This is a genomic window from Pantoea sp. EKM10T (assembly GCF_011800685.1).
GTDB lineage: Bacteria > Pseudomonadota > Gammaproteobacteria > Enterobacterales > Enterobacteriaceae > Pantoea > Pantoea agglomerans.
In genome coordinates this window covers 1-57,671 of sequence record NZ_JAALEU010000009.1, presented here as the reverse complement: position 1 = coordinate 57,671, position 57,671 = coordinate 1, and the positions used below count along the sequence as shown (strand labels likewise).

51 protein-coding genes (1 of these 51 running past the window's edge) are annotated in these 57,671 nt (G+C 55.8%); 25 read left to right on the top strand and 26 right to left on the bottom strand.

The genetic code is table 11. The features are described 5' to 3' along the window. On the bottom strand, nt 1–585 hold the 5' portion of the coding sequence (locus HFD95_RS16970) for a branched-chain amino acid ABC transporter substrate-binding protein (RefSeq protein ID WP_010253311.1). 528 nt of this gene lie to the left of the window's left edge; only the first 585 of its 1,113 coding nucleotides appear in the window; its start codon is at nt 583–585; its stop codon lies off the left edge, out of view. Nucleotides 586–980: 395 nt separating this feature from the next. Between HFD95_RS16970 and panM the strand changes: the two genes are divergently transcribed. After that, nucleotides 981–1,376, top strand: a complete 396-nt coding sequence (gene panM, locus HFD95_RS16965; protein ID WP_033759053.1) for an aspartate 1-decarboxylase autocleavage activator PanM — start codon at nt 981–983, stop codon at nt 1,374–1,376. Between the two features lie 59 nt (nt 1,377–1,435). On the opposite strand, the gene rpoH is transcribed toward panM, so the two are convergent. From rpoH to ftsY, 4 genes are all read right to left on the bottom strand, one after another. Next, entirely contained in the window at nt 1,436–2,293 is an 858-nt protein-coding gene (rpoH, locus tag HFD95_RS16960; protein ID WP_010253314.1) for an RNA polymerase sigma factor RpoH, read from the bottom strand. Between the two features lie 240 nt (nt 2,294–2,533). Continuing rightward, nucleotides 2,534–3,517, bottom strand: coding sequence for a permease-like cell division protein FtsX (gene ftsX, locus HFD95_RS16955; RefSeq protein WP_010253316.1), 984 nt, complete (start codon nt 3,515–3,517; stop codon nt 2,534–2,536). Beyond that, nucleotides 3,507–4,175: a cell division ATP-binding protein FtsE gene (ftsE, locus tag HFD95_RS16950; RefSeq protein ID WP_010253318.1), complete on the bottom strand. Its 669-nt coding sequence runs from the start codon at nt 4,173–4,175 to the stop codon at nt 3,507–3,509. The genes ftsX and ftsE overlap by 11 nt, the downstream gene beginning before the upstream one ends. A 5-nt stretch (nt 4,176–4,180) precedes the next feature. Continuing rightward, entirely contained in the window at nt 4,181–5,872 is a 1,692-nt protein-coding gene (gene ftsY, locus HFD95_RS16945) for a signal recognition particle-docking protein FtsY (RefSeq protein WP_167430530.1), read from the bottom strand. Nucleotides 5,873–6,104: 232 nt separating this feature from the next. Between ftsY and rsmD the strand changes: the two genes are divergently transcribed. Both rsmD and HFD95_RS16935 read left to right on the top strand, forming a co-directional pair. Further along, a complete protein-coding gene (rsmD, locus tag HFD95_RS16940) occupies nt 6,105–6,704 on the top strand; it encodes a 16S rRNA (guanine(966)-N(2))-methyltransferase (protein ID WP_010671526.1) in 600 nt (199 codons plus the stop codon). Then, nucleotides 6,694–6,966 carry a DUF1145 family protein gene (locus HFD95_RS16935; protein ID WP_003852192.1) on the top strand — a complete coding sequence of 91 codons (273 nt, stop codon included), beginning with the start codon at nt 6,694–6,696 and terminating at the stop codon, nt 6,964–6,966. Before rsmD ends, HFD95_RS16935 begins: the two co-directional genes overlap by 11 nt. Before the next feature lie 26 nt (nt 6,967–6,992). Here the strand turns inward: HFD95_RS16935 and HFD95_RS16930 are convergent, their stop codons facing one another. Continuing rightward, complete coding sequence (locus HFD95_RS16930) at nt 6,993–7,349, bottom strand: DUF2500 domain-containing protein (RefSeq protein WP_033759060.1); 357 nt, start codon at nt 7,347–7,349, stop codon at nt 6,993–6,995. 144 nt (nt 7,350–7,493) lie between these two features. Here HFD95_RS16930 and HFD95_RS16925 point away from each other — a divergent pair, with 144 nt between their 5' ends. Together HFD95_RS16925 and HFD95_RS16920 are read left to right on the top strand one after the other, a co-directional pair. Further along, nucleotides 7,494–8,123, top strand: coding sequence for a lysoplasmalogenase (locus HFD95_RS16925; RefSeq protein WP_010253326.1), 630 nt, complete (start codon nt 7,494–7,496; stop codon nt 8,121–8,123). A 93-nt stretch (nt 8,124–8,216) separates the two neighbouring features. Beyond that, entirely contained in the window at nt 8,217–10,508 is a 2,292-nt protein-coding gene (locus tag HFD95_RS16920) for a zinc/cadmium/mercury/lead-transporting ATPase (RefSeq protein ID WP_167430529.1), read from the top strand. Nucleotides 10,509–10,562: 54 nt separating this feature from the next. On the opposite strand, the gene tusA is transcribed toward HFD95_RS16920, so the two are convergent. Then, a complete protein-coding gene (tusA, locus tag HFD95_RS16915) occupies nt 10,563–10,814 on the bottom strand; it encodes a sulfurtransferase TusA (protein ID WP_010253330.1) in 252 nt (83 codons plus the stop codon). Nucleotides 10,815–11,018: 204 nt separating this feature from the next. On the opposite strand from tusA, the gene HFD95_RS16910 reads away from it, so the two are divergent. Both HFD95_RS16910 and HFD95_RS16905 read left to right on the top strand, forming a co-directional pair. Then, nucleotides 11,019–11,684, top strand: coding sequence for a 7-cyano-7-deazaguanine/7-aminomethyl-7-deazaguanine transporter (locus tag HFD95_RS16910; protein ID WP_010253331.1), 666 nt, complete (start codon nt 11,019–11,021; stop codon nt 11,682–11,684). A gap of 116 nt (nt 11,685–11,800) precedes the next feature. Beyond that, nucleotides 11,801–12,355 (top strand): DcrB family lipoprotein, encoded by a 555-nt coding sequence (locus tag HFD95_RS16905; protein WP_010253333.1) that lies wholly within the window; start codon nt 11,801–11,803, stop codon nt 12,353–12,355. Nucleotides 12,356–12,410: 55 nt separating this feature from the next. On the opposite strand, the gene iolE is transcribed toward HFD95_RS16905, so the two are convergent. The 3 genes from iolE to iolD form a co-directional block, all read right to left on the bottom strand. Next, nucleotides 12,411–13,307, bottom strand: a complete 897-nt coding sequence (iolE, locus tag HFD95_RS16900; RefSeq protein WP_010253335.1) for a myo-inosose-2 dehydratase — start codon at nt 13,305–13,307, stop codon at nt 12,411–12,413. Nucleotides 13,308–13,354: 47 nt separating this feature from the next. Further along, on the bottom strand, nt 13,355–14,365 hold the full coding sequence (locus HFD95_RS16895) for a Gfo/Idh/MocA family protein (protein WP_167430528.1): 1,011 nt from the start codon (nt 14,363–14,365) through the stop codon (nt 13,355–13,357). A 62-nt stretch (nt 14,366–14,427) separates the two neighbouring features. After that, complete coding sequence (gene iolD, locus HFD95_RS16890) at nt 14,428–16,368, bottom strand: 3D-(3,5/4)-trihydroxycyclohexane-1,2-dione acylhydrolase (decyclizing) (protein WP_010253337.1); 1,941 nt, start codon at nt 16,366–16,368, stop codon at nt 14,428–14,430. Nucleotides 16,369–16,913: 545 nt separating this feature from the next. Between iolD and iolC the strand changes: the two genes are divergently transcribed. Both iolC and HFD95_RS16880 read left to right on the top strand, forming a co-directional pair. Then, complete coding sequence (gene iolC / locus HFD95_RS16885) at nt 16,914–18,827, top strand: 5-dehydro-2-deoxygluconokinase (protein ID WP_163763334.1); 1,914 nt, start codon at nt 16,914–16,916, stop codon at nt 18,825–18,827. A gap of 496 nt (nt 18,828–19,323) precedes the next feature. Beyond that, nucleotides 19,324–20,166, top strand: a complete 843-nt coding sequence (locus tag HFD95_RS16880) for a MurR/RpiR family transcriptional regulator (protein WP_010253340.1) — start codon at nt 19,324–19,326, stop codon at nt 20,164–20,166. A 98-nt stretch (nt 20,167–20,264) separates the two neighbouring features. On the opposite strand, the gene iolB is transcribed toward HFD95_RS16880, so the two are convergent. Continuing rightward, entirely contained in the window at nt 20,265–21,083 is an 819-nt protein-coding gene (iolB, locus tag HFD95_RS16875) for a 5-deoxy-glucuronate isomerase (RefSeq protein ID WP_010671521.1), read from the bottom strand. A gap of 119 nt (nt 21,084–21,202) precedes the next feature. Further along, complete coding sequence (locus HFD95_RS16870; RefSeq protein WP_010671520.1) at nt 21,203–22,708, bottom strand: CoA-acylating methylmalonate-semialdehyde dehydrogenase; 1,506 nt, start codon at nt 22,706–22,708, stop codon at nt 21,203–21,205. Between the two features lie 421 nt (nt 22,709–23,129). On the opposite strand from HFD95_RS16870, the gene HFD95_RS16865 reads away from it, so the two are divergent. Next, nucleotides 23,130–23,945, top strand: coding sequence for a TIM barrel protein (locus HFD95_RS16865; protein WP_167430527.1), 816 nt, complete (start codon nt 23,130–23,132; stop codon nt 23,943–23,945). Nucleotides 23,946–24,029: 84 nt separating this feature from the next. Here HFD95_RS16865 and HFD95_RS16860 read toward each other — a convergent pair whose 3' ends face one another. Further along, nucleotides 24,030–25,253 (bottom strand): MFS transporter, encoded by a 1,224-nt coding sequence (locus HFD95_RS16860; RefSeq protein ID WP_115764132.1) that lies wholly within the window; start codon nt 25,251–25,253, stop codon nt 24,030–24,032. A gap of 300 nt (nt 25,254–25,553) precedes the next feature. Here HFD95_RS16860 and HFD95_RS16855 point away from each other — a divergent pair, with 300 nt between their 5' ends. Beyond that, nucleotides 25,554–26,609: an AI-2E family transporter gene (locus tag HFD95_RS16855; protein ID WP_010253354.1), complete on the top strand. Its 1,056-nt coding sequence runs from the start codon at nt 25,554–25,556 to the stop codon at nt 26,607–26,609. Here HFD95_RS16855 and HFD95_RS16850 read toward each other — a convergent pair. Next, complete coding sequence (locus HFD95_RS16850) at nt 26,598–27,281, bottom strand: FadR/GntR family transcriptional regulator (RefSeq protein WP_010253357.1); 684 nt, start codon at nt 27,279–27,281, stop codon at nt 26,598–26,600. The genes HFD95_RS16855 and HFD95_RS16850 overlap by 12 nt on opposite strands. Before the next feature lie 149 nt (nt 27,282–27,430). On the opposite strand from HFD95_RS16850, the gene uxuA reads away from it, so the two are divergent. From uxuA to HFD95_RS16825, 5 genes are all read left to right on the top strand, one after another. Next, a complete protein-coding gene (gene uxuA / locus HFD95_RS16845) occupies nt 27,431–28,615 on the top strand; it encodes a mannonate dehydratase (RefSeq protein ID WP_010253360.1) in 1,185 nt (394 codons plus the stop codon). Between the two features lie 286 nt (nt 28,616–28,901). Next, nucleotides 28,902–30,509, top strand: a complete 1,608-nt coding sequence (locus tag HFD95_RS16840) for an EAL domain-containing protein (protein WP_167430526.1) — start codon at nt 28,902–28,904, stop codon at nt 30,507–30,509. Nucleotides 30,510–30,933: 424 nt separating this feature from the next. After that, nucleotides 30,934–32,439: a glycine betaine/L-proline transporter ProP gene (gene proP / locus HFD95_RS16835; RefSeq protein ID WP_010253365.1), complete on the top strand. Its 1,506-nt coding sequence runs from the start codon at nt 30,934–30,936 to the stop codon at nt 32,437–32,439. A gap of 128 nt (nt 32,440–32,567) precedes the next feature. Further along, entirely contained in the window at nt 32,568–33,545 is a 978-nt protein-coding gene (gene hemB, locus HFD95_RS16830) for a porphobilinogen synthase (RefSeq protein ID WP_010671515.1), read from the top strand. Between the two features lie 103 nt (nt 33,546–33,648). Next, entirely contained in the window at nt 33,649–34,617 is a 969-nt protein-coding gene (locus tag HFD95_RS16825) for a diguanylate cyclase (RefSeq protein ID WP_010253370.1), read from the top strand. A gap of 26 nt (nt 34,618–34,643) precedes the next feature. Here the strand turns inward: HFD95_RS16825 and HFD95_RS16820 are convergent, their stop codons facing one another. Then, the gene (locus tag HFD95_RS16820) at nt 34,644–35,666 is read right to left on the bottom strand and encodes an alpha/beta fold hydrolase (RefSeq protein ID WP_167430525.1); all 1,023 of its coding nucleotides are present in this window, start codon (nt 35,664–35,666) and stop codon (nt 34,644–34,646) included. Nucleotides 35,667–36,010: 344 nt separating this feature from the next. Here HFD95_RS16820 and HFD95_RS16815 point away from each other — a divergent pair, with 344 nt between their 5' ends. Next, nucleotides 36,011–36,511, top strand: a complete 501-nt coding sequence (locus HFD95_RS16815; protein WP_124890388.1) for a helix-turn-helix domain-containing protein — start codon at nt 36,011–36,013, stop codon at nt 36,509–36,511. Here the strand turns inward: HFD95_RS16815 and HFD95_RS16810 are convergent, their stop codons facing one another. Then, entirely contained in the window at nt 36,512–37,171 is a 660-nt protein-coding gene (locus tag HFD95_RS16810) for an epoxyqueuosine reductase QueH (protein WP_022623997.1), read from the bottom strand. Between the two features lie 271 nt (nt 37,172–37,442). On the opposite strand from HFD95_RS16810, the gene HFD95_RS16805 reads away from it, so the two are divergent. After that, entirely contained in the window at nt 37,443–38,831 is a 1,389-nt protein-coding gene (locus tag HFD95_RS16805) for a sugar porter family MFS transporter (protein WP_010253379.1), read from the top strand. Between the two features lie 15 nt (nt 38,832–38,846). On the opposite strand, the gene HFD95_RS16800 is transcribed toward HFD95_RS16805, so the two are convergent. Beyond that, on the bottom strand, nt 38,847–39,524 hold the full coding sequence (locus HFD95_RS16800; protein ID WP_022623996.1) for an SDR family oxidoreductase: 678 nt from the start codon (nt 39,522–39,524) through the stop codon (nt 38,847–38,849). A gap of 228 nt (nt 39,525–39,752) precedes the next feature. On the opposite strand from HFD95_RS16800, the gene HFD95_RS16795 reads away from it, so the two are divergent. Continuing rightward, the gene (locus HFD95_RS16795) at nt 39,753–40,772 is read left to right on the top strand and encodes a LacI family DNA-binding transcriptional regulator (protein ID WP_010253385.1); all 1,020 of its coding nucleotides are present in this window, start codon (nt 39,753–39,755) and stop codon (nt 40,770–40,772) included. Nucleotides 40,773–40,830: 58 nt separating this feature from the next. Here the strand turns inward: HFD95_RS16795 and HFD95_RS16790 are convergent, their stop codons facing one another. Both HFD95_RS16790 and HFD95_RS16785 read right to left on the bottom strand, forming a co-directional pair. After that, nucleotides 40,831–41,658, bottom strand: coding sequence for a hypothetical protein (locus HFD95_RS16790; RefSeq protein WP_010253387.1), 828 nt, complete (start codon nt 41,656–41,658; stop codon nt 40,831–40,833). Nucleotide 41,659: 1 nt separating this feature from the next. Then, entirely contained in the window at nt 41,660–41,857 is a 198-nt protein-coding gene (locus HFD95_RS16785; RefSeq protein ID WP_010253388.1) for a hypothetical protein, read from the bottom strand. Between the two features lie 292 nt (nt 41,858–42,149). Between HFD95_RS16785 and HFD95_RS16780 the strand changes: the two genes are divergently transcribed. Then, nucleotides 42,150–43,136, top strand: a complete 987-nt coding sequence (locus tag HFD95_RS16780) for an aldo/keto reductase (protein WP_010253389.1) — start codon at nt 42,150–42,152, stop codon at nt 43,134–43,136. 5 nt (nt 43,137–43,141) lie between these two features. Here the strand turns inward: HFD95_RS16780 and HFD95_RS16775 are convergent, their stop codons facing one another. Next, complete coding sequence (locus HFD95_RS16775; RefSeq protein ID WP_010671506.1) at nt 43,142–44,326, bottom strand: NAD(P)/FAD-dependent oxidoreductase; 1,185 nt, start codon at nt 44,324–44,326, stop codon at nt 43,142–43,144. Nucleotides 44,327–44,569: 243 nt separating this feature from the next. Between HFD95_RS16775 and pitA the strand changes: the two genes are divergently transcribed. Next, nucleotides 44,570–46,072 (top strand): inorganic phosphate transporter PitA, encoded by a 1,503-nt coding sequence (pitA, locus tag HFD95_RS16770; protein ID WP_010253391.1) that lies wholly within the window; start codon nt 44,570–44,572, stop codon nt 46,070–46,072. Nucleotides 46,073–46,109: 37 nt separating this feature from the next. Here the strand turns inward: pitA and uspB are convergent, their stop codons facing one another. After that, nucleotides 46,110–46,445, bottom strand: coding sequence for a universal stress protein UspB (uspB, locus tag HFD95_RS16765; RefSeq protein WP_010253393.1), 336 nt, complete (start codon nt 46,443–46,445; stop codon nt 46,110–46,112). Between the two features lie 416 nt (nt 46,446–46,861). On the opposite strand from uspB, the gene uspA reads away from it, so the two are divergent. Beyond that, entirely contained in the window at nt 46,862–47,299 is a 438-nt protein-coding gene (gene uspA / locus HFD95_RS16760) for a universal stress protein UspA (protein WP_010253396.1), read from the top strand. A 50-nt stretch (nt 47,300–47,349) separates the two neighbouring features. On the opposite strand, the gene rsmJ is transcribed toward uspA, so the two are convergent. Further along, nucleotides 47,350–48,096, bottom strand: coding sequence for a 16S rRNA (guanine(1516)-N(2))-methyltransferase RsmJ (gene rsmJ, locus HFD95_RS16755; RefSeq protein WP_167430524.1), 747 nt, complete (start codon nt 48,094–48,096; stop codon nt 47,350–47,352). An 8-nt stretch (nt 48,097–48,104) separates the two neighbouring features. Further along, nucleotides 48,105–50,147 carry an oligopeptidase A gene (gene prlC, locus HFD95_RS16750; protein WP_167430523.1) on the bottom strand — a complete coding sequence of 681 codons (2,043 nt, stop codon included), beginning with the start codon at nt 50,145–50,147 and terminating at the stop codon, nt 48,105–48,107. 430 nt (nt 50,148–50,577) lie between these two features. Between prlC and HFD95_RS16745 the strand changes: the two genes are divergently transcribed. Then, nucleotides 50,578–51,420: a 23S rRNA (adenine(2030)-N(6))-methyltransferase RlmJ gene (locus tag HFD95_RS16745; protein WP_008926315.1), complete on the top strand. Its 843-nt coding sequence runs from the start codon at nt 50,578–50,580 to the stop codon at nt 51,418–51,420. A 60-nt stretch (nt 51,421–51,480) separates the two neighbouring features. Next, nucleotides 51,481–52,299, top strand: a complete 819-nt coding sequence (locus tag HFD95_RS16740) for a CPBP family intramembrane glutamic endopeptidase (RefSeq protein WP_167430559.1) — start codon at nt 51,481–51,483, stop codon at nt 52,297–52,299. Here the strand turns inward: HFD95_RS16740 and rnz are convergent. Then, nucleotides 52,296–53,207, bottom strand: a complete 912-nt coding sequence (gene rnz / locus HFD95_RS16735) for a ribonuclease Z (RefSeq protein ID WP_022623987.1) — start codon at nt 53,205–53,207, stop codon at nt 52,296–52,298. The two genes, HFD95_RS16740 and rnz, sit on opposite strands and share 4 nt — an antisense overlap. Nucleotides 53,208–53,335: 128 nt before the next feature. Here rnz and gorA point away from each other — a divergent pair, with 128 nt between their 5' ends. After that, on the top strand, nt 53,336–54,688 hold the full coding sequence (gene gorA / locus HFD95_RS16730; protein WP_167430522.1) for a glutathione-disulfide reductase: 1,353 nt from the start codon (nt 53,336–53,338) through the stop codon (nt 54,686–54,688). Nucleotides 54,689–54,972: 284 nt separating this feature from the next. Here the strand turns inward: gorA and HFD95_RS16725 are convergent, their stop codons facing one another. Both HFD95_RS16725 and HFD95_RS16720 read right to left on the bottom strand, forming a co-directional pair. Next, the gene (locus tag HFD95_RS16725; protein WP_236352054.1) at nt 54,973–55,365 is read right to left on the bottom strand and encodes a helix-turn-helix domain-containing protein; all 393 of its coding nucleotides are present in this window, start codon (nt 55,363–55,365) and stop codon (nt 54,973–54,975) included. Nucleotides 55,366–56,476: 1,111 nt separating this feature from the next. Beyond that, nucleotides 56,477–57,373 (bottom strand): alpha/beta hydrolase, encoded by an 897-nt coding sequence (locus HFD95_RS16720; protein WP_022623984.1) that lies wholly within the window; start codon nt 57,371–57,373, stop codon nt 56,477–56,479. Nucleotides 57,374–57,671: the final 298 nt, after the last annotated feature.

The following is a 57,671-nucleotide window of genomic DNA, read 5'->3' as shown; positions in this document are numbered from 1 at the left end:
AAACATCACGATATTGGCGCCCTGCTTTTTCAGGCTCTCCTGTACGGAGCGCGCCAGGCCTTCGCCATACTGCTGTTTGTCATGCACCACGGCGATGCGCTGCGGTTTAAGCTCGCTCATCACATATTTCGCGGCGGTCGGACCCTGATCGGAGTCGAGACCGGTGGTGCGCATAATCAGTTTATAGCCGCGGGAAGTCAGGTCAGGGGCGGTCGCCGCCGGGGTAATCATCAGCACGCCTTCATCTTCATAGATGTCAGAAGCGGGCTGGGTGGATGAAGAGCAGAGATGGCCGATCACGTAGCGGATGCCGTCGTTAATCACCTTGTTCGCTACCGCAACCGCCTGTTTCGGGTCACAGGCGTCGTCATATTTCACCGCAACCAGTTTGTTGCCGTTAACACCGCCTTTAGCGTTGATATCTTCAATCGCCTGAGTCGCACCGGCGAACTGCATGTCGCCGTACTGCGCCACCGGGCCAGACATTGCGCCGACAATCGCCACTTTGATATCTTCAGCCAGCGCCGCATGGCTCATCGCCAGTGCTACACATCCCGCCAGTAATGCGCGACCTTTCATTTTCATCCTGACTACCCCATTTGTTTTGTCGTGTATGTTGTGAGTGTTTGTGCTGTCAGATAAAGTCGAAAACTGATTAAGCATGAATGAGTTAGCGTACTTTTCTGACATTTTTTATTAATAAGGCTTTATTTTTCAGGTTATTAAACAGGAAGTTTCTTCTGTAAATCAACTGACATATTCAGAATTGACTGAGTGAAACAGCATAATACACTGGAGGCAACGGCCGGTTTTTCACCGCTTTGCCAGCGCGTTATGCTGGATTGATCGCACGCTCTCCCTGTTTACAACTATCATCCTGGCATCCCGACCATCTTTTGACCTGTTTTATTGATGAAAATGTGGTAGCACTCTGGTTGTACATTTTCGCTGCACTTTCCCCTGTTACAGAGGTTTTTGTTATGAAGCTCACTATCCAGCGTTTAACCACGCTGACCGCGCAGGACCGCATTGATCTTGGCAAAGTCTGGCCGGATCTGGAGATTGAACAACTGGAGCAGCAGCTGGATGAGCGCCATCGTCTCTATGCTGCCCGTTTTAACGACCGGCTACTGGCGGGTTTGCAGCTGGAAATCGCCGGGATCCACGGCAAAATTCACCGGCTGTCGGTGCGCGATGTCACCCGGCGACGCGGGGTGGGACAATATTTACTGGAGGAGACGATCAGGCAGAATGGGTCGATAGCGGACTGGTGGATTGCCGATGATGGCAGTGACGATCAGCAGGTGCGGGCAGCCTTTATGCAGGCGTGTGGCTTCAGGGCGCAGAGTGACGGCTGGATAATGGCGGTAGAATAGTCAGGCGCAGAAAAACAAAAAGGGCGACATAAAGTCGCCCCTTAAGATGTCGAAGTGCGTTACGCTTCGATCGCCATACGCAGTTTCTTCATGGCGTTCTTTTCCAGCTGCCGGACACGTTCGGCTGACACGCCGTACTGATCGGCCAGCTCCTGCAGCGTGGTTTTATTGTCTTCGTCCAGCCAGCGGGCGCGAATGATGTGCTGACTACGCTCATCCAGACCTTCCATCGCATAGCTCAGCTTGTCAGCCGCATGCGCATCCCAGTTATCCTCTTCAATGCCGTCAGCAAAGTCAGAGGTTTTATCCTGAAGATAAAGCACGGGTGCCATAGATCGGCCTTCGCTGCTCTCGTCGTCGGCAGACATATCAAAGGTCATATCCTGCGCGGCCATACGCGATTCCATTTCACGCACATCTTTGCTGCTTACGCCCAGCTCACGCGCAACCATCTCGACTTCGTCCTGATTGAACCAGCCCAGACGCTGCTTGGTTTTACGCAGGTTAAAGAACAGCTTACGCTGTGCTTTGGTGGTCGCGACTTTCACGATACGCCAGTTACGCAGCACGTATTCGTGAATCTCCGCTTTAATCCAGTGCACGGCAAACGAAACCAGACGCACGCCCACTTCTGGGTTGAAGCGACGTACCGCTTTCATCAGGCCGATATTGCCTTCCTGGACCAGGTCAGCCTGTGGCAGACCGTAGCCGGAGTAATTACGAGCGATATGAACTACAAAGCGTAGGTGAGACAGGATCAGCGTCTTTGCCGCATCCAGATCGCCCTGGTAATGCAGCCGTTCAGCCAACGCTTTTTCCTCTTCTGCCGAGAGCATCGGCCAGGTATTCGCAGCCCGGACGTAAGACTCCAGGTTGCCAAGAGGAGCAATAGCTAAAGTTTGCATTTCTTTGGTCATTCAAACCCTCACAAATTCAGTGGAATTGCCGCACATTTCCCTGCGCAGACGATACATTACGTCAACGTCGCGCGAAATCCGAAAGCAATCTGTGCTACTTAGAGTGGTAAAGTTATCCACAAGTTCAATTATAGCGGTGAATATTTTACACACAGATGACAGGAAGGGAAGAGGGGAAATATCCTCTGCACCCACCATCGGTAGCAGAGGACCATTATAACAAAAAAATGTTGCAGGCGTTTACTGCGGCGTAAATCGACGTAAATGTTGTACCGTGGCCAGCCACGCAGCCACCCAGCCGATGATCGCCGCAATCAGTAACAGCAGTAGCGCCTCATCCCAGGAGAAGCCTTCCAGCGAGAAGGTGGTACCAAATACGGTTGCTACACTGGCAACAACGGACTGCAGACGCAGCACCAGCACTTCCGACAGCAGCAGCGACAGCACCGCCCCGCTGAAGCCCAGCAGCGCCCCGCCATAGAGGAATGGACGCAGGATAAAGCCGTCAGTGGCGCCAATCAGCTTCTGCACGTTAATGGTGTCGCGTCGGGCAAAGATGCTGAGCCGGACGCTGTTACCGATCACCAGGAACACCGCCACGATCATCAGCACGCCAATCATTGAGGCGATCTGCCCCACCAGCCCGGTCAGCGCCGCCAGCCGCGCAAACCAGCTATCATCCATCCGCACTTCATCCACGCCCTGCACTTTAGTTACCCGATCGCGCAGGCTTTGCATGGTGTCTGAGTTCTGGAAATTGAGCTTAGGCGTGATGATGGCCACCGCAGGCAGCGGATTCTGCTCCAGCATATCCATTGCGCCGCCAAAGCCTGACCAGTTGCGGAACTCGTTCAGCGCCTCTTCCCGCGTCAGGTAGTTGACGTTATCCACGCCTTCGACCTGCTTGAGCTGCGCCACCACGTTTTCTGCCGCCGTGTCATCCAGCGTTTTGGAGAGATAAACGGTTAACTGCGGCGCCGGATACCACTGCGTTGCCGCCTGGCTGACGTTTTTCCACACCATGTAGCAGACGCTGGGCAGCGTCAGTGAAATGGCGATGACCATCACCGTCAGCAGGGTTGCCAGCGGCTGACGCCACATATCAGAAAGCGTACCGCGCAGCGCATAGCGCCACTGCTCCTGCCAGCCGCCTTTCAGCGCTTTGCTCTTCGACTGCTGCTTCGCTTTCGGCGCAGCCGGACGTTTAATGCGTTTATTGACCATCGTGGCCTCCGTGCAGACGTCCCTGATTCAGCGTCATCATCCGGTAGTTGCGTCGGGCGATAAGACCGCTGTCATGCGTCGCCATCAGGACGGTGACGCCGACGCGGTTAAACTCTTCGAACAGGCGCAGAATATCTTCTGACAGCGCGTCGTCAAGGTTACCGGTCGGTTCATCGGCCAGCAGCACGGCTGGCTTGTTCACCACCGCACGGGCGATGCCCACACGCTGCTGTTCACCGCCAGAAAGCTGAATCGGATAACTTTTCGCTTTGTCGAGCAGACCCACTTTATCCAGTGCTGCCGAAACGCGACGACGAATGTCTTCGCCGCTGGCACCGGAGATAATCAGCGGGATCGCCACATTTTCATAAACCGAACGATCCATCAGCAGGTGGTGATCCTGGAAAATCATGCCGATCTGACGACGCAGGAAAGGCACCTCGCTGTTACGCAGGCGGGAAATGTCATGGCCGCTGAACCAGATTTTTCCGGCACTCGGGCGCTCAATGCCACAAATCAGCTTCAGCAAGGTACTTTTACCGGCACCGGAGTGGCCGGTCAGAAACGCCATTTCGCCAGGACGCAGACGGAAATCTACCCCCTGCAGCGCCTGACGTCCGCCGAGATATGCCTTACTGACCTCTTCAAAGCGAATCATCCTAATTAGTCCTCTCGGGCAAACAGTGCCTCAATAAAATCTTCCGCCTTAAACGGCCGTAAATCTTCAATGCCTTCACCGACGCCGATGTAGCGAATCGGAATACCGAACTGATCGGCCACCGAGAAGATCACGCCGCCTTTGGCGGTGCCATCCAGCTTGGTGAGCGCAATCCCGGTCACGCCAACGGCTTCATTAAACAGTCGGGCCTGGCTGACCGCATTCTGTCCGGTGCTGGCATCCAGCGTCAGCATCACTTCGTGTGGCGCTGAATCATCCAGTTTCTTCATCACGCGGGTGATTTTTTTCAGCTCTTCCATCAGATGCGATTTGTTCTGCAGACGACCCGCGGTATCGGCAATCAGCACGTCAACGCCACGCGATTTAGCCGCCTGAATAGCATCGAAGATCACCGAAGCGGAATCTGCACCGGTGTGCTGAGCAATCACCGGAATGTTATTGCGCTGACCCCACACCTGCAACTGCTCAACAGCCGCGGCGCGGAAGGTATCACCAGCCGCTAACATCACGGATTTGCCTTCAGCCTGATACTGGCGCGCCAGTTTACCGATGGTGGTGGTTTTACCTACACCATTGACGCCAACCATCAGGATCACAAACGGCGTTTTGCCTGAGACGTCCAGTGGCGCATCCACTTTCGCCAGAATCGAGGCCATCTCCGCTTTCAGCAGGCCGAAGAGCGCTTCCGCGTCACGCAGCTGCTTGCGGTTTGCCTGCTGGGTCAGATGCGTGATGATGCGGCGAGTGGTATCCACACCCACATCCGCAATCAGCAGCTGCTCTTCCAGCTCGTCAAACAGCTCATCATCAATCTTTTTGCCACGGAACAGGCTGATAAAACCGGAACCGAGGTTCTGACGGGTTTTCACCAGGCTGCGCTTCAGGCGGGCAAAGAAGCCCTCTTTGCTGGGACGCTCCTGCTCCTGCACGATGAGTGGCGCGGCGGCCAGCGGGAGATCGCTGACGGTATCGGATAATGTCTCTGCCGGTTCCGCGTCGGTGACTTCGGCTTCGCCCAGTGCCAGTGCGGTCAGCTCTTCTTCGGTCAGCGGCGCTTCCGCTTCGCTGTCCGGGGTTTCAACGATCGCAGCTTCGCCCGGCGTCAGCGCTTCATCGCTTAACGGCGCTTCGGTTTCGCTGTGCGGGGTTTCAACGATCCCGGCGTCATCCAGCGCCAGCGCGGTCAGCTCTTCTTCGCTTAATGGCGCGTCCGCTTCGCTGTCCGGGGTTTCAACGATCGCTGCATCGCCCAGTGCCAGCGCGGTCAGCTCTTCTTCGCTTAACGGCGCATCCGCGGGTTCCGCATCAACGGCTGGCTTTACCACGTCGTCGGCGTCAATAACCGGCGTCGCGTCATGTTCAGGTGCGGCGATTTCCAGTAGCGCTTCAGGATCGGCCTCAATCGGCGCAGCTTCATCCAGCACCATGGGTGCTGACTCATGCGGCGCTGCCGCGGTGACTTCCGCCTCACGCTGCTGCCCGGCCACCGTTTCGGTGATAACGACAGTCTCTTCCGCTTGCGCTTCAGCCTGGCTTAATGCCGGGGCGTCCTGTTCTGCCTGCTGCTCTGCGGGTTCTGCGACCTCTTGTGTCTGCTCCTCCGCGACAGGTTGTTTCTCTTCCTCTTTGCCAAATCCCAGCCAGGAAAAAAAGCCACGTTTTTTCTCTTTTGCCATTGTGTGACGACACTCCTCGATGGCTTTGTCCCGGTCGCGCGTGGTTTCCAGGGGTAAATCAATGAAAGTTGGTCAGCGCCAGACCGGCGTAAACCGCAGAATAATGCATGACTTCAGCAACTCAGTAGTCTAACACTTTCCAGCCAGCTCACCACAGCACCCTTTTTTAACGTTTCTTCTCACCGATTCGCCCGTTAAACTACGCAACAAATTATGACGAGTTGTGAGCAAGATGAATAAAAACCCCCGCAGTACAGGCGGTGCCGGGCAGATTCGCATCATTGGCGGCCAGTGGCGCGGACGCAAACTGCCGGTGCCGGACAGCGCCGGACTGCGCCCGACCACCGATCGGGTACGTGAGACGCTGTTTAACTGGCTGGCCCCGGTGCTGCCAGAGGCGCGCTGCCTCGACTGCTTTGCCGGTAGCGGCGCATTAGGACTGGAAGCCCTGTCGCGTTACGCGGGATCGGCGACGCTGCTGGAGCTGGAACGGCCGGTGGCGCAGCAGCTGACAAAAAATCTGCAGACGTTGCGCGCCAGTAATGGCACCGTGATTCAGACCAATGCGTTAAACTGGCTGGCACAGCCAGGTGAACCCTTTGATGTGGTGTTTATCGATCCGCCGTTTCGTCAGGGATTGCTGGAACAGACGTTACAGCTGCTGGAGCAGAATCACTGGCTGGCCGATCAGGCGCTGATTTACGTCGAAAGTGAAGTGGAAAATGGCGCACCGCCGGTGCCGCCAGAGTGGGATCTTTATCGCGAGAAAATAGCCGGACAAGTGGCTTATCGTTTGTATCAACGTCAACAGGAGACGCAGGATGTTACTTAATTTGGGGCGTCTGTTGATGCTATGCGTGTGGGGATTTCTGCTGGCTAACCTGGTTCATCCCTACCCGAAACCGCTGACTTATTTTATCAACGTTGCGCTGATTTTCATGATCCTGATGCATGGCCTGCAGCTGGTGTTACTGCGCACCACGCAGACCAAAGATGCGCCGCCGATTGACCGCGTCACCCAGGCCAAAGTGTTTCTGTTCGGGGTGTTCGAACTGGTCGCCTGGCAGAAGAAAAACTTCCCACGCAAGAAATAATCCCGGGCGGGCGCGATGCCCGCCGGTTACTGCCGGGGTGTGAAGCTGATAAAGCGCGTGCCCTGCATCTTCAGCTCGCCTCTGGCGCCCTTGTCCAGCTGATGATATTCCGCCTCTTTAAGCTGCACTTTGATGTCGCTGGCACCGTTCAGCGGGTGAAACAGCACCTCGTAGCGCATCTCTTCCCCGGCGATCACTTCCCGCTGCCGTGAACGGCGATTGGGTGCAGGAAATTCACGTTTGGTTTTGACCTCAACCTGCAGAGAACGCTCGGGTGAAGCGTCATTCACCGCCACTTCCCGGCGTTGCTTAATGAACTGACGGGTCGCCAGCACGGCGATAATCGCCAGAACGATGATAAAGATTAGCGGCGGTTTGCTCATAGCGTTTTTGTGCCTGCAGGATGATTAATCAGGCGGCAAAGCATACAACCAGAGTTGCCTGATTGTCACATCTCAGAGGCTTAACCTAAACTGAAAGGGATATTTTGGGATCTTTCACCATTTTGAACAAAAAAGGGAGAAACAATGCTCTGGTCTTTCCTCGCTGTACTTTTCTCCGGCTGGCTCTATGTCGACGCCACCTATCGCGGCCCGCAATGGCAACGCTGGTTATTTAAGCCGGTCACGCTGCTGCTGCTTGTCGGGCTGGCCTGGCAGGCACCGGTGCTGCAGACTACGGACTACCTGATTCTGGCCGGTCTGGTCGCGACGCTGGTCGGTGATGCGTTAACGCTGCTGCCACGTCAGCAGATGCTCTATGCCATCGGGGCTTTCTTCCTGTCGCACCTGCTTTATACCCTCTGCTTCGCCGCCAGCATGACCATGACCTTCTTCTGGCCGATTCCGCTGACGCTGCTCATCATCGGTGCCGCCCTGATTGGCATCATCTGGAGCCGACTGGAAGATCTGCGCTGGCCTGTCTGCACTTTTATCGGCATGACGCTGGTGATGACCTGGATAGCGACCGAGCAGTACTTCTTCCGCCCGACCGATTACAGCTTCTCGATTATGGTGGGTGCCGGTCTGCTGCTGCTGGCAAACGCCGTCTGGTTTATCTCACACTATCGTCGCCGCTTTACCGCCGACAGCGCGATTGTCGCCGCCTGCTACTTCGCCGGTCACTTTATGATCGTGCGCTCGTTGTGGGTCGTCTGAAAAAATAGCCTTGACTCTGGAGTTCACTCCAGAGTGTAGGATAAAGGATGGGCTGCGTTGCTCATCCCACTATTCTTACACTCTGGAGGTCATATGCATCAACATCACGCCTGTGGCTGCGGCAAACCCCGTGCCAGTCACGCCGCAGCAAAACCGCTGTGCCAGGTTCGCCAGGCCCGCCCCCTCTCCCTTTCTATTCATGCCGCGACGCCTGTACCTGCCGAGACGGCAGGCTGTTGCTGTGACAGTCACTGCAGCCCTGGCAACGACGCCGACACCGCTGAGGAAAGCGACCGGCGAGGTGCCGACAGTTATCCCTTTAGCTGGCAGGTCAGCGGGATGGATTGCCCGTCGTGTGCCCGCACCATTGAAACCGCTGTCCGTCAGGTAAGTGGCGTGACCGATGCCCGTGTCTTATTCAGCAGCGAGAAACTGGTAGTCAATGCTGACCAGGATGTACAAAACGCCGTTGAACAGGCGGTGAAAAAAGCCGGCTTCCAGCTCGCAACCCCATCAGCCACGTTGGCCACATCCCCCGCTACGCCGGGCTGGCAGCATAACCGGATGCTGATTTTGCTGGCGCTGCTGGTGCTTGCCAGTAGCATTCTCAGCCAGTTCGCGCCCGCCTGGGGCGATCGGCTGTTTGTGCTGACCACGCTGGTCGGCCTGGTCCCGGTGGCGCGCGGTGCCTGGCAGCGTCTGCGCAGCGGATCGCCTTTTACTATTGAGACATTAATGACGCTGGCGTCAGCTGGCGCACTGATTATTGGCGCACACGCTGAAGCCGCGATGGTGCTGGTGCTGTTTCAGCTGGGCGAACAGCTGGAAAGCTATGCCGCTTCCAGGGCGCGCAGCGGCGTAACCAGCCTGATGGCGTTGCGGCCTGAATCGGCGATCCGCCTTGAACAGGGCAAACGTACTGAGGTACCGCTCGCAGCGCTGCAACCCGGCGATGTGATTGAAGTCGCGGCGGGCAGCCGCTTGCCGGTCGATGGCAGCTTAATCAGCCCGCTTGCCAGTTTCGATGAGAGCGCGCTAACCGGTGAATCACTGCCGGTAACGCGGGCCAGCGGCGAAAAAATCCTCGCCGGTGCTACCAGCGTTGATCGCCTGGTGATGCTGGAAGTGGTGTCGAAGCCGGGTGAAAGCGCGATCGACCGTATCCTGCAGCTGATTGAAGAAGCGGAAACGCATCGTGCGCCGGTCGAACGCTTTATCGACCAGTTCAGCCGTATTTACACGCCGCTGGTCATGCTGCTGTCGCTGCTGGTGATGGTGGTGCCGCCACTGCTCGGCGCAGGCGACTGGCAGCCGTGGATCTACAAAGGGCTGACACTGCTGTTGATTGGCTGCCCCTGTGCACTGGTGATCTCCACGCCTGCCGCCATTACCTCCGGGCTGGCTGCAGCGGCGCGACAGGGCGCACTGATCAAAGGCGGTGCGGCGCTGGAGCGGCTGAGTTCGGTGCGCAGAATGGCGTTTGATAAAACCGCTACTCTGACGCTGGGCAAGCCACAGCTGACGCAGATCCTGCGCTTTGGCACGGCCAGCGAGTCAGAGATGCTGGCGCTGAGCGCCGCTGCGGAACAGGGTGCCACCCATCCGCTGGCCAGCGCTATCGTGGCGGCCGCGCAGGCGCGTGATCTGGTGATTCCTGACGCGCAGGATCAGCAGGTGCAGGCGGGACGCGGCATCAGCGCGAAAGTCGCTGGCCAGCAGATTCAGCTGCTGACGCCCGGCCATGCACCCGGTCTGACGCCGCAGCAAAATGCGCAGATAGCGCAACAGGAAGCCGAAGGTGAAACTCTGGTGGTGCTGATGCGCGATGGCGAAGCGCTGGGTGCGCTGGCTCTGCGCGATCAGTTGCGCGACGACGCCGTCGAGGCGTTAAAGGCGCTGAAAAAGCTGGGTATTGAGAGCCTGATGCTGACCGGCGACAATCCGCGCGCTGCGGCGACCATTGCCCGCCAGCTCGATATTGATTATCGCGCCAGTCTGCTGCCCGCCGATAAAGTCGCGGCGATCCGCGAACTGAGTCAGCAACAGCCGCTGGCGATGGTCGGGGATGGCATTAACGACGCGCCAGCAATGAAAGCGGCAACGCTGGGCATTGCGATGGGCAGCGGCACCGATGTGGCGCTGGAAGCGGCCGATGCTGCCCTGACGCGTAATCAGCTCAGCAATCTGGCTCCGATGATTGCGCTGGCACGCCGGACTCGGCGCATCATCCGTCAGAATATCGGTATTGCGCTGGGGCTGAAGGCGATTTTCCTGGTCACAACCCTGCTGGGTCTGACCGGACTCTGGCTGGCGGTGCTGGCGGATTCGGGTGCGACCGCGCTGGTCACCGCCAACGCGCTGCGGTTACTGCGTCGCCGCGCCTGAGCAGGCGGCTTCTGATCTGAAGAGTGAGGTTAACGGCGGCCTGTACGGCTGTCGTTAACCCGCCATGCCTTTGCGGATCAGAAACTGATAGGGCAGCGTGTCGGTTTGCTGCGCCAGCAAGCCATGTTCCATAAAGCGGCAGAAGCCGGGAATATCGCGCGTGGTGGCCGGATCATCGGCGATGATCAGCAACGTCTCGCCATCCTGCAGGCTGCGTACGGTTTTGCGCACCATCATCACCGGCTCCGGGCAACGCAGGCCACGGGCATCCAGCTGATGGTCGGCAGAGGAAAAAGCATCGCTCATAATCAACTCGGTTCAGGTAAGGGGCGCTCATTCTAGCGCGTGCTGGCGGTGAAGCAAGGCGATAACGATTGCGCTAAAATTAACCATTGCATAAAAAGCACAACGCGGTAAGATGCCGCCGCTTTTTGCTCATAAAACTGCCAGGCGCTGCCCGAACGGCGTCCCGCAATGGGTTCCCTCACCCCAACATTAAAAAGGTTGAATATGCTCGCTTTTTCTTCGCGTCAGCGCATGCATGCGCTTTTCTGGTTATCGCTGTTTCACCTGCTGGTGATCACTTCGAGTAACTATCTGGTTCAGTTGCCTATTTCAGTGTTTGGCTTCCACACCACCTGGGGTGCATTCAGCTTCCCGTTTATCTTCCTGGCGACCGACCTCACCGTGCGTATTTTTGGCGCACCGCTGGCCCGACGCATTATTCTGGCCGTGATGATCCCGGCGCTGTTTATCTCTTACAGTGTCTCGGCGCTGTTCTATCAGGGTGAATGGCAGGGCTGGCAGGCACTGGAAGTGATGAATCTGTTTGTTGCCCGTATCGCCTGCGCCAGCTTTATGGCTTACGCGCTGGGTCAGATCCTCGACGTTCACGTGTTCAACCGTCTGCGTCGCCTGCCACAGTGGTGGATTGCGCCGGGCTGCGCCATGTTCCTGGGGAATATCAGCGATACGCTGGCCTTCTTCTTTATCGCCTTCTATAAAAGCCCCGATGCGTTTATGGCGCAGCACTGGGTTGAGATTGCCCTGGTGGATTACAGCTTCAAAGTGCTGATCTGCATGGTCTTCTTCCTGCCCGCCTACGGCGTGCTGCTCAACGCGGCGCTGAAGCGTCTGGCTGAACGCCAGACCGCCCGCCAGGTCAATTTCGGCTAAGCGCCCATACGGTTTCCACTACTATCCGCTAAGATCTTCTGACAATCATCAGGTTGCGTTTGCAACCTGATTCCTGTTGTATTAATGCCTGACTGGAAACTTAAAAAGGGATTCTGATGCGCAACCTGGTGAAATATGTAGGAATGGGTTTACTGGTACTCGGCTTAGCAGCCTGTGACCAGAAGAAAGATGAAGCGGCGAATGACAACGGCGTCAGCGCCAGTCAGTCGGCGCAAACCGTCACGCTGATGGATGGCAAACTGAGCTTCTCGCTGCCACCAGGCATGTCCGATAAAAGCGGTAAACTGGGTTCGCAGACCACTAACATGCACGTTTATGCGGATGAAACCGGTGCCCGCGCCATTATTGTGATTGCCGGTGACCCGACCAATGATGGGCTGGATGTGCTGTCGCAGCGTATGGAACAGCAGCAGCGTAACCGCGATCCGCAGTTGCAGGTGGTGTCGAACAAATCTGTGACGCTGAAAGATCAGCCCGCACAGCAGCTGGATACGGTGATTTCTGCCAATAACCAGACCTCATGGTCTTCGGTGGTTCTGGCGAAAGTGGATGGCAAACTGGTGACGCTGCAGATTACGCTGCCAGGTGATAATCAGCAGCAGGCGCAGAGCGATGCTGACAACATCGTGAAAAGCATTACGCTGAAGTAAAACAAAAGGCTGGCTTCCCTGCACGGGGAAGCCAGCCTTCGGTCAGAAGGGCTTTTTATAAACCTGCATTCTCGCGAATATATTTCCGCGCTTTCACCGCATATTCAAACGGATTGGCCAGTGCCGGATCCTGCTCCGCTTCAACCACCATCCAGCCTTTATAGCCGTAATCATCCAGGATTTTGAACACCGGTCTGAAGTCGATCACGCCATCGCCCGGTACGGTAAAGGTGCCCTTTTTCACTCCTTCCAGGAACGAGAGATGGTTCTCACGCACCTCGGCGACCACCTCATCACGCACATCCTTAAGATGCACGTGGAAGATGCGCGGCAGATATTTCTCCAGTACCGCCAGCATCTTCTGCTGGGAGCCTTCGGAGTAGTAGACGTGGCCGGTGTCATAGAGCAAACCGACCTGCTCGTCGGTCATCTCCATAAACCGGTCAATCTCTTCAGTGGTCTGAATGCCGGTGCCCATGTGGTGATGCAGCGTCACGCGCATCCCTTTCTCCGCCGCGATGCGGGCCAGTTCGTTGTAGCCTTCCGCGGTTAACTGCCACTCTTCATCGCTGAAAATGGCCTTCTCTTCAAACACCGCAAGCCCGGTGCCCTGAATACTTTTGCTCTGCTCGGAACAGCCAATCACCCGCGCGCCCATCGCATGCAGGAAGTTCATATGCTCGATGAACTGTTCGATGGTTTTCTGTTTATCGCCATTAGCGAAAAAGGTGCTGAACCAGGCGTTGCAGATCTCAATGCCGCGAATGTCGAGCATCGGTTTCAGGATCGCCGGATCGCGGGGATATTTGCTGCCTACTTCGCTGCCGGTAAAGCCAGCCAGCGCCATCTCACTGACGGTTTGCTGGAAGGTATTCTCACTGCCGAGATCCGGCATGTCATCGTTGGTCCAGCCGATCGGGGCGATCGCCAGTTTTACATTCTCTTTGTTCATTATCTTATTCCCAGGCGGAGAGCGGCCATGCCGCATAGACAGCTAAATCAGTTATAGAAAGCAGGACGCGGCGGCATCTCTACCGGCTCAATCGCACCACTGTTCTGCGCTTTAATGCAGGCATCGGCGGCGACTGAGGCGGCAAAGCCATCCCAGGCAGAAGGACCGGTCAACTGGCCCGCTTTGATGTCGTTGATAAACGCCTGCAGCTCAACGTCATACGCCTCGATAAAGCGTTCTTTCCAGTCCACCAGAATGGTGTTCGACAGGCGGGCCTCTTTGCGCAGCTGCACCGAAGAGGGCTCTGGCAGGCGCGCAATCCCCTCTTCACCCACCACTTCACACTGAATGTCATAGCCGTAAGCGCAGTTAACGAAGATCTCGACGTCAATGCGAACCCCTTTCTGGGTTTCGAACAGCACGATCTGCGGATCTTTCAGCTGACTGTGTGACTTCGAGGTAACGCGCGGGAAGACTACCTGCACCGTTTTATAGTCATCGTTTGTCAGCCAGCGCAGCACATCCAGCTCGTGGATCAGGGTGTTGGTGATCGCCATCGGCGTGGTGTAGTTCTCCGGCACGGTCGGGTTGCGGTGCGCGCAGTGCAGCATCAGCGGCTCACCGATATCGCCATCGGTAATTACTTTTTTCAGTGCACGGTAGCCCGCATCGTAAGGACGCATAAAGCCGACCTGCACCAGGCGTTTACCCGCCTGAATCTCTGCATCCACGACCCGGCGGCAGCCCTCGGCGCTCATCGCCAGCGGCTTTTCACAGAACACCGGTTTACCGGCGGCAATCGCCGCTAAGGTGAACTCTTCATGGGTCGGATCCCATGAGGTGACCAGCACCGCATCAACATTCGGAGACTGAATCACGTCGTGTCCATTTTCGAATACCTCCGCCTCAATATTCAGGCGTTGCAGTGCGGCACGCGCGCCTTCGACATTAATGTCAGAGACGGCAACCACCTGTGCACCCTGCAGCACATGGCTGCAGCGGCGAATATGTTCCTGACCAATTGCACCTGTACCGATGACGCCAAGTTTCAAAGTCATAATTACACCTGTGTAGGGTTCGTACGGAGAAGAGCAAAACGGGCCGCGGCACGGCCCTGAAATTAATATTTTCGCGCCTGATCCAGATGGCTGTTGAGCTTGTCCGCCACCGCCTGAGAACGTTCGGTCTTCGAGGCCTGCGCCACGCCGACGTGCCACCAGCTGAAATATTTGTGGATCATGGTTTTTGGCAGCACTTTGATGTCGATAAGGGTGGAAACCGTCTGGGTACGGGCATCTTCCAGCGCCGCCTTGAGCTGCTCCAGCGTGGTCACACGATAGGTTTTGCAGCCATAACCGGCGGCGATAGCGGCAAAATCGACCGGGATAAAGCCGCCGTCCAGCTTGCCGCCTTCCGCATTACGGAACCGGAACTCGGTGGTAAAGCTGTCCATGCCGTGTTCCATCTGCAGGTTATTGATGCAGCCGTTGGTCATGTTATCCAGCAGCACTACGTTGATCTTCGCCCCTTCCTGAATCGAGGTGACCAGCTCTGAATGCAGCATCATAAAGGAGCCGTCACCGACCAGCGCATAGACCTCGCGCTGCGGCTGCGCCAGCTTCACACCCAGCGCGGCATTCACTTCATAACCCATGCAGGAGTAGCCATATTCAACGTGGTAGGCGTTGTAATCTTTGGTGCGCCAGACGCGCTGCAGGTCGCCCGGCAGACTGCCCGCCGCTGCTACAACCACTGCGTCTTTCGGCAGTTGCTCATTTAAGGTGCCGAGCACGCTGCTTTGCGTCAGTAGCGACTGGGTCAGGCGGTTAAACTCAGCGAACACCGCTTCGCGGTCGAGATGATCCGCAATCTCCGGCACAAAGTCGCCATCGTGATATTCCACCTGGTAGACGCGCTGCGTCTCTTTCAGCAGCTGGCTCTGCGCCTGCTCAATCTGATTGCCCCAGTCGTTGCTGTAGTGCTGCGAGGCCAGCCCGGCGGTGAGCGCGGTCAGCCCTTCGCGGGCATCGGCCAGCAGCTGCACGCCATCGAGCTTGTAGCTGTCGAAGTTACTGACGTTGATGTTCAGGAAGCTGACATCGGGATGCTGGAAAATCCATTTCGACGCGGTGGTGAAGTCGGTGTAGCGGGTGCCGATGCCGATCACTAAATCGGCCTCTTTCGCCAGCAGGTTAGCCGCCAGACAGCCGGTCTCGCCCACGCCGCCGACATTCAGCGGATGGTCAGAGACCAGCGTGCCTTTGCCCGCCTGCGTCTCCGCAAAGGGAATCTGATAGCGCTCGGCAAACTGGCGCAGCGCCTCGCCCGCTTCGGAGTATTTCACTCCGCCGCCGCAGATAATCATCGGCTTGCGCTTACGGTTAATCAGCGTCAGGGCATCTGCCAGCTGCGCCGCCACCGGCAGGCGGCGATCCAGACGGTGCACCCGTTTCTGGAAGAAGTAGTCCGGGTAATCCCAGGCTTCGCCCTGCACATCCTGCGGCAGCGACAGCGTGACCGCGCCGGTTTCTGCCGGATCGGTCAGTACACGCATGGCGTTGATACAGGCGGACATCAGCTGTTCCGGGCGGCTGACGCGATCCCAGTATTTGCTGACGGCGCGGAAGGCATCGTTGGTGCTGATGCTGAGATCGTAGCTCTGCTCAATCTGTTGCAGCACCGGATCGGGCTGACGGGTGGCGAAGACGTCGCCTGGCAGCAGCAGCAGAGGAATGCGGTTGGCGGTCGCGGTCGCTGCGGCGGTGATCATATTGGCCGCACCAGGCCCCACAGACGAACTGCAGGCGATAATCTGGCGGCGCAGCGACTGGCGCGCAAAGCCGGTGGCAGCATGAGCCATACCCTGCTCATTACGGCCCTGGTAGACCACCAGATCGCCGCTATCCTGTTCCAGCGCCTGGCCCAGCCCCAGCACGTTGCCATGTCCGAAAATGGCGAAGATGCCTTTTACGAACTTCGTCTCAACGCCATCGACATCAATGAATTGATTATCAAGAAATTTAACCAGCGCCTGTGCCGTGGTCAGTCTGATAGTGCCCATATTCTTCCTTACATGCTGGTGGACCCCGACTTCCGCGACAGCACGCCAGGCGTTGTCATCGGCGGAAAAGGCGACCTGAATAACTGAAACGTGAGGCGATTATAAACAAATATATTTTTCATAAAACACGATTACAGAAGAAACATTTCATTTTGCGAGTGAGATCAAATTTAATGACGACAACAGGTCTGGCGGGCGATTGCAGTGGGGAAATCTGGAACGTTTAACAGAGAGTGGTGCCTGATAAAAAAATTCATTTCAATGCAGCAGCTTGCCTGACTGGCGTGCGGATTCCTGCGATCCCCTTCACAACCCTGACATACCGCACATCACGCTGGCAGAGTTTGCGCAGGCGGGCGGCAATCAGGAGTTTTACCTGGTTCACAAAATTGCGATGGATATTTCATTTCGTATTGAATATGGAATTTTTATTCCTCATACTCCCCTCATAGCCAGTCAGACACCTACAGACCCGGAAGCAGAGCGTAACTGGTGTCGGTCTTTACGCCCGCCAGCGCTGCTAATCACAGAAGGAAACCACAGGTATGAGTACACAACAGAAACCGCTTGATGTGATTTGTATCGGGCGCATCGCCGTTGATTTTTATGGCCAGCAAATCGGGGCGCGACTGGAAGATGTCACCTCCTTTGCTAAATATCTGGGCGGCTCGTCGGGCAATGTCGCCTATGGCACCGCGATTCAGGGGCTGAAATCGGCGATGCTGGCGCGGGTGGGAGATGAGCATAATGGTCGCTTTCTGCGTGAAGAGTTGCAGCGCGTAGGCTGTAACACCGATGCGCTAATCACCGATCCGCAGCGTCTGACCGGACTGGTGATCCTCGGCATCAAAGATGAAGAGACTTTTCCGCTGATTTTCTACCGCGATAACTGCGCCGATATGGGCCTGGTTCCGGACGATATCGACGAAGCCTTTATTACCTCTGCGCGCGCCGTGGCGGTTACTGGCACCCACTTATCCCATCCTCAGACCCGCGAAGCGGTGCTGAAAGCGCTGGATATCGCCCGCCGCAACGGCCTGCGCACGGCGCTGGATATCGATTATCGTCCGGTGTTGTGGGGACTGACCTCTCTGGGCGACGGTGAAACGCGTTTCATTGAGTCGTCACAGGTCACGCAGCAGTTACAGGAAGTGGTGCACTATTTCGATTTGATCGTCGGCACCGAAGAGGAGTTTCATATTGCCGGTGGCAGTACCGACACCCTGACGGCGCTGAAAAACGTGCGTCAGGCGAGTCAGGCGACGCTGGTCTGCAAACGTGGACCGCTGGGTTGCGTGGTGTTTGAAGGCGAGATCCCGGATAGCTGGGAACAGACTGAGCTGCACACGGGTGTTCGCGTCGAGGTTCTCAACGTGCTGGGCGCGGGCGATGCCTTTATGTCTGGCCTGCTGCGCGGCTGGCTGAATGATGAGGGCTGGACTCAGGCGTGCCGTTACGCCAACGCCTGTGGAGCGCTGGTGGTATCACGCCACGGTTGTGCGCCCGCCATGCCAACCAAAGCGGAGCTGGATGATTTCCTGAGTCGCGACAAAGAGGTGAAGCGTCCCGATCTCGACAGCCGTCTGAACCATCTGCACCGCGTGACTACCCGCAAGCAGCAGTGGCCGGAGCTGAATGTCTTCGCCTTTGACCACCGCAAACAACTGGCGGATATGGCGCAGGAAGCGGGCATGGACGAAAGCCGCATTCCGGAACTGAAACTGCTGCTGCTGGAAGCCGCTCAGCAGGCTGCCAGAGAAGCAGGATTAGAGAATAAAAGCGGGATTCTGGCGGATACGACCTACGGTCAGAAGGCGCTGAACGCCATCACCGGTAAGAACTGGTGGATTGGCCGCCCGATTGAGCTGCCGAGCTCGCGGCCGCTGCGCCTGGAACATGGCAACATCGGCTCGCAGCTGATCGACTGGCCTGCCGAACACGTGGTGAAATGTCTGGTCTTCTATCATCCACATGATAGTGCTGAACTGCGTAAAGAGCAGGATGAGCTGGTGCTCGACGTCTGGAACGGCTGTAACAAAAGCGGTCATGAGCTGCTGCTGGAAGTGATTCTGCCTGACAACAACCCGGATAAGAATGAAACGTATTACTTTGATATGTTGAGCCATTTCTACAGTCTGGGCATCCAGCCTGACTGGTGGAAACTGCCACCGCTGTCGGCGGAAAGCTGGCAGGCGATCAGCGGTCTGATTGAGCAGCAGGATCCCCACTGTCGCGGCATTCTGTTACTCGGTCTGGATGCGCCCGAAGAGAAGCTTAAAGCGGGCTTCGCCGCGGCGGCCAAAGCGCCCTGGGTGAAAGGTTTTGCGGTAGGCCGCACTATCTTTGGTCAGCCTTCCCGCCAGTGGTTACAGGGGGAGCTGGACGATCAGGCGCTGATTGAGACGGTTAAAGGCAACTATCTGCGACTGATTGAGTACTGGCGCGCTGCCCGCGCCTGAGTTCCTGCTCTGCCAGAGGCTGTCTCAACCAGGATAGCCTCAGACTGCTGACTCATTCAAAGCAGGGTTAATGTTGCCGCAACGAATAAGCTCAATGCGCAGGTAACACGGTCAGAGGAGGAAAGCGTCCCGCGCCAGGGACGGCGCGGGCCGAGCGGCCAGGGATGGCTTTAGCGACTTTCCGATCTGACCGTGTTACCTGAGCCTGCACAGTCTTACAGCTGGAAGGGGCACACTTTTCAACAATCTCACGCCATCACACCCGGGATGGCGTTTTTACTCGCATCCCTCTTCCCCTCACTGACTTTCCACGCCGGTTTCCACCCCATTATTGCCTGTGCAGAGGCGCGCCTCGGGTGCTGAGGCTAATCTGTGAACCATTTCATAAAGCCATGAAATAAACCGCGTCGTTGACGCAAAGAAATGAAATTTTCCATCCATCTGATACTATAGCGCTCATTATGCAGCCATTATTCTAATTATACGGGCAGAAGTGATGAACAATAATCCCACCCAACTTTCTCTCTTGCAGGACGATATTCGTCGCCGCTACGAAACGCTGAGCAAGCGTCTTAAACAGGTTGCGCGCTACATCCTTGATAACAGTAACAGTATTGCTTTCGATACCGTCGCCTCGATTGCTCAACAGGCCGATGTGCCACCGTCGACGCTGATCCGCTTTGCGAATGCTTTTGGCTTCAGCGGCTTCAACGAAATGAAACAGGTTTTTCGTCAGCATCTGATGGAGGAGACGGTCAACTATACCGAGCGCGCTCGCCTGTTTCGCCAGACCTCCACGGACGACAGCGCCAGTGCGCCTGAAAGTCCGGCGGAAATCCTCAACGTCTTTACCATGGTTAACAGCCAGGCGCTGCAGCAGCTGGCGATGCAGGTTAATCCTGAGCAGCTGAACAAAGCGGTGAAACTGCTGAATGAGGCTGAGAATATCTATGTTATCGGCCTGCGCCGCTCTTTCAGCGTCGCCTCCTACCTGGTCTACGCGCTGCGTCATCTTGAGCGCCGCGCTTTCCTGATTGATGGCCTGGGCGGGATGTTTACCGAGCAGCTCAGCCTGGTCAACCCGAAAGATGTGGTGATTGCGATCAGCTACTCGCCTTATGCACGTGAAGCGGTCGAGGTGGTTGAAATGGGTGCCAAACGCGGTGCGCATCAGATTGCCATTACCGACAGTCAGGTCAGTCCGCTGGCCGCCTTCAGCGATGTCTGCTTTGTGGTACGTGAAGCGCAGGTTGATGGCTTCCGTTCGCAGGTCGCTTCACTCTGCCTGGCACAGACGCTGGCGGTTTCGCTGGCACTGAACAACGCAAAGACCAGCTGAGTTCCACACACAAAAAAGGGCAGCGCGACAGGCTGCCCTTTTTACTGATATGAACGCGGCTTATAAACCGTGATTGCTGTTTATTTTTCTGCGATGACTTACGCTTTCCGCGGATAGCTGTCGCTGTTCACCCAGGCGTGATCTTTCTCCCAGGTAAATTTCCACAGCCGCACCGGCCCCGCCATCACGTTCAGATAGTAGTTATTGTATCCCGCCAGCGTCGCTACCGGATGATAGCCGCGCGGTACCATCACCACGTCGCGATTATAGGGTGCCATACAGACATCCAGGGAACGGTCGTCGGTGTAGACGCGCTGCATGGCAAAGCCAGGTTCCGGATCGAAACGGTGATAGTAGGTCTCTTCCAGGTAGGTTTCGTTTTCACTCTCCTCCTGGTCGTGCTTGTGGCTGGGATAAGAGCTGGTATCGCCCTCGTTGGTATAGACTTCCACCACCAGCAGGCTATCAGCCGGTTCATTGTCAGGCAGGATATTGTGAACCAGGCGCTGGTTGCGCCCTTTTCCGCGATGCTCAACGCCGACATCGGCTGGTGCAATCAGGCGCGCAGGCAGATTCCCCTGACCGGGCGCATTACAGACCGCCAGCTCAAGATCGCTGTCAGCGTAAACCTCTACTTCATCATCATGCGGCACATAAACGGAATAAGGCGGTACGCGCTCAAAAGGCGACATGCGCTGACCGATACCGGGAAAATCAGCATGGCGGGTTTTTACCGAGGCCAGCCCGGCCACCAGCACCAGACACAGCTCTTTGTCACCACTACTGAGGCGCAGGGTTTCCCCTTTCTTCAGCAAATAGGCATCAAATCCCACATAACGCCAGCCGGCGCGCTCAGGCGTCACATGCTGAATACGACCCTGCGCGTCAGGGGCTTGTGCTTTCGACAGTAAAGACATCCTGATACTCCTCTCTGTCACGATTGACGCTGCGGTGGGCTCGCGGGCGCGGTGCCAGCGAACAAAGCGACCGGCAGATTATCCTGCCGGTCGCGCACCGGGATCAGCGTTGAAATGAATCAGCCTAAGGTTGGCATACTGAATTCAGACACAGTCTGCTGACCGGATGGCCAGCGTACGGTGGCCGTTTTCATGCGGGTATAGAAACGCACGCCATCCGGCCCATGAACATTGAGCGCGCCAAACACTGAACGCTTCCAGCCGCCGAAGCTGTGGAACGCCATCGGCACCGGAACCGGCACGTTGACACCGACCATACCCGCTTCAACGTTCTGCACAAACTCACGTGCGGTGTGACCGTTGCTGGTGAAAATCGCGCTGCCGTTGCCGAATTCATGGCTGTTAACCAGTTGCAGCGCACTGTCGTAGTCCGGCGCGCGCATGATGCTCAGCACCGGCCCAAAAATCTCTTCACGCCAGATCACCATCTCAGAGGTGACATGATCAAACAGCGTGCCGCCGACGTAGTAACCTTCGGCGTGACCTGCAACCTGCACGTTACGACCATCGACCACCAGCTTCGCGCCTTCCTGCTCGCCTTTGTCGATGTAGCCCAGCACTTTCTTCTGGTGCGCCGCTGAAACGACCGGTCCCATCTCATTTTCATCAGCGCCCTGATTAATGCCAGGGCCGATGCGCAGCGCGTTCACCAGCGGAGTCAGACGGGCGATCAGCTTGTCGGCGGTATCATCGCCCACGGCGACCACAACCGGCAGCGCCATGCAGCGTTCACCAGCAGAGCCAAACGCACCGCCCATGATGGCGTTGACGGTGGCATCCAGATCGGCATCCGGCATAACGATAGCGTGGTTTTTCGCCGCGCCAAACGCCTGTACCCGCTTGCCGTGGGCGCTGGCGGTTTTATAGATATGCTCAGCCACGCCAGAAGAACCGACGAAGCTCACCGCGGCAATACGCGGATCTTTATAAAGCTGCTCAGCATCTTCATTGGAACTGTGTACGACGTTAAATACGCCATCGGGCAGGCCCGCTTCGGTCAGCAGTTCAGCCATACGCACTGCAGCAGAAGGATCCAGCGCCGGTGGCTTCAGCACAAAGGTGTTACCGCAGGCCAGGGCTATCGGGAACATCCACAGCGGTACCATCGCCGGGAAGTTAAACGGCGTAATGCCCGCCACGACGCCGACCGGTTGCATCAGCGAGTAGCTGTCAACGCCGCTGCCGACGTTCGGGGAATATTCGCCTTTGAGCAGATGGGGGATCCCGCAGGCAAACTCAATCACTTCGATGCCACGCGTCAGTTCACCCAGCGCATCAGACCAGACTTTGCCGTGCTCAGAGACAATCAGCGCCGCCAGCTCATCACGGTGCTTCTCCATCAGGGCTTTAAAGTTGAACAGAACGCGGGCGCGACGCAGCGGCGAGGTTTTCGACCAGGCAGCAAAAGCGTCATGCGCGACACCAATCGCCTGGGCCACTTCATCAGCGGTACTTTGCGTCAGTTCACGTACCACTTTGCCGGTTGCCGGATCGTAAACAGGAATGGTTTCGTTGCTGGCGCTGAAAGTGGTTTTACCGCCAATAAAGTTACCTATGATTGTCATGATGTTGCCTCTTTAGATGGTTAAGTTCCCTGCAGACGGACCATGCGACCTGCCACACTGCCTGACCAGGCAAACCTGAAAGCGTGCTATGAAGCTATTACAGTGGAACAAATTTTTCAAATGGTTCTTTTTGGAAAATTTGATTTTAGCGGCACAGATCGCATTTTTCCCGCCACTTAGTCTCTCGCGGCATTACGATGACGAGAGGCCACTAATAGCGGCCAGCCTTAGCGTAGCAGGGTAATAGCCGGGGAGTGGTTTGGGCGTTTTACTGCGAAGTCGATCCAGCCTTTATGCATCGGGCTGAAACGGAATATGAAATTAATGCGAGGCTGATCTAATAATTTGTGTTTCATTATTCACTATTAATGAAATAAATGTTCTCTTTGGTCGCATCATCCTCCTGCCCCGGAGTCAGCGCATGGCCATCGATCCAACCCGTTTCTGTATCAACCGCAAAATTGCGCCCCGGCTCTCGCTGGAGGCATTTTTTCAGCTGGTCCAGAGTCTGGGGCTGAGCAAGGTTGAACTGCGTAATGACATGCCGGGCGGCAGCGTCACTGACGATCTCAGCACCGATCAGCTGCGCGCTCTGACCGACAGGTATCATATTGATATCATCACCATTAATGCGCTCTATCCGTTTAACCGCATTGATGACGCGCTACTGGCCCGGGCCGAAGCACTGTTACAGACAGCACAACAGATTGGTGCAAAGGCGCTGGTCATGTGTCCGCTGAATGAGGGGATTGCCGTGTCACCTCAGCAGACTCAGACGGCGATGCAGCAGCTGGCCCCGCGCTTTGCCCACTATGACATTCAGGGGCTGGTGGAGCCGCTGGGTTTTCCGGTCAGCTCACTGCGTTCGGCGGTAAACGCGCAGCAATTGATCGCCGCGGCGGACGTGCCCTTTAAGTTATTGCTGGATACCTTTCACCATCATCTCTATGAGCAGGCTGAGCAGGAGTTTCCAGCAGGCATTGATGTTAACCAGATCGGTCTGGTGCACCTTTCGGGCGTGGAAGATCGTCGTCCGATCGCCGAACTGACCGATGAAGAACGCATCATGCTGAGTGATAACGATGTACTGAAGAGCGTGGTACAGGTGAAGCGGCTGGAGATGCTCGGCTATAAGGGCGTTTATGCCTTTGAACCCTTCTCCAGTCAGCTCAGCAACTGGACCCCTGCGGAGATTGAACGCCAGATCCGCAACAGTATTGAACTGCTGCAAGCCTGAATCCTGTTCTGCGCTTTGCGCGCACCATTAATCGGTTTATCTGTGTCTGAAAAGACGTTCTGGCCCGCTGCTGGGCCATTTTTTTTATCCTGAAGAATCGTCTGCTGCCGGCAACACCGCCTGACGCCGCTGCATGCGCAGCGTGCAGAAAAAAGCGACGCAGACCAGCAGCGCCGTGAGCAGGTAGACGCGTGAGACCCCCGCATAAGTCATGATGAATCCGGCAAGTGGCCCGGTTATCCCCAGCGACAGATCCATAAAGGCGGTGTAGGTCGCCAGCGCGCTGCCCTGATTCTGCTGCGGAACCACTTTTACCGCCACCACGCCCAGCGCCGGGAATACCAGCGAGAACCCGGCACCGGTCAGAAATGCGCCCGCTTTTGCCATCCAGGGATCACCCGCAGCGGCCACCAGAAACAGTCCGGTGGCTTCAACCGCCAGGCAGATGCTGGCGACCCGCAGACCGCCGTGGCGGTTAATCGCATTCGGGAACAGCAAACGCGCCCCGACAAAAGCGCCGCTGAACAGGGAGAGCGCAAAGGCGGCCCCTTCCCAGCCTTTATCCTGATAGAACAGGGTAATAAAGGTGGCGATGACACCAAAACCCGCCGAACCCATCGCCAGAATCGCACCAAAACCGGCGATTTTCCCCAGCACCGCACGAAACGGCAGGGGTCTGGCCCGGCTGGCTTTTACGGCCGGACGCGGCACCGCGCAGACGATGCCCACCACGCAGATAGCAACAATGACCAGCGAAAGCCACAGCAGGCCACCCGCCCGGAATATCACCACGCCGAGCGGTGCGCCAATCGCCATCGCGCCATAAGTGACGATACCGTTCCAGGAGATGACCCGGCCAATGTGCAGCGAACCCACCCGCGCCACACCCCACAACGAGGTGCCGGTGCCGGTAAAACTCTGGCCCACGCCCAGAATCAAGCGGCCCACGCAGAGCAGCGTCAGGCTTAACAGCGGTGATTCGATGAGCGCCGCCAGCAGAATACACAGCCCGCTGATCAGACAGCCCACCAGGCCGGTCACCACCACTTTCTTTGGCCCCCAGAGATCGGCATAGCGTCCGGCGTGTGGGCGGCTCAGCAGCGTCGCCACATATTGCAGGCTGATCACCAGGCCCGCCCAGAATGCGCTGAAGCCCAGTTGGTCATGCACCCATCCTGGCAATACCGCCAGCGGCAGACCGATAGTGAGATAGCTGGCAAAGTTGTAGGCCACGATAGAGAGGATCAGCAGAGAGATGTGCAGGTTTCCGGATGGGGTGTTCGGTTCCGCTGAAGGCTGTTCAGGCATGAGTCCTCGCGCTCGTATTTGGCTGAATGATAAGGTTTATCCTTTAACTATACCCGCTTTCGCCACTGGTGCCTCTTAATGACACGGCTATCGGGCGGCTGCCCCTGCCCGGACGTGCAGCAGAAAGCCGGGTAAAAACCGGAACAATGGGGAGTTGCTGCTCTGCCGCGATAGCTGAGTGCTGTGGCGCTGATGACATCATCCACCTGCCGCCGTGCTTTACCGTTTCTCTGATAAATCAGATTGTTAATTTTGTTTCAGCTACACTTTCAACAGCCAAATTACGTTATGAGAGAGAGAATGAGCGAGCTGCAACGGGAAAAGATCGGACAAAATATTCTGATAAAACTGGCGATGCTGGTCATTATCCTCGCCGGGGTTCGGGCAGCGTCCGATATTCTGGTTCCGCTTCTGCTGGCGGCGTTCTTTGCCATTGTGCTGAATCCGCTGGTGACGATGCTGATGCGTCGTGGCTTCCGCCGTGGGCTGGCGATTGGGCTGGTGATCACGGTGATTTTCTGCGCTCTCGTGCTACTGGGTGCCATTATTGCCAGCTCCATGAGCGAGTTTTCCGATCTCTATCCGCAACTGCGCGCCACCATGGAGCAGAAAATGACGGTGCTGCAACATCTGGCGGCGGGCTTTCATCTTAATATTTCAACCGATGCGCTGGTACAGCGTTTCGATCCTAATACCATGATGAATCTGGCTACCGTGGCGCTGAGCGGCTTTTCCGGCGCGATGACCAATACCGTGCTGCTGGTGCTGACCGTGGTGTTTATGCTGTTTGAGGTCCATCACCTGCCCTATAAAATGCGCAACGCGCTGGTGAATCCGAAGATTCGCATCGCCGGATTGCATAAAGCGCTGAAAGGCGTCACGCACTATCTGGCGCTGAAAACCCTGGTGAGTCTGATAACCGGCATCGCAGTCTGGCTGAGTCTCTACCTGCTGGATGTGAAGTTTGCGCTGCTATGGGGTGTCGTGGCGTTTATCCTCAACTTTATTCCCAATATCGGCCCGATTATCGCCGGCATCCCGCCCTTCCTGCAGGCGTTGTTACTGAACAGCCTGTTTGATGCCGCGATGGTGGCGGCGCTGTTTACCGCAATTCATATGGTGTTTGGCAATATGCTGGAACCGCGCCTGATGGGGCGCGGTCTTGGCTTATCGACACTGGTAGTGTTTCTGTCGCTGGTGTTCTGGGGCTGGCTGCTCGGTCCGGTCGGCATGCTGCTCTCGGTGCCGCTCACCAGCATTACTAAAATTCTGATGGAAACCACGCCAGGCGGCAGCCGTCTGGCTATTATGCTGGGCACCGGACGACCCAAGCGGGCGCGGGCATTAACCAAGTAGCCGCTGCTGCACGTGCTGGAGATGGCTCTCCATCGCCTGACGGGCTGCTGCTTCATCGCCCGCCACAATCGCATTGGCGATCTGCTGATGGTCAGCGTTCATCTCCTGCGCGAAGCTGTTATCGGCATAATGGCGCTCCAGTCGCTGCACATGCGGGCTGTGGCGCCGGTTCCATAACTGCTCCAGCAGGTCGCGTAATACATCATTGCCGCTCATCTCACTGATCAGCAGATGGAAGCGCTTGTCCTGCTCCAGAAAGGCCGCGTCGTTTTCATTGTACTGCTGCAGTTCAGCGGTCAGCGCCAGCAATGCTGCCCGCTGAACGGTGGTGCCGTTACGTGCGGCAAATCCTGCCAGCATCCCTTCAAAGGCTTCACGTGCCTGCAACAGATCCTGCAGACTGCAGGTTTCGCTCTCCTGCGGAACCGCGGCTTGCGGCAGCGGCTGGGCGACGTAAACGCCGTTGCCAGTGCGGATATCGACCCAGCCGGTCATCTCCAGCGCAATCAATGCTTCACGCACTGATGAACGACTGACACCCAGCTGTTTTGCCAGCTCACGCTCCGGTGGCAGTAAACCACCTGCCACAAAGTCACCGCGCGTGATACCGGCCATGATGACGTTGGCGATCTGACGGTACAGGCGCTCGGTTTTTATTACTGGCAGCGTCATCACCCTCTCCTCTGATTGCACGTAAAAGCGATCTCTTCACCGATGCAGTTTGTCATGCTGCGATCCGGATCACGGCCCTGTTTTGTCCACTATCATACTCTTGGTCCAGCGGCCTGACCACTGGGCCACATCACAGTTGAGGAGTAAAAATGGAACATACATGGCGATGGTACGGCCCCAACGACCCGGTCTCACTGGATGATGCGCGTCAGGCGGGCGCGACCGGCATTGTGACGGCGCTGCACCATATCCCTAACGGCGAGGTGTGGCCGGTTGAGGAGATTAAAGCGCGTCAGGCACTGCTGGCGGAAAAAGGTCTGGTCTGGTCGGTGGTGGAGAGCATCCCGGTCCATGAGGCGATTAAAACCCAGCGTGGTGACTACCTTCGCTATATCGCCAATTATCAGCAGTCGATACGCAATCTGGCCGCCTGCGGTATTGATACCGTCTGCTACAACTTCATGCCGGTGCTGGACTGGACCCGAACCGACCTCGCCTGGACGCTGCCGGATGGCGCAAAAGCGCTGCGCTTCGACGCCGACGCTTTCGCGGCCTTCGAGCTTTATCTGTTGCAGCGTCCAGGGGCGGAGCAGGATTACAGCGCTGCCGAGCAGCAGGCCGCCGCTCAGCGCTTTGCCGCCATGAGCGCAGAAGAGAAAAGCACCCTGGTGCGCAATATTATCGCCGGTCTGCCAGGCGCCGAAGAGGGTTACACCCTGGAGCAGTTTCAGGCGCAGCTGACGCAGTATGACGGCATCGACAAAGCGAAACTGCGCGAGCATATGGCGACCTTCCTGCGCGCCATCGTGCCGGTTGCGGAGGAAACGGGCGTTAAACTGGCGGTGCATCCGGATGACCCACCACGTCCTATTCTGGGCCTGCCACGCATTATTTCTACGCAGGAAGATATGCAGTGGCTGAAAGAAACCGTGGACAGCCTGCACAACGGTTTCTGTTTCTGTACCGGCTCCTATGGCGTGCGTGCTGACAACGCGCTGGTTGAGATGGCGGAAACCTATGCCGACCGCATTAACTTTATCCATCTGCGCGCCACGAAACGCGAGGCAAACCCGGCCAGCTTCCATGAAGCGGCGCATCTGGCGGGCGACGTCGATATGGTCGGCGTGATCAAGGTTATTCTGGCGGAAGAGCAGCGCCGCCGTCGGGCGGGCAACCTGCGGGCGATTCCCATGCGTCCCGATCACGGCCATCAGATGCTGGACGACCTGCATAAGCGCACCAATCCCGGTTATTCCGCCATTGGCCGCCTGAAAGGCCTTGCCGAACTGCGCGGCGTTGAAGTAGCGCTGAAACAGATCTATTTTGCCGATTAAATAAAACGTCCTGCCCTGCGCCCGCCCTGTGACGGGCCAGGGTCTCTCCTGGCCACTGCGGCGGATCGGCCTTTTGCAATGCCTGCCTCCCGTTTTCATTTGATTTTTTCCTGCATAGCAACGAAAACCAAACAACCTGTCAAAAAATGCAATGTCTGGTCGATAATTGACCTTAGTCAGTTCTCCTGATCGCAAAAACGCTAATCTGCACCGCCCGGAGAGATGCTATGCTGCGCCATTGATCAGCACCTCCGCATAACACCAATAATACTCAGAGGATTCAGCGGTGCCGCTACTGAAACGAAAACGCGACTACGCCAGGCTGGTGATTATTATTTCCGGCGTGCTGCCTCTGATTATTGGCATTTTTTTCACCGCCCTGGATGCGCGCCACACCGTGCATCAGCAGCAGGTCACCGCGGCGAATACGCTGTTATCTCAGGCTGAGAGAATGAGCGACAGCGCCTGGGATATGATTACCGTGCTGCGCCAGTTTCATCATCAGCCCTGCAGCCAGATTGAAAACCAGTTGCAGCGCATTGGCTCGCTAAACCCCTATTTTCGCGCGATCGGTAAAATGGAGCAGGATCACATCGCCTGCTCGTCGGTGTATGGTTCACGCCCAGGCCTGCTGAAAGAGATGATCATGCGCGACGCGCCGGTTGCCGGAAAAGCCTGGTGGAGTCTGTCCATTGCCGGGACATCGGGCGTACCGAATCGTCCGGCCGTGATTTTTATGCGCGATCTGCCCGATGGCGAGGGATTCTGGGCAGTGATTGATGGCCAGTATCTGATCGATTTTATGCGCGCGATCAGCAGCAGCCATCTCTATCATTTCAGCATGACGTTCAGCGGCGGCGCGCCGATCTCGTTTGGCGATCCACACATCGCCGCGTCCAGCTGGTTTGAACCCATGATTTATCAGGCCCTCTCCCACCGCTATCCGCTCTCTGTCACCCTCATTGCCTCACCCTCTGAACTGATCTCGGCCTGGCGTCAGGTGATGTTTATCATCATGCCGATGGCCGCTATCTTCTCTATTCTGCTGATGATGCTGATGGCGAACTGGCTGAAACGGCGTATTTCATGGCGCGATGAGATTCGCCGGGCCATCACCAGCGGCCAGTTCAGAGCGCACTATCAGCCGGTCTATGACAACCGGCTGCAACGCTGCAGCGGCGCTGAAGCTCTGCTGCGCTGGACAACGCCCGACGGTAAAGGCGTGCGGCCAGATATTTTTATCGGCGCAGCAGAAGCGGAAGGCATGATTGTGCCGCTGACCCGTCATCTGCTCGATTTAATTGCAGAGGATGTGCAGGCGTGGCAGGTTGAGCCCCATTTCCACCTGGCCATTAACGTGGCGGCGGATCATCTGCAGCATCCTGACTTTGTCGACGATATGCTGCAGTTTGCCGAACGGATCAAAGATAAGCAGTTCCTGATTACCCTGGAGCTGACCGAACGCAGCCTGATCAAAGATGGCGCTGAGGTGGCTCGCAAGCTGGAGCAGTTACGTGGTTGCGGCATGAAGGTCGCGATTGATGATTTTGGGACCGGACACTGTTCGCTGAGCTATTTACAGACCTTCACGATAGATTATCTGAAAATCGATCGCGGCTTTATCAACGCGATTGAATCCCTGGAAGGCAGAACGCCGGTGCTGGACGCCATTATCCAGCTCAGCCATGAGCTTGAGCTGGAAGTGCTGGGAGAAGGCGTTGAGACCGCGTTACAGTTCAGCTATCTGCAACGGCGCGGCGTGGTCTTTATCCAGGGCTATTATTATGCCCGCCCGATGGACAACACGGCGCTGGTTGCCTGGCTGACCGATCGGGGCGAACAGCCGATTGAACGGGAGCTGGCTCTTCAGACCCGGCAGGAACCCGACGTCTGAACCAGAGCAGATTGCAGCTGAACCGCCAGTCGAGCCACACTCACTCATCTTTCTGCTCTCCGCCCTGTGATGCAAAGCGGATAACCGCTTCCGGTGCCAGCATGCCTCGTAACTTCCCCCTCTTTGACCCTGTTTTGCTGAAAAAAACGGCGGTCGTCACGCTCAGTGATAATTTTTTTGCGGTTGCAAACAGCTCTATTTGTTGTAAAAACAGGCCGGATGTAGCCCAAACATGACAGATATCACACAAAAACGGTATACTCTGTCGCTGTTCGCAATAATCACAACAGTAATTATTGTGTCTGCCGGCGCATAAACAGTGCTTATTTACGGCTATGCTTAAATTTCTCAACGCAGCGGTCTGAACGACTCACACCCGGCTCGCGCCGTTGAGGACTTTCGTGTTCCAATACAGGGTAATTCTATGAAATTGCGTAGGAAGCGTGTAAAACCAATTGGGATCGATGATGTGACTATCATCGATGATACCCGTTTACGTAAAGCCATCACCGCGGCCTCTCTGGGCAACGCGATGGAGTGGTTCGACTTCGGTGTTTACGGCTTTGTGGCCTATGCGCTGGGTAAGGTCTTTTTCCCGGACGTTTCACCGGGCGTTCAGATGATAGCGGCGCTCGCCACTTTCTCTGTTCCTTTCCTGATTCGCCCGCTGGGTGGACTGTTCTTCGGTATGCTGGGCGACAAATATGGTCGTCAGAAAATCCTCTCCATCACCATCATCATCATGTCGGTCAGTACCTTCTGTATCGGCCTGATACCGTCCTACGCCTCCATCGGCATCTGGGCACCTATTCTGCTGCTGTTAGCGAAGATGGCTCAGGGCTTCTCGGTGGGCGGTGAATATACCGGTGCCTCAATCTTTGTGGCCGAATATTCGCCTGACCGTAAACGTGGCTTTATGGGAAGCTGGCTCGACTTTGGTTCGATTGCGGGCTTCGTGCTCGGTGCGGGCCTGGTGGTGCTGATTTCCTCCATTATCGGAGAAGAGAGTTTCCTTGAGTGGGGCTGGCGTCTGCCGTTCTTCGTCGCGCTGCCGCTGGGAATTATCGGTCTTTACCTGCGTCATGCGCTGGAAGAGACCCCGGCATTCCAGCAGCACGTGGACAAACTGGAACAGGGCGACCGCGAAGGCCTGCAGGATGGTCCACAGGTATCGTTTAAAGAGATTGCGACCAAACACTGGCGCAGCCTGCTCTCCTGTGTCGGCCTGGTTATCGCCACTAACGTCACCTACTACATGTTGCTGACGTACATGCCGAGCTACCTGTCACATAACCTGCACTACAGCGAAGACCACGGTGTGATGATTATCATCGCCATCATGATCGGTATGCTGTTTGTCCAGCCTATGATCGGCATGATGAGTGACCGTTTCGGCCGTCGTCCGTTTGTCATCATCGGCAGTATCGCCCTGATGATCTTCGCGATTCCTGCCTTTATGATGATCAACAGTGGCGTACTGGGACTGATTTTTGGTGGTCTGCTGCTGCTGGCGGTAATCCTCAACGCCTTTACTGGCGTGATGGCCTCTTCACTGCCTGCGATGTTCCCAACGCACATCCGCTACAGTGCGCTGGCGAGTGCGTTTAACATCTCGGTACTGGTTGCCGGTCTGACGCCAACGCTGGCCGCCTGGCTGGTAGAAACGACCAATAACCTCTACATGCCAGCCTACTATCTGATGGTGGTGGCAGTGATTGGTCTGATTACCGGTCTGTACATGAAAGAAACTGCCAATAAGCCCCTGAAAGGCGCGACACCGGCGGCTTCTGATATGGAAGAAGCGCGCGAAATCCTGCAGGAACATCACGATAACATCGAGCACAAAATCGAAGATATCGACGAAGAGATCTCCCGTCTGGAAGCGAAACGTAAAAACCTGGTGCAGCAGCATCCGGATATCAACGAGTAACCGTTCTGCTCTCCCGCCGCCCGGCGGGAGAGTTCTTTTCCCCCTCTCCTGACCGCACACAAACCTTCATCCCTCGCGGGCAAAGGGAGTAAACTGTTGTCACTTTTTTCACCTGCGTAAGAATGAAAATGTCTGATTATTCCCTTATCCAGCGCCCAAGAAGATTGCGCGCCAGCGCCTCAATGCGTGAAATGTTCCAGGAGTCCTCACTGAGCCTGAACGATCTGGCTCTGCCCATCTTTGTTGAAGAAGAAGTCGACGATTACAAAGCGATTCAGGCGATGCCTGGCGTGATGCGTATTCCGGAAAAACGTCTCGCCTATGAAATTGAGCGCATCGCCAAAGCGGGTATCCGCTCGGTGATGACCTTCGGTATTTCGCACCACACCGATGCCACCGGCAGCGATGCCTGGAACGAGAACGGTCTGGTGGCACGTATGTCCCGCATCTGCAAAGATACCGTGCCAGAAATGATCGTGATGTCTGACACCTGCTTCTGTGAATACACCAGCCACGGCCACTGTGGCGTGTTGTGTGATCACGGCGTCGATAACGATGCTACCCTGGAAAACCTGGGTAAGCAGGCCGTCGTTGCCGCAGCAGCCGGTGCGGATTTCATCGCCCCGTCAGCGGCGATGGATGGTCAGGTTGAGGCGATTCGCCGGGCACTGGACGCCGCGGGCTTCACTCAGACCGCCATCATGTCTTACTCCACCAAATTCGCCTCCTCGTTTTACGGCCCGTTCCGTGAAGCGGCCGGAACGGCGCTAAAAGGCGACCGTAAAACCTACCAGATGAATCCGATGAACCGCCGTGAAGCGATCCGTGAATCGCTGCTCGACGCGGCGCAGGGCGCGGATTCACTGATGGTGAAACCGGCAGGTGCTTATCTGGATATCCTGCGCGATATCCGTGAACGTACCGAATTGCCGCTGGCGGCTTATCAGGTGAGTGGTGAATACGCGATGATCAAGTTTGCCGCTCAGGCTGGTGCCATTGATGAACGCAATGTGGTGCTGGAAAGCCTGGGTGCGATTAAACGTGCCGGTGCAGACCTGATTTTCAGCTATTTCGCCCTTGATCTCGCCGAACAAAAAGTGCTCTGATCCCCTCCTTATAAAGAGCGTGATGGCTATGTCACGCTCTTCTTCTTCGCCGTAAGGCAAACACCAGAACCTGGCTTGAGCTAAAAAAATAAAGGGCTCTGTGATGAAAGCACCTGAAATCGCTGCCGACGAGGCACAACGTTTATCGCAGTTGCGTGCGCTGAACATAATGAACACACCAGCGGAAGAACGATTTGATCGTTTAACCCGTCTGGCGCGCCGCCTGTATGACGTTCCTATCGCGTTAGTCAGCCTGCTGGAAGCTGATCATCAGTGGTTTAAATCCGCTCAGGGCTATGAACCCGCAGGATCGCCCCGCGACATCTCCTTTTGCGGTCATGCCATCCTGCAGGATGAGATCATGATCGTTGAAGATGCCGCAGAAGATGAACGTTTTTATGATAATCCGCTGGTTACCGGCGAACCGCATATCCGCTTTTATGCCGGCTGTCCGCTGCGGGCACCGGGCGGCGCTAAAATGGGTACCCTCTGTATCATTGGTCGTGAACCGCGTCAGTTTAATGAAGAGGATCAGGCCACGATGCGCGACCTGGCCGCCATGGCCGAAGCGGAACTGGTCGCCTTTCAGACTGCCACCTGTGATGAACTGACGCAGATCACCAATCGTCGCGGCTTTATGACGCTGGGACAGATGGTGCTGAACGAGTGCCGGCTGAAAAACCGGCCCGCCTGCCTGACCTTTCTCGATCTCGACAAATTTAAGCAGATTAATGACACGCTGGGCCACCGCGAAGGCGACCGCGCGCTGATGGACTTTGCCGATGCGATGAAAGTGGTGTTCAAGCATTCGGATCTGTTTGCCCGTCTGGGCGGCGATGAGTTTGTGGTGCTGTTTAATGGTCTGCAGCAGCAGCAGAGCGAAGCGCTGCTCCTGCAGTTTGACCGTTATCTGCAACAGCAATCAGTCAGTCTGAACCGCCGTTACCGCCTGCAATTCTCGTCCGGCGTCGTGGAGTTTGACGCGGCGCATCCGCAATCGCTGGAGCAGTTGCTGCACGACAGCGATGAGCAGATGTACCTCAGTAAAAAGCAGAAACGCGTGGCGATCTAAGGTCAGGCGCCGCAGCGCCTGACGGTTCAGGGACGCGCCAGATCGTCGAGCAGCGTCTGGTTAAATTTTGCCGGTTCTTCCATTTGCGGCGCGTGTCCCATACCGGGGAATTCGATTAAGCGCGCCCCCGGAATGCGTTTTGCGACCTCTTTCCCCAGTACCGCGTAATCACCCAGCCGGGCTTTCACCTCTGCCGGAGCGATATCACTGCCGATGGCAGTCGTGTCTGAGGTGCCGATCATCAGCGTGGTGGGCACTTTCAGATCGCCGAATTCATAAAATACGGGCTGAGTGAAGATCATGTCGTAGATTAAGGCGGAGTTCCACGCCACCTTCTGGTGCCCTGGCCCACTGTTGAGTCCGGCCAGCATATCAACCCACTTGTCATATTCGGGTTTCCAGCGACCGACATAGTAGGTCTGCTGCTCATACTTCTTAATGCCCTCTGCGCTGAGTTTGAGTTCGCGCTGATACCACTGATCCACGGATCGCCACGGTGCGCCTTTGGCTTTCCAGTCCTCCAGCCCGATCGGGTTAACCAGCACCAGCTTCTGTGTCTGTTCCGGGTACATCAGCGCATAACGTGTTGCCAGCATCCCGCCAGTGGAGTGACCCATAATCACCGCCTTCTTCACACCCAGTCGGGTGAGCAGCTGATGGGTGTTATCTGCCAGCTGCTGAAAACTATACTGGTAACTGGCTGGCTTAGTGGAGCTGCAGAAGCCAATCTGGTCGGGCGCGATAACGCGATATCCCTGCTGACTGAGTGCGCGAATGGTCTCTTCCCAGGTCGCGCCACAGAAGTTTTTACCGTGCATCAGCACCACGGTTTCGCCGTTGGCCCGTTGCGCCGGTTTCACATCCATATAGCCCATACTCAGCGTCTGCTGCTGGGATTGAAAATCAAAATGCTGCAACGGATAGGGGTATTGAAATCCTTCCAGCTGTTCGCCATACACACCAGCGGCACTGGCAGGTGCATGAGCAAATAACGCCAGCGAGGTGAGCAAGGCGGCAAGCGGTTTTTTCAGCGCGTATGTCGGGCTCATCCGGGGGGTTCTCCAGGTTAAAGGTGAGCCGTAAGCCTGGCATGTCGCAGCCAAAAATCTATTGATGTGCCGTGCTATAGCCGTGATTACAGAGACTCCGGCAAGGTAAACCGTGAGCCTGGCTGCGGACTCACGCCTCGTTTTGATTATTGTCCCGCGGAATCACTTATTCATTCACCTACAATTACCAACAGATTAATCACAATTCATCTTTTTTATTAATAACACCCCTTCAAATGAATATCTTCAGAGATAACGATTAAAATCCTGAAAAATCTTTACGCAAAGAATAAGCACATTAAGATAAATATTTTAGAATCTTCTTAAATCAAACAGGGGGTTCTATGAACGAAAATAAATATAACGAAAGCGTGATCGTCTCTATCACGGAGTGGATTAATAATAATCTGGACCAGCGTTTAAGCGTGGATGATATTGCAGAAAAGGCGGGTTACTCTAAGTGGTATTTACAGAAACTTTTTGCCCGTTATCACAATGAAACCCTGGCGCGATATATTCGTAAGAAAAAGCTTAACGCCAGTGTTCATGATTTAAAAAACAGCCGCACGCCCATCATCAGCCTGGCGCTGAAATACCATTTTGAAAGCCAGCAATCTTTTACCCGATCTTTTAAGCAGATTATGGGTTGCACGCCGAGCGTCTGCCGTAAACGTCTGATGAAGGACGAGGCAAAGCAGCAGCTGGCCGACGTTGATGATCCCTGTGCGCTGTGCAGTTACGGTCGGGCGGAAAGCTTAAAGCAGAGCTGTGGCGTAACAGTCCGGCCTGTTACGCGCTCAGCGCGCGGATATGCGCCATCAGACGCTTTCCGCGAAATAGGTTAATCAGGATTCATCCGGCTGATAATATTGCACACCAATCTGAATACGCTCACGTCCCTGGGTGACGCGATGACGATTGGTGTCGCGCAGTGAATAGACACAGCCACAATATTCCTGCTGATAGAAACTCTCGCGCTTGCTGATTTCAATCATGCGCGATGACCCACCACCTTTACGCCAGTTAAAATCCCAGTACATCAGATCCGGATACGCCGCCGCTGCGCGGACTCCGCAGCTGTTAATCTGCTTCATATCTTTCCAGCGCGAAATACCCAGGCAACTGGTCATCACCGGAAAGCCGTTCTCATGGGCATAGAGTGCCGTACGTTCAAAGCGCATATCAAAGCACATGGTGCAGCGTTCACCCCGTTCCGGTGACCACTCCAGGCCGCGCGCCCGCTCAAACCAGTTATCCCGGTCATAGTCCGCATCAATAAACGGCACACCAAATTTTTCGGCAAAGCGAATATTCTCCTCTTTACGCAGCTCATACTCTTTGAGCGGATGAATATTCGGGTTGTAGAAATAGATCGTGTATTCAATGCCGGATGCCAGCATCGCTTCCATCACCTCACCCGAGCAGGGTGCGCAACAGGAGTGCAGCAGGACTTTTTTATGACCGCCCGGCAGAGGCAGCGGCTGACGCTGGAAAGGTTCAGACATAAGCACCTTCAATCAATAGCAGTAAAGCGGCAGTGTAATGCCGCAGGCGGGCAGTTGCAAAACCTGACCTGACGCGCCCTGTTTTGCGTAATCGTGCCCCGGCCGCAGTTTCCCTCTCCTGAACCAACCCGCTGATCTCTGATGCTTTCTTATCGCAGCAATGCTGTGTGGCACCGGTGATAGCCGGAAGTGTGATCGCCCCCACACTGGCATCGACTATGTTTACATAACATTAACAATATTGACACAGAACCCCCGCAAGGAGACTCGCATGGTCGCGGCAAAAAAATCGGGAAATCAACAGAACCGCTTTACCTGGTTCGTCTGTTTTATGGCTGCGCTGTCCGGCCTGCTGTTTGGTCTGGATATCGGCGTCATTGCAGGTGCCTTGCCGTTTCTGGCGAAGGATTTGCAGATCACTAACCATCAGCAGGAGTGGGTAGTGAGTTCGATGATGTTTGGCGCGGCGCTGGGCGCACTGGCGGCGGGCTGGATGTCATCAAAGCTGGGACGCAAGAAAAGTATGCTGGCGGGCGCGACGCTGTTTGTCATTGGCTCGCTGTGGTCAGCCTTCTCACCGGATGTGGAGTCGCTGGTCTGTGCCCGCGTGATGCTGGGTCTGGCGGTTGGGATCGCCTCTTACACCGCGCCACTCTATCTGGCGGAGATTGCGCCTGAACGTATTCGTGGCTCAATGATTTCGATGTACCAGCTGATGCTGACCACCGGCATTGTCGTGGCCTATCTCTCCGACACCGCGTTCAGCTACAGCGGTAACTGGCGCGGGATGCTCGGCGTGATCGCCATTCCGGCGGTGATCCTGTTTATCGGCGTGCTGTTTCTGCCCAACAGTCCGCGCTGGCTGGCGGCGCACGGACGCTTTAACGAGGCGCAGCGGGTGCTGGATCGGCTGCGTAACAGCAGCGAACAGGCCCGGGAGGAGCTGGAAGAGATCCGGGAAAGCCTGCAGGTGAAGCAGCGCGGCTGGTCGCTGTTCCGTTCTAATGGCAATTTCCGCCGCGCGGTGTGGCTGGGTATGCTGCTACAGGTTATGCAGCAGTTTACCGGCATGAATGTGGTGATGTATTACGCGCCTAAAATCTTCAACATCGCCGGCTTCTCCAGCACCAGTGAGCAGATGTGGGGCACGGTGATTGTCGGGCTGGTCAATATGCTGGCCACGCTGATTGCGATCTTCTTTGTCGATCGCTGGGGTCGCAAGCCGATGCTCACCACCAGTTTTCTGGTGATGGCGGTTGGCATGGGCGTGCTGGGAACGCTGTTGCACATCGGCGTTGAGACAGATTTCCGCAAATACTTTGCTGTCGCGATGCTGCTGATGTTTATCGTCGGCTTTGCGATGGCGGCCGGGCCGGTGATCTGGCTGCTCTGTTCAGAGATTCAGCCGCTGAAAGGGCGTGATTTCGGCATTACCGCCTCCACCACCACTAACTGGGTCGGCAATATGATTGTTGGCGCCACCTTCCTGACCATGCTGGATCAACTGGGTAATGCCAACACCTTCTGGTTCTACGGCGCGCTCAACCTGGTGTTTATCGTGCTGACGCTGATGCTGGTACCGGAGACCAAACATGTGACGCTGGAGCACATTGAACGCAATCTGATGAAGGGTAAAGCGCTGCGTGACATCGGGGCGTAACCGCCCCGCTTCAGCCTACCACTGCAGTTGCTGGCCGGCGTAATCGACATAGTGATGACCACCGCGACCGCGCCACTGGATCAGCTGCTGGACGATACCGGCGGCACTCTCTTCTGCCGTCAGGGGCGCACTCTCGCCGCCCATATCCGTTTTCACCCAGCCGGGATGCAGCGTCAGCAGCGTCCCGCTCTGCGCTTCCACTGCCGGAGTCAGCGTGCGGCTCAGCATATTCAGTGCGGCTTTGCTTGCCGAGTAAATCGGCATCTGCGCCTCCGGATTTTCATTCAGGCTGCCGAGCTGAGATGAGGTCAGCGCCAGCACGCCTTCCTGTTTCAGCAGCGGCAACAGGATCTCTGCGCTGCGAACCGGGGCTATCGCATTGGTCAGGAACAGTTGCGCCAGCACCTGATCGTCACTCTGCGACACTTTCTGGTGCGCAGGCCCGGAAATCCCGGCGTTAATCAGAATCGCATCGAACGACTTGCCACTAAGCTGACTGGCAAACTGTTGAACCGCTGATGAGTGAGTCATATCCAGCGAATGCCAGTGAATGTCTGGCCGGTTACCCTGCTCCGGGATGCCACTACGATGCGTGGCCGTAACCTGCCAGCCCTCATCGGCAAAGGCCTGTGCCACCGCGAGACCGATACCGCGTGAAGCACCAATAATCAGAACCTCTTTTTGCTGAGCCATATTCATTCCTCGTTGATTGTCTCGTCACAAGCTTAACGGTAAATCTGCCCAGGCAGCGGCCAGTTGTGCTTTTTAGCCAGACGACCGCACTGCAGGTAAAACCCCACGGCGTAGCGCTGTTGATGGTTTTCCATCATTAAATCGCTTTATCTTTTACTTTTAACCGGTTAGAAGAGATAAACAGTCTGGCAGGCAGCAGTCAATTTGCCATTTTCGCATGGAGTCTGAATGAAAAAGCTCACCTTAGAGGTGGTGGCAAAAATGGCAGGCGTCGGGATTGCGACGGTCGATCGGGTGCTGAATGAGCGCGGCGGTGTCTCCCTGGAGACCAGCCGCAAAGTCCTGAAAGCCGCGCGCGAAGTGGGGCTGAAGCGTCTGCTGCCAGAGGAGTACCAGCATCCGTGGCAGATTGAGGTGTTCCTCAGCAATAACGGCTCATCCTTTTTTCAGCAGCTCACCACCCATTTCAGCGAGGTCGCCAGTCAGCTTGGCTATCGCCGCCTGAAACTGCACAAAACCCTGGTGGCCGAAGCGCAGCCTGAGCAGCTGGCGCAAAGCATTATCGCCCGCAGCAGCACCCGCGACGGCATTATTGTTTTTGCGCATGACTCGCCGCCCATCTATCGGGCACTGGCGCTATGCCGCAGCCGCAATGTGCCGGTGATCACCATCGTCACCGATCTGCCCGATGCCGACCGCTTGTGTCATGTTGGTATCGACCAGTATCAGGCGGGACGCACAGCCGGACTGCTGATGAGTAAGACAGTGAACCAGCCCGGCGACATTCTGATGGTCAGTGGCCGTTTTGATTACCGCGCCCATCGTCAGCGCATCGCGGGATTTCGTGAGGCCATGGAACAGCGCGCGCCGCAGCGTCATCTGCGTGAAGTGCTGTCGGGTCAGGATCAGCGGGAAACCATCCGCAGTGAACTGGCTCGCCATCTGCGTCCGTCGCAGGCGATTGCAGGGGTCTATAACACCGGCATGGGGAATAGTGATGTCAGCGACACCCTGCGCGCCCACCAGCTGCTGGGTAAATGCACCTACATCACCCATGAGCTTTATGATGTCACCCGCCAGCTACTGCTGAACGATGAAGTGGCCTTTACCCTGGATCAGCATGCTCAGCAGCATGCCCGTTTAGCGATTGATCTGATGCTGAGTCATCTCGAAACCGGCTATCAGCCGGATGTCTATCAGGCGGGCAAAGTGGCCTTTCGGCTGTTTACGGCGGAAAATATGGTGTGAGGTGGAATCTGTTTCCCCTGATGAAGCGCTGTCATTAAGGGAAACAGATCGGGCTCGATTAACCCGCGGCATCCCGGCTTTTATCGTCCGGGCTGTCCGCATCGTCATTACCCTGGCTCTTCTCCACTTCCTGCGGATGTCCCATCGAAAGCGCAGCCGCACTGGCCGGGTCGAACAGCGACAGACTCTCAATCTGGTCAACCATGATCACTTTACGGAACGACATCGCATCTTTGGGTTTCGAGTCGAGCGTGATGTCGTGCTCGGCGTACCACTTGCTGTAGTTATGTTCCACCGCCAACTTCAGCGTCTTGCTGTCGCGATATCCGCTCAGCATCGGGATCAGCACGATATTTTTGGTGCTCTCATATTCAAAAGTCGAAGCATGAATCATGCCGATGTAAATGCGGCGCGACTTCATTGTAATCCACGCCAGTTCGCCCTCTTCCATGCACTGAAATAACAGTTGCTCCACACCATTAGAGCGTGACAGCTGCTGATAGAGGTCTTTACGACCGGAGACGTTCAGTCGTGCACTGCCTGCCCAGTTTGAGCGGTAAAGGCAGAGAAGAATGGCAAAGGTGAGCATGATCACCACGGGAGCCTGGATGCCCAGGAAACTCCAGTTCATAAACTCCACCTGCCACTTCAGGTGGACGCCGGGGATCATCTGGACGGCGTTGGCGATGCCGGAGATACAGAGCAGCACCAGCCAGATGATACCGGTCGCAAACACACCCTGCAGGACGAAAATACAACCGTAAAGCGCGACCAGGAAATAGACATCCCAGCCCGACGAACGACGGATTTTAAAGCGGCTGTTCAAATCACGGCTGGTGTACCAGTAACCACTGACCATCAACACCATAAATATTGCGGTACCCACCTCACACTCCCTTTAACGTATTCACGTGGCGGGCAAAATCTTCATGGACTTCCTCGCTCAGCGTGTTGACCGAGATATTGCCGTTTTCATCAATAATGATGCGCTCACCTTCAGCGATCGAGTCGTTGATATCCTGACGGGTCATGATCTGCAGAAACTTATCCGGACTGGCAAAGACCGACTTAACAAATTTAAACATAGCGATCCACTTGTTGGCCTTAAAATTGAAGTATGTGACCGAATCCACACTCTCGCCTGTTTAATTTCGGGTGAAATTTCTTAAAATCAATTAATTAGCGAAGCGGTAGTCACCTTGCCCATGCCGTTTTCCGCTGAAATCTTCAACGTAACCAGCAGCATGGCGTAGCAGCATCGTATTTTTACCGTGCAGGTCTGCAACGACGTCACATCGCCTCTCTGCCAGGAAGCGCTAAGCTCATTGGTTAGCCGCTTTCTGTCACCCTGTCTGAAACGCATCGAGGAATGTTTGCATGAAACTACGAACACTGGGCCGTACCGGTCAGCGCGTCTCCGAAATTGGCTTTGGCGCATGGGCCATTGGCGGAACCTGGGGGGAAGTGAGCATGGAGGATGCCAAAGCCGCGCTGAATGCTGCGCTGGATGCGGGCATTACCTTTATTGATACCGCCGATGTCTATGGCGATGGCCGTTCCGAAAAAATCATCGCAGAGGTGCTGAATCAGCGCGGCGGTGAACGTCCGTTTGTCGCCACCAAGCTGGGGCGTCGCCTCTCGCCACATGTGGCTGAAGGTTACAATGCTGAAAACCTCAACGCCTTTATTGACCGTTCACGCGAGAACCTGCAAACCGACACGCTGGATTTAGTGCAGCTGCATTGCCCGCCGACCGAGGTCTACTACAACCCGGACGTCTTTGCGGTGATGGATGAGATGGTCGCTGCCGGAAAAATCCGTCACTACGGTGTCTCCGTTGAGAAAGTTGAAGAAGGTCTGAAGGCGCTGGAGTTTCCAAACGTCTCGTCAATTCAGCTGATCTACAACATTTTCCGCCAGCGTCCGGCTGAACTGCTGCTGCGTGAAGCGAAACGCCGTGATGTGGCGATCATCGCCCGTGTGCCGCTGGCGTCGGGCCTGCTGACCGGCAAAATGCGTGCCGACAGCGTGTTTGCCGCTGACGACCACCGCACCTTTAATCGTAATGGCGAAGCGTTCGATAAAGGCGAGACCTTTTCCGGCGTACCTTATGAGGTGGCGCTGGAGGCGGTTGAAGAGATTCGCCGCTTTGTCACTGGCGACACCACCATGGCGATGTTTGCCCTGCGCTGGATCCTGATGAACGAAGATGTCAGCGTAGTGATCCCTGGCGCGAAAAACCGCGAACAGGCTGAAGCCAATGCCCGCGCCAGCGATGTCGATGCGCTCTCTGCAGATACGATGGCGGCGCTGAAGCAGATCTATCAGGAGAAGATCGCGCCTCACGTGCATCAGCGCTGGTAAGCGCCTTACAACGCCTGGGCGCAGGCCCAGGCGGAACTCCACGCCCACTGGAAGTTATAGCCGCCCAGCCAGCCGGTGACATCAGCCACTTCACCAATAAAGTAAAGTCCCGGCACCGCACGCGCCTCCATCGTTTTCGAGGAGAGCTGTGTGGTATCCACGCCGCCCAGCGTCACTTCAGCAGTTCGATATCCCTCGGTACCGTTTGGCTGAATGCGCCATGCGTGCAGCGTCTGCGCCAGCTCGGTTTGCTGTTTGCTGTTAAGTTGCTTCAGAGTGATATCCGGCACCACCTTCAGCGCCTGCAATACTTCCACCAGACGCTTCGGCAGGATTTTCGCCAGGCTGTTCTTCAGGCTGAGATTAGGGTGTGCTTCACGCTGCGCCGTCAGAAACGCCTCAAGCGGCGTGGCAGGCGACAGATCGATGGTGACGAATTCTCCGGGTAGCCAGTAGCTGGAGATTTGTAACACCGCCGGGCCGGAGAGGCCGCGGTGGGTAAACAGCATCGCCTCTTTGAAGCGGGTGCCATCCTGCGCATCGATAGTGGTCTCCAGCGCGACGCCTGACAGCGTCTGCAACTGCTCCAGCAGCGGCTTGTGCAGGGTAAAGGGCACCAGCGCCGCCCGCGTCGGAAAGACGCTCAGCCCGAACTGCTCCGCTATTTTATAGCCAAACGGCGTGGCGCCCAGGCCAGGCATCGACAGACCGCCGCTGGCGATGACCAGCTTCTCCGCCTGAACCGTGCTGCCGTTAAGTTGCAGGGTATAGCCGCTTTCATCGCGCGCCACGCTGAGCACTTCACTGCGCAGCCGCAGGGTGACATTGCCCTTGTCACATTCGGCCAGCAGCAGATCGACAATCTGCTGGGCGGAGTCGTCGCAGAAGAGCTGGCCCAGGGTTTTCTCATGCCAGGCGATACCGTGGCGGTTAACCAGATCGATAAAATCCCACTGGGTATAACGCGCCAGCGCCGATTTACAGAAATGAGGATTGTGCGACAGATACGCCGCCGGTTCGGTGTAGAGATTGGTGAAGTTGCAGCGGCCACCGCCAGACATCAGAATTTTACGTCCCGGCTTTTTGCCGTTATCCAGCAGTAACACGCGGCGTCCCCGCTGCCCGGCCTGGGCGGCGCAGAACAGCCCTGCGGCACCGGCACCAATGATGATAACGTCAAACTGTTCCACTACGACTCGCTCACTTAACTGGAAAGGCGCAGATTGTAGTGATCTGCTCACTGAGACGCCAGCGACAAAAAAATGCCGCAAATGTGTCATATTGTATCTGTCTAATATCTAACCCTTTTTCTCTGAGTTACCCTTACGCCTTACATCGAAAGGTTAAATTAGCGCTATATTTTCCTTTCCCATACAGCACGTTGTCGCGGATAATGCGCCGCGTTCATGTCCTCCAAAAATGGCGTAACGTTTATGCTACATCTGTTTGCTGGTCTAGACCTCAGTACTAGCCTGTTATTGGTTCTTGCCCTGCTGTTTGTATTGTTTTACGAAGCGATCAACGGTTTCCACGACACGGCCAACGCAGTTGCGACGGTCATCTATACGCGTGCCATGCGTGCCCAGCTTGCTGTGGTCATGGCGGGTGTATTTAACTTCCTTGGCGTGCTGCTCGGTGGATTGAGTGTCGCTTACGCTATTGTTCATATGCTTCCCACCGATCTGTTGTTAAACGTTGGATCGGCTCACGGTCTCGCCATGGTGTTTTCTATGCTGCTGGCGGCGATTATCTGGAACCTCGGCACCTGGTATCTCGGTCTGCCAGCCTCCAGCTCCCATACGCTGATCGGCGCCATTATCGGTATCGGTCTGACCAACGCCCTGATGAGCGGAACCTCGGTGGTTGATGCGCTCAACATCCCGAAAGTGCTGAACATCTTCCTTTCTCTGATCCTGTCGCCGATTGTCGGCCTGGTGATGGCGGGCGGCTTAATCTTTATACTGCGTCGCTACTGGAGCAATACCAAAAAGCGTGCGCGTATTCATATGACGCCTGCTGACCGTGAGAAGATCGACGGCAAGAAAAAGCCGCCGTTCTGGACCCGTATCGCCCTGATTGTTTCGGCAATTGGCGTGAGTTACTCCCACGGTGCGAATGACGGTCAGAAAGGGATCGGCCTGATCATGCTGGTTCTGATTGGCGTGGCACCTGCTGGTTTCGTGGTAAATATGAATGCCTCCGGTTACGACATCACGCGAACCCGCGATGCAGTCAATCACCTGGAGCAGTATTATCAGCAGCATAACGCCTCGCTGACCCATATCATCCAGATGGCACCGCCTAAGCTGCCAACGCCGGAAGAAGTGCCAGCAACCAGCCCGCAGGAGTTCCACTGTGACAGCGCGCGCGCATTACAGGCGGTACAGGGTGCGCAGGTGTTGCTGAATAACCTGCAGAGCTACGATCAGCTGACGGTTGATCAGCGCGGTCAGATGCGTCGTCTGCTGCTGTGTATCTCCGATACCGCCGATAAAGCGGCTCGTCTGCAGGAAACCTCGCCAGATGACAAACGCTTCCTCAATAAGCTGAAAAGCGACCTGCTTGGCACCATCGAGTATGCGCCTATCTGGATTATTGTGGCCGTCGCGCTGGCGCTGGGCATCGGCACCATGATTGGCTGGCGTCGTGTTGCCACCACCATTGGTGAGAAGATTGGTAAAAAAGGCATGACCTATGCGCAGGGTATGTCAGCACAGGTGACAGCAGCGCTGTCGATTGGCGTCGCCAGCTATACCGGCATGCCCGTCTCCACCACGCATATCCTCTCCTCATCGGTTGCCGGTACCATGCTGGTCGACGGTGGCGGGCTGCAGAGCCGGACCATCAAGAACATCGCCATGGCGTGGATCTTCACCCTGCCGGTCTGTATTCTGCTGTCAGGTTCGCTCTACTGGATTGCCTTAAAACTGGTGTGATGCCAGCTAAAAAAAGGGCGACGCAAGTCGCCCTTTTTTAATGCCAGATCGCCAGCGCCACCAGACTGATGACCACCAGTCCGCACAGCGCACTGGTCAGCATAAACTGCCCCCGCACCCGCTCGCAGCGCCGGATAAACTCATCGTCGTGATGATCAAGATAGCGCTTTGCCCAGATATAAGTGACCAGCCGCACCTGCTTGCTCGGCTGGCCATGAGAGGTGAAAAAACCCGCCCCATCGACATACTGATACAGCAGCGGATCACAACCGCGTAAGACCGCCAGCAGAGCGCGCAGGGATGAAAAATAGCGCGCCATATTCACGATACACACCACGCAAAGCGCCCAAAAAAGCGCAATAGTGCTGATCATATTCTCCCCCTCCCGGCTGGAATCGCAGCAACAGGCCCAGCGTCAGACACTGAGTCCACCTGCAGAAATAACCAGCCACTGAATCACCGGACTGCGAAAGTTTTTCGACCCCCTGAGCGGTTGCGAATCGGACCGCCTTTTTTCAGTGTAGGAGAAATCTTTACATTTTTTCCAACGATGATTTTCGTTCAGCGCGAGTAAATCTGGCATAGCCTTGATCTTATTCATAAGCCAGGCGGCAACGGCAGCATTTACAGTGGGAGAAGGCTATACTGAGGACATAACAACATCATCACCTGCAATGCAGGTAGACACTTTGGTGGCGCTCATCGCCCGCTCGCGCAAGGGATTTCGCTAAGCTGTGACGCGGCAGGAACACCGGATGCCATCCTTAACCTCGTGAAAGGAGTTTTATCATGGCTTATAAACATATCCTGATTGCAGTAGACCTTTCTCCCGAAAGCCAGTTGCTGGTGGATAAGGCCGTCTCGCTGGCTCGTCCGTACGATGCCAGAATTTCCCTGATTCACGTTGATGTCAATTACTCCGACCTCTACACCGGCCTGATTGATGTCAACTTAGGGGATATGCAGAAGCGTATCTCTGAAGAGACGCATGCGGCGCTGAAAGGGTTGTCAGATGCGGCGGGCTACCCGATCAGTGAGACGCTGAGCGGCAGTGGCGACCTCGGCCAGGTACTGGTTGACGCGATCAGAAAATATGACGTTGACCTTGTAGTATGTGGTCATCATCAGGATTTCTGGAGCAAGCTGATGTCCTCAGCCCGTCAGCTGATCAACACCGTGCATATCGACATGCTGATCGTGCCGCTGCGCGATGAAGACGAGGCGTAATTTCGCCGTATAAATGAATAAAGCCGGCTCTGCGCCGGCTTTTTTATGCTTTAAAGCGGTGGGTAAATATCAAAGCGATGGCTTTTGGTCACCACGGCCGCCTGCGTCACAATACCCGCCAGCGGCGGGGCGTAGTCTGGCCGTTTAACCACGATGCGTTTCTTCGCCAGCCGACGAGCGGGTTCCAGTAATGCGTCAGCATCTTCATCCGGCCCCACCAGCGACTGAAACACCCGCATCTCCTTTTTCACCAGCGCACTTTTCTGGCGATGGGGATACATCGGATCGAGATAGACCACATCTGGCGGCGGCGTGATATCCCCCAGCGCCTGTGCGCTGGCCGCGTGAATCAGCGTCAGGCGATCGCGCAGCCAGGAGCCAATTTCCGCATCCTGATACCCGCGCTGCAATCCATCTTCCAGCAGCGCAGCGACAACAGGATGACGCTCCAGCATTCGCACCCGGCAGCCCAGCGCCGCCAGCACAAACGCATCACGTCCCAGCCCGGCGGTGGCATCGACCACATCCGGCAGATAACCCCCTTTGATGCCGACCGCTTTGGCAACGGCTTCGCCGCGTCCACCGCCGAAGCGACGGCGATGTGCCATTGCGCCGCTGACGAAATCAACAAAAATACCGCCCAGCTTTGGCTCATCACGCTTGCGCAGTTCAAGGTGCGTCGGAGTCTGCACCAGCGCCAGCAGTGCGTCTTCATCATGCTCCAGCTGCCAGCGCTGCGCTAAACGTGATAAGGCGCCGTCTCCGGCGCCTGATTCATCGATCAAACAGATTTTCACGAACCGACTTATCCCTGAATGCCGTAATGTTCCAGCATCGCATCGAGCTTCGGTTCACGGCCACGGAAGCGTTTGAACAGCTCCATCGGCTCTTCAGAACCGCCACGCGTCAGGATGTTATCCAGGAATGACTGGCCGGTTTCACGGTTGAAGATGCCCTCTTCCTCGAAGCGGGAGTAAGCATCCGCCGCCAGCACGTCTGCCCACAGATAGCTGTAGTAACCCGCCGCATAGCCACCCGCAAAGATGTGGCTGAAGGCGTGCGGGAAACGGCCCCATTCCGGACCCGGAACCACTGCCACGCGGCTTTTCACTTCGCGCAGGGTTTCCAGAATCTGTGCGCCTTTCTCCGGATTAAACTCGGTGTGCAGGCGGAAATCGAACAGGCCGAACTCCAGCTGACGCAGGATAAACAGCGCAGCCTGATAGTTCTTCGCCGCCAGCATTTTATCCAGCAGCTCTTTCGGCAGCGGTTCGCCGGTTTCAAAGTGGCCCGAGATAAAGGCCAGCGCATCCGGTTCCCAGCACCAGTTCTCCATGAACTGGCTTGGCAGTTCCACTGCATCCCATGGCACACCGCTGATACCGGAGACGCCAGGCGCTTCGATACGGGTCAGCATGTGATGCAGGCCGTGACCAAACTCATGGAACAGGGTGATCACTTCATCATGGGTGAACAGCGCAGGTTTGCCTTTCACCGGACGGTTAAAGTTACAGGTCAGGTAGGCAACCGGCTTCTGCAGGCTGCCATTGGCTTTACGCATCTGGCCGACGCAGTCATCCATCCAGGCACCGCCACGTTTATGTTCGCGGGCGTAGAGATCGAGATAGAAGCTGCCGCGCAGTTCGCCGGTTTCATCGAACAGATCGAAGAACTTCACGTCAGGATGATAAACCTCAACGTCGTTACGCTGCTTCGCCGTGATGCCGTAAATGCGTTTCACCACTTCAAACAGACCGGCGACCGCACGCTCTTCCGGGAAGTAAGGGCGCAGTTGCTCATCGCTGATGGTGTAGAGATGCTGCTTCTGCTTTTCACCGTAATAGGTGAGATCCCACGGATTAAGCTCGGTCACGCCGTGCTCTTTACGGGCAAAGGCGCGCAGCTGCTCCAGCTCTTTTTCACCCTGCGGACGGGCGCGTTCCGCCAGGTCATTAAGGAAGTCGATTACCTGGGACGGGCTTTGCGCCATTTTGGTCGCCAGCGATTTATCGGCGTAGGAGTCGAAGCCCAGCAGCTGTGCCAGCTCGTGACGCAGCGCCAGCTCTTCCGCCATGATTGGGCCGTTATCCCACTTACCGGCGTTCGGACCCTGATCGGAGGCGCGCGTCGCATAGGCGCGATACATCTCTTCACGCAGCGCAGCGTTGTCGCAGTAGGTCATGACCGGCAGATAGCTTGGGATATCCAGCGTCAGCAGCCAGCCTTCCTGCTCTTTGGCTTCAGCCTGTGCTTTAGCCGCCGCCAGCGCGCTTTCCGGCATACCGGCCAGCTCGCTTTCATCGGTAATCAGCTTGCTCCAGCCCATGGTGGCATCGAGCACATTGTTGCTGTAAGCCGAACCCAGCTCAGAGAGGCGCGCGGCGATTTCGCCGTAGCGCTGCTGTTTATCTTTTGGCAGGCCGATACCGGAGAGTTCGAAATCACGCAGGGCATTATCGACCGCTTTCTTCTGCGCCAGATCCAGTGCAGCGTACTGATCGCCCTCTTTCAGGTTGCGATACGCCTGATAGAGCCCTTCATGCTGACCAACCCAGGTGCTGTATTCAGAGAGCAGCGGCAGCGTCTGCTCATAGGCTTCACGCAGCTCCGGGCTGTTTTTCACCGCATTAAGGTGGCTGACCGGTGAGAAGATACGGCTCAGGCGATCGTCAGTTTCCGCCAGCGGCTGAACCAGATTATCCCAGGTATACGGCGCACCCTGCGCCACGACTTTTTCGACTTCTGCGCGACAGTGGCTCAGCACTTCCGTCACGGCAGGCACCACATGTTCAGGCTTAATGGCAGAAAAAGGGGGTAGCGTAAAAGATGTCAGTAGCGGATTGGTCATAGCGCAGTCCTTTATAGATGTATGGGGCGCAGCGGGTCGCGCAACGCAATCTAAGTAACATGCGGCTTAGTGTAGCGAAAATCAATGGCAGCCAGGATGAGGTGGGGAAGAAACGCGCGAATAGCAGCACGGAAGATGCACGCTTTTATCTCATGCACATGATGCTGGCTGGCGCGTCGGGGAAGATTTGCGGTCGCTTTCCGTGACTGCGTGCCGGGAACCACACGCCCCGCCCTGAGCGGCTTGCGGTAATCCCGATTTGTTATCACGCTTCTGGCCCATCAACAGGTCATCCCTGATATAATCGCGGATTCTCATGCTTTTCCTGCGTCGGTTGCTGTGCGTCGTTCTGTGGGTAATACGTGAGGTAATAATTGGTATAAATTGATTTTCCATCAATTAAAACCTTATACATTCAACAGGATAAACAATGCTGAGTTATCGCCATAGCTTCCATGCTGGCAACCACGCCGACGTGCTGAAGCACACCGTTCTGAGCCTGATCATCACGGCGCTGAAAGAGAAAGAGAAACCGTTTTTCTACCTGGATACCCATGCGGGCGCAGGTCGCTATCAGCTTAGCGGCGAGCACGCCGAGCGTACCGGTGAATATCTGGAAGGCATCTCACGTATCTGGCAGCAGCCCGATGCGCCGGAATTGCTGCAACCCTATTTTGATGCGATTCGTGCGCTGAACCGTAGCGGCACGCTGCGCTACTATCCGGGTTCGCCACTGATTGCCCGCCATCTGCTGCGTGAAGATGACAAACTGCAACTCACTGAGCTGCACTCCAGCGACTATCCGCTGCTGCGTAACGAATTCAGCAAAGACAACCGTGCCCGCGTCGATCGTGCCGACGGTTATCAGCAGTTAAAATCGAAACTGCCACCGCCGTCACGTCGCGGTCTGGTGCTGATCGATCCGCCGTATGAGATGAAAAGCGACTACCAGGCAGTGGTGAAAGGGATTCAGGAAGGCCATAAACGTTTTGGCACCGGCGTCTTTGCGTTGTGGTATCCGGTGGTTTTACGCCAGCAGATCAAACATATGCTGCGCGACCTGGAAGCGACCGGCATTCGCAATATTCTGCAAATCGAACTGGCGGCCCGTCCGGACAGCGATCAGCGCGGCATGACCGCCTCCGGCATGATCGTGATTAACCCGCCGTGGAAGCTGGCCCAGCAGATGAATACCCTGCTGCCGTGGCTGCACCAGAAACTGGTTCCGACGGGTACCGGCCACTACGCGGTTAACCAGATCGTACCCGAATAACTCTCTTTGTCTTCTACGCCGCTCACTACCGGTGCGGCGGCGTTGTACCAGGTCTTTACCATGTGGATCATACTGGCTGGCGCGCTGGCCGCGCTGCAACCGGCCCGACGGCTGGCATTATTATTACTGGCGCTCGCCACACTGCTGGGTTTTTATCAGGACGTGTTAGCGTGGCCGGTGCTGCTGCTGTTTACCGGCACCGCCGCTGTGGTGGCACTCCGTATTTATGACCGTGACCATCATCGACGACAAATAGTGACCGAAGCGCTGCTGGTGCTGATCGCCATCGGGTTGCTCCTCCATCTTTTTCCAGGCTTTAATAATCCCCTTAAGGCAGAGGATGTGCAGGCCGGACCGCACAGCGTGCCTTTCAGCTTCGGGTTTAACTTTGATAAAGCGCTTATTCCTTTTGTACTGCTGGCCTGCCTGCCGACGCTGTTTCGCGCGCCTGCCACGCCACCACGCTATCGACTACCCGCCGCACTGGCGCTGATCGCCGCCATTCCGCTGCTGCTGTACTGCGCGGTATTATTGGGCGGATTAGCGTTTGAGCGACATACACCGGACTGGCTGGGCCCATTTATGCTCGCCAACCTGTTCTTTGTTTCGCTGGCGGAAGAGGCCCTGTTTCGTGGCTATCTGCAGCAGCGATTAAAGCAGGTAGTGGGCGGCATCCCGGCGCTGTTACTGAGCGCGCTGCTGTTTGGTCTGGTGCATCTGAGCGGCGGCCTGTTGCTGGTGATCTTCGCCACCCTGGCCGGGCTGTTATATGGGCTGGCGTGGCACTGGAGCGGCCGCTTATGGCTGGCGACCGCCCTGCATTTTGGCCTTAACCTGACCCATCTGCTGTTTTTCACTTATCCCGCACTGCATCATTAGAGGTTAAAAACCGCCAGATCCCAGGCCAGCTCGGTGCAGGGAAAAATCGTCTGGCACTCCGCCAGCAGGCGGTTCATGTCTTTTGCCAGATAGCGTGAACTGAAATGGGTGGCGATCAGCCGTTTTGCTCCGGCGCGTTTTGCCACTTCGGCGGCCTGCAGTGTGGTGGAGTGCCCGCGCCCGTTGGCTTTTTCCACCATCGCGGCCTCCAGCGTGGTTTCATGCACCATCACATCAACATTGGCCGCCAGTTGCAGCGCGACCTCAGTAGGTGCCGTATCGCCAAAGATGGCCAGCGTTTTGCCGGGTGTCGCGGGGCCAAGATAGTCAGCACCGTTGATTACCCGCCCATCTTCCAGCGTCACGCATTCACCCTGCTTCAGCTGCTGAAACCACGGGCCGCGTGGCACCCCTTCCGCTTTCAGCCGCGCAGCATCCAGCAAACCGGGTTTATCATGCTGTTCAATGCGATAGCCAAAACACTCCACCGGATGGCTCAGCGGCCAGGCGCTGATACGAAACTCACCGTCGTCCAGCGTCCAGCCCGCCTCAATCTCAACGATGGTCAGCGGGTAGTCGGTGTAAGAGCCGCTGATCGACAGCGCCGTCTCAACAAAGGTTTTTAATCCCCTGGGGCCATAGACCGTCATCGGTGTGGTCAGCCCGGCCATTGACCGGCTGGTGAGTAATCCCGGCAGCCCGAAAATATGATCGCCATGCAGATGGGTGATAAAAATCTTATCCAGCTTGCCCGGTTTGAGGCTGGAGCGCATAAACTGTAATTGTGTGCCTTCCCCGCAGTCGAACAGCCAGGTTTCACCACTCAGCGCGCGGGTAAAAGCAATAGACGTGACGTTACGTTGCAGGCTGGGAGCACCGCCGCCGGTGCCGAGAAAAGTAAGGTGCATGGTATGCTTCCCTGTAAGCGAGTGAAAAAACAGAACCCTATTACAATCATAGGCGCAAACTTTGCGTCATTTCGACCCGCAGCGTTACACTCAACCCCAATTTTTTATGCAACCGGATGGATACTTCAATGACCCGACATTTCGACTATCTCGCCATTGGCGGCGGCAGTGGCGGCATCGCCTCAATTAACCGTGCGGCTATGTATGGCCAGAAATGTGCCCTGATTGAAGCGAAAGAGCTGGGCGGCACCTGCGTGAACGTGGGCTGCGTGCCGAAGAAAATCATGTGGCATGCCGCGCAAATCGCCGAAGCGATCCATCTCTACGGACCGGATTATGGCTTCGACACCACCGTGAATCGCTTCGACTGGGCCACACTGGTGAAAAACCGCAGCGCCTACATCGATCGCATCCACAACTCCTATGACAACGTGCTGGGTAAAAACAAAGTTGAAGTGATCAAAGGCTTTGCCCGCTTTGTCGATGCGCACAGCGTTGAAGTCAACGGCGAGATTATCACGGCTAACCATATTCTGATCGCCACCGGCGGTCGTCCGGTCCACCCTTCTATTCCGGGTGCAGAGTACGGCATTGATTCCGACGGTTTCTTTGAGCTGGACGCGCTGCCAAAACGCACTGCGGTCATCGGCGCAGGCTACATTGCGGTTGAGCTGGCTGGCGTGGTTAACGCGCTGGGATCGGAAACGCATCTGTTCGTCCGTAAACACGCGCCGCTGCGCAGCTTCGATCCGCTGCTTACCGAAACGCTGGTCGAAGTGATGAACAGCGAAGGCCCGGCGCTGCACACCGAATCTATTCCAAAAGCTGTGATTAAAAACGGCGATGGCAGTCTGACGCTGCAGCTGGAAAACGGCAGCGAATATACCGTGGATTGCCTGGTCTGGGCGATTGGCCGCGAGCCCGCCAACGATACCCTGAATATTGACGCCGCTGGCGTCGCGCTGGACGACAAAGGCTATATCAAAGTCGATAAATTCCAGAACACCAATGTGTCAGGCATCTACGCCGTGGGCGACAACACCGGTGCGGTTGAGCTGACGCCGGTTGCGGTCGCGGCGGGCCGTCGTCTCTCTGAGCGTGTGTTTAACAACAAACCGGACGAGCATCTGGATTACAGCAATATTCCGACGGTGGTGTTCAGTCATCCGCCGATTGGTACCGTGGGACTGACCGAGCCGCAGGCACGGGAACAGTATGGCGACGACCAGGTGAAGGTTTATAAATCGTCATTTACCGCCATGTACACTGCGGTAACCCAGCATCGTCAGCCGTGTCGCATGAAGCTGGTCTGTGTGGGTGCAGATGAGAAGATTGTCGGCATTCACGGTATCGGATTCGGCATGGATGAGATGCTGCAGGGCTTCGCTGTGGCGCTGAAAATGGGTGCCACTAAAAAGGACTTCGATAACACTGTCGCGATCCACCCAACCGCAGCGGAAGAGTTTGTGACGATGCGTTAATTCCCCTAACAAAATACTATTGGGAAAAACTGGTCATCAGGGCCAGTTTTTTCCTGCAACTGCGCTCAACGAAAATTAATGCGCCCGCTGACGCGAAATGTAAAACCTGCGTTTCTCTTCATATTTTCAACACCCAGCAAGAGCCAGGCTGATTAACAGCGGAAAAACCGAACCGACAGTAATTAAATCCATTTACATATGAAATTATTTAATGACTACCGATTATATTCACAGTCCCGGCGTCCATTTCCACAGGATTATCGTTAGTGAATTTATCGCTGTGCTTAATGAATGTTTGAAGTGATACGACTGCTAAATAACCTCTCCACGCTGTCGCCTTTGAGGAGATAGCCTTTCTTCGAAACTCTCAGGATCACATCATCACTTAAACCCAGAAAAAAGAGCTTCGACTTTAAATTAGACATAACCTGCCAGACCCGCTGCGTAGAAGAACTCAGTCCATGTTTATCCCAGACGTTCTCCATCAGTTCCGAATCCGTGACAACATCGACGGTGGCATTTTCAAAAAGATACTCTAATACGTGCGACATGGTTTTTCTCAGGATGATATCTTCACCATACCCATTCAGACAAATTAGTCGCTTTGTCTTGTGTAAATAAACCACGTTCCCTTCAATAAGATAGCCAATAAAATTTACTTCATTACCCGGTAGCATGAGGTTCTCCAGAACAATGATGAAAACAAGATAATAACTTTTATTCAGGTATTTAAAAAACATCCCTTCATTATTTGTACATCACTTTTTAATCAGCCCTGGCCACGCCTTTCCATTGTTCCTGGTCTGTAATAGCGATGCCTCGATGATCGTCATGCATATAACCCTTTGTTGTGTGTTAAAATCCTGGCTATCCACCTCGCCACATCGTTAATAAAAAGTAATAATAAATAAGTCTGTTCTGGCGGAGAAGCAGACTGACCTTAATACTCATCCGACAGAATGCAATAAGATGTTGTTGCTTATTATCGCCGGCAAGAAAAACTTAAATATTTCTTAGTTAAATCAGAAACCACCGATAAACTGACCAGGATGGATTGCTGTCTGATTTGCCTCATCTTATGCGTAGCCGTTATGAAATCATCTAACGTTAACGAAGACAATAAAGTGGGATTTTTATTTTAGTTCAAAACTTACGGGTTTTATCACGGCCATCTGTAGCAGAATCAGCCAAAATAAAGCTTAAAAGAAGAATCGCTTTGGATTGAAAGACGATTGCGTCATCCGAACACGCCCGCTTCAACGCTTTCATTAGTTTTTTTATAATCCATAAGACCTGATATTTCTGGCCAATTTTTGATCTGTATCAACTGGCAATATATCGGTGGAAAAAGCAAAGTAATGGCGGAAAAACAGAAGCAAAAGATATGAGATAGGAATGTTCTTTGCCCGGGAATCAATCAGATCCGTTTGTTTATTAAGATAATTATTAAAGCGTCCTTATTTAGCTATTTTGTACCGTACTAACGGCAGGAGATTTTCATCTTATTGTATACAGAGTCAGAAATAAGCGTGAGTGCCCCTTAGCTCCGTACACCCTCGTTAACGTGATAAATAAGAATGAGTTATTAATGCGCCGTGACCTGTCAGCATAGTCCGCTGATATCAATATTGAGGGGCTGGGTCTGGGTCTGGATTGGGAGATTTAAGATGGCAGAGGGCGCAGCATTAACCGGGACCGGGACAAAAGGCCACCTTCGATCTGGTGACCTTGCGCCAGGCAGGGGGAGAACGGATCCCCCGGTGCAGTCGTGCACCGCGCCAGTGCAACTCAGCTCACGCGATCCAGCCAGCGAACATAAGCCTGATCCCATAACGCCGCTGGCGTGCCCGCCTTGCCAAGGCCAAAGCCATGCCCGCCTTTGCTGATCTGAATCAGCTCAACCGGCACACGATTACGGCGACAGGTGTCGCGCATCAGCTCGGTGTTAAACGGATTTGAGGTGTGATCGTCCTCGGCCTGCGCCAGAAACGTCGGCGGATATTGCCGGGTTACGTAGTTCTGCACTGACCAGTTCGCCTCATCCTGCGGCGTGGCATTTTTGCCGACCATCATCAGATGGGTATTGGTGTGCTGATAAGGCGCTTCCAGGGTGATGACCGGATAGATCAGACCCACGCTGTCGACTTTGGGCACCACTTCATCCAGCGGATCGATGGCCGGATAGGATTCAAAGTCCGGACGCGCCGCCGCCAGCCCCAGCAGATGCCCACCTGCCGAGAAGCCCAGCACATGCACCTTGCGCTCAAAGGATCGCACCAGCCGGATGGCACGCTGCGCATCCTGCAGCGGTGCCAGCCGCCCCGCCTGCCACTTCTCATGCGGCAGCCGGTAGCTGAGCACATAGGCGGTATAGCCATTGGCATTGAGCCAGCGCGCGACCGGCCAGGCTTCGCGTCCCATGCCGATCCAGCGATAACCGCCACCCGCTGCAATTAATACCGCTTCACCATTCGGATTTTCCGGTTTAAAGCGCTGAATCGCCGGGCTGACGATATTTGACCAGGAACCGGTGCTGTTAATATGCAACTGGCCCGATGGGCCGCCGCCGCCGGGCGGATCGTCCGGCCAGAGGGGAATAATGTCATCGCGGGCAAATATTTTGCCGGTGGTCATGGAGAGCCCGAGCGCTCCCGTGCCGAGAATAAAGCGTCGACGCGTAATCATAATGCCTGTTATGTGATACCAGAAGAGTGAGCAAACCGTTGCGGCAGGCTGCAGTAGAATCAACAGATGCAAGTCGGGTGCCATGGCTGGCGATTATGTACGCAATGGCCCCTGAAAAGCCATAAAAAAACGCGCCCGCCAGGCGTAATGCTGATCAGTTAAGATTAGATTTGTAAAGGCTGTCACGGTCAAACGTGGCAGCTTTTTTCCGGGCGAGCGAGCCGCAGTGCGGGCCTGAGCACCTCTGCTGCTGCCGGGCCGTCCTCGCGCCGCTCACGCGGTACCTTCGGCTTTGACG

Bases quoted from the DNA above. Each gene is read 5' to 3' on its own strand.
- panM (WP_033759053.1), top strand. From the start codon at position 981: ATGAAGCTCACTATCCAGCGTTTAACCACGCTGACCGCGCAGGACCGC.
- rpoH (WP_010253314.1), bottom strand. From the start codon at position 2,293: ATGACCAAAGAAATGCAAACTTTAGCTATTGCTCCTCTTGGCAACCTG.
- ftsX (WP_010253316.1), bottom strand. From the start codon at position 3,517: ATGGTCAATAAACGCATTAAACGTCCGGCTGCGCCGAAAGCGAAGCAG.
- ftsE (WP_010253318.1), bottom strand. From the start codon at position 4,175: ATGATTCGCTTTGAAGAGGTCAGTAAGGCATATCTCGGCGGACGTCAG.
- ftsY (WP_167430530.1), bottom strand. From the start codon at position 5,872: ATGGCAAAAGAGAAAAAACGTGGCTTTTTTTCCTGGCTGGGATTTGGC.
- rsmD (WP_010671526.1), top strand. From the start codon at position 6,105: ATGAATAAAAACCCCCGCAGTACAGGCGGTGCCGGGCAGATTCGCATC.
- HFD95_RS16935 (WP_003852192.1), top strand. From the start codon at position 6,694: ATGTTACTTAATTTGGGGCGTCTGTTGATGCTATGCGTGTGGGGATTT.
- HFD95_RS16930 (WP_033759060.1), bottom strand. From the start codon at position 7,349: ATGAGCAAACCGCCGCTAATCTTTATCATCGTTCTGGCGATTATCGCC.
- HFD95_RS16925 (WP_010253326.1), top strand. From the start codon at position 7,494: ATGCTCTGGTCTTTCCTCGCTGTACTTTTCTCCGGCTGGCTCTATGTC.
- HFD95_RS16920 (WP_167430529.1), top strand. From the start codon at position 8,217: ATGCATCAACATCACGCCTGTGGCTGCGGCAAACCCCGTGCCAGTCAC.
- tusA (WP_010253330.1), bottom strand. From the start codon at position 10,814: ATGAGCGATGCTTTTTCCTCTGCCGACCATCAGCTGGATGCCCGTGGC.
- HFD95_RS16910 (WP_010253331.1), top strand. From the start codon at position 11,019: ATGCTCGCTTTTTCTTCGCGTCAGCGCATGCATGCGCTTTTCTGGTTA.
- HFD95_RS16905 (WP_010253333.1), top strand. From the start codon at position 11,801: ATGCGCAACCTGGTGAAATATGTAGGAATGGGTTTACTGGTACTCGGC.
- iolE (WP_010253335.1), bottom strand. From the start codon at position 13,307: ATGAACAAAGAGAATGTAAAACTGGCGATCGCCCCGATCGGCTGGACC.
- HFD95_RS16895 (WP_167430528.1), bottom strand. From the start codon at position 14,365: ATGACTTTGAAACTTGGCGTCATCGGTACAGGTGCAATTGGTCAGGAA.
- iolD (WP_010253337.1), bottom strand. From the start codon at position 16,368: ATGGGCACTATCAGACTGACCACGGCACAGGCGCTGGTTAAATTTCTT.
- iolC (WP_163763334.1), top strand. From the start codon at position 16,914: ATGAGTACACAACAGAAACCGCTTGATGTGATTTGTATCGGGCGCATC.
- HFD95_RS16880 (WP_010253340.1), top strand. From the start codon at position 19,324: ATGAACAATAATCCCACCCAACTTTCTCTCTTGCAGGACGATATTCGT.
- iolB (WP_010671521.1), bottom strand. From the start codon at position 21,083: ATGTCTTTACTGTCGAAAGCACAAGCCCCTGACGCGCAGGGTCGTATT.
- HFD95_RS16870 (WP_010671520.1), bottom strand. From the start codon at position 22,708: ATGACAATCATAGGTAACTTTATTGGCGGTAAAACCACTTTCAGCGCC.
- HFD95_RS16865 (WP_167430527.1), top strand. From the start codon at position 23,130: ATGGCCATCGATCCAACCCGTTTCTGTATCAACCGCAAAATTGCGCCC.
- HFD95_RS16860 (WP_115764132.1), bottom strand. From the start codon at position 25,253: ATGCCTGAACAGCCTTCAGCGGAACCGAACACCCCATCCGGAAACCTG.
- HFD95_RS16855 (WP_010253354.1), top strand. From the start codon at position 25,554: ATGAGCGAGCTGCAACGGGAAAAGATCGGACAAAATATTCTGATAAAA.
- HFD95_RS16850 (WP_010253357.1), bottom strand. From the start codon at position 27,281: ATGACGCTGCCAGTAATAAAAACCGAGCGCCTGTACCGTCAGATCGCC.
- uxuA (WP_010253360.1), top strand. From the start codon at position 27,431: ATGGAACATACATGGCGATGGTACGGCCCCAACGACCCGGTCTCACTG.
- proP (WP_010253365.1), top strand. From the start codon at position 30,934: ATGAAATTGCGTAGGAAGCGTGTAAAACCAATTGGGATCGATGATGTG.
- hemB (WP_010671515.1), top strand. From the start codon at position 32,568: ATGTCTGATTATTCCCTTATCCAGCGCCCAAGAAGATTGCGCGCCAGC.
- HFD95_RS16825 (WP_010253370.1), top strand. From the start codon at position 33,649: ATGAAAGCACCTGAAATCGCTGCCGACGAGGCACAACGTTTATCGCAG.
- HFD95_RS16820 (WP_167430525.1), bottom strand. From the start codon at position 35,666: ATGAGCCCGACATACGCGCTGAAAAAACCGCTTGCCGCCTTGCTCACC.
- HFD95_RS16815 (WP_124890388.1), top strand. From the start codon at position 36,011: ATGAACGAAAATAAATATAACGAAAGCGTGATCGTCTCTATCACGGAG.
- HFD95_RS16810 (WP_022623997.1), bottom strand. From the start codon at position 37,171: ATGTCTGAACCTTTCCAGCGTCAGCCGCTGCCTCTGCCGGGCGGTCAT.
- HFD95_RS16805 (WP_010253379.1), top strand. From the start codon at position 37,443: ATGGTCGCGGCAAAAAAATCGGGAAATCAACAGAACCGCTTTACCTGG.
- HFD95_RS16800 (WP_022623996.1), bottom strand. From the start codon at position 39,524: ATGGCTCAGCAAAAAGAGGTTCTGATTATTGGTGCTTCACGCGGTATC.
- HFD95_RS16795 (WP_010253385.1), top strand. From the start codon at position 39,753: ATGAAAAAGCTCACCTTAGAGGTGGTGGCAAAAATGGCAGGCGTCGGG.
- HFD95_RS16785 (WP_010253388.1), bottom strand. From the start codon at position 41,857: ATGTTTAAATTTGTTAAGTCGGTCTTTGCCAGTCCGGATAAGTTTCTG.
- HFD95_RS16780 (WP_010253389.1), top strand. From the start codon at position 42,150: ATGAAACTACGAACACTGGGCCGTACCGGTCAGCGCGTCTCCGAAATT.
- pitA (WP_010253391.1), top strand. From the start codon at position 44,570: ATGCTACATCTGTTTGCTGGTCTAGACCTCAGTACTAGCCTGTTATTG.
- uspB (WP_010253393.1), bottom strand. From the start codon at position 46,445: ATGATCAGCACTATTGCGCTTTTTTGGGCGCTTTGCGTGGTGTGTATC.
- uspA (WP_010253396.1), top strand. From the start codon at position 46,862: ATGGCTTATAAACATATCCTGATTGCAGTAGACCTTTCTCCCGAAAGC.
- prlC (WP_167430523.1), bottom strand. From the start codon at position 50,147: ATGACCAATCCGCTACTGACATCTTTTACGCTACCCCCTTTTTCTGCC.
- HFD95_RS16745 (WP_008926315.1), top strand. From the start codon at position 50,578: ATGCTGAGTTATCGCCATAGCTTCCATGCTGGCAACCACGCCGACGTG.
- HFD95_RS16740 (WP_167430559.1), top strand. From the start codon at position 51,481: ATGTGGATCATACTGGCTGGCGCGCTGGCCGCGCTGCAACCGGCCCGA.
- rnz (WP_022623987.1), bottom strand. From the start codon at position 53,207: ATGCACCTTACTTTTCTCGGCACCGGCGGCGGTGCTCCCAGCCTGCAA.
- gorA (WP_167430522.1), top strand. From the start codon at position 53,336: ATGACCCGACATTTCGACTATCTCGCCATTGGCGGCGGCAGTGGCGGC.
- HFD95_RS16725 (WP_236352054.1), bottom strand. From the start codon at position 55,365: ATGCTACCGGGTAATGAAGTAAATTTTATTGGCTATCTTATTGAAGGG.
- HFD95_RS16720 (WP_022623984.1), bottom strand. From the start codon at position 57,373: ATGATTACGCGTCGACGCTTTATTCTCGGCACGGGAGCGCTCGGGCTC.